The 56,241-nt window shown below is 68.4% G+C and carries 55 protein-coding genes and 3 tRNA genes (2 of these 58 only partly in view); 25 read left to right on the plus strand and 33 right to left on the minus strand.

Annotated elements, in window-relative coordinates; translation table 11 throughout:
* On the minus strand, positions 1-307 hold the beginning of the coding sequence (gene leuC / locus M2317_RS00905; protein ID WP_429456438.1) for a 3-isopropylmalate dehydratase large subunit. 1,151 nt of this gene lie to the left of the window's left edge; only the first 307 of its 1,458 coding nucleotides appear in the window; the start codon lies at positions 305-307; the stop codon falls past the left edge of the window.
* Between the two features lie 161 nt (positions 308-468).
* Positions 469-1,485 (minus strand): TerC family protein, encoded by a 1,017-nt coding sequence (locus M2317_RS00910; RefSeq protein WP_429456440.1) that lies wholly within the window; start codon positions 1,483-1,485, stop codon positions 469-471.
* Between the two features lie 193 nt (positions 1,486-1,678).
* Between M2317_RS00910 and M2317_RS00915 the strand changes: the two genes are divergently transcribed.
* The 5 genes from M2317_RS00915 (at position 1,679) to M2317_RS00935 (ending at position 5,921) form a co-directional block, all read left to right on the plus strand.
* Positions 1,679-2,320 (plus strand): TIGR00645 family protein, encoded by a 642-nt coding sequence (locus M2317_RS00915; protein WP_429456442.1) that lies wholly within the window; start codon positions 1,679-1,681, stop codon positions 2,318-2,320.
* A 71-nt stretch (positions 2,321-2,391) separates the two neighbouring features.
* Positions 2,392-2,949 carry an RNA polymerase sigma factor gene (locus tag M2317_RS00920; RefSeq protein ID WP_429456444.1) on the plus strand — a complete coding sequence of 186 codons (558 nt, stop codon included), beginning with the start codon at positions 2,392-2,394 and terminating at the stop codon, positions 2,947-2,949.
* Positions 2,946-4,055: a DUF4349 domain-containing protein gene (locus M2317_RS00925; RefSeq protein ID WP_429456446.1), complete on the plus strand. Its 1,110-nt coding sequence runs from the start codon at positions 2,946-2,948 to the stop codon at positions 4,053-4,055. The genes M2317_RS00920 and M2317_RS00925 overlap by 4 nt, the downstream gene beginning before the upstream one ends.
* Before the next feature lie 59 nt (positions 4,056-4,114).
* Positions 4,115-4,651 (plus strand): ArsR/SmtB family transcription factor, encoded by a 537-nt coding sequence (locus M2317_RS00930; protein WP_429456448.1) that lies wholly within the window; start codon positions 4,115-4,117, stop codon positions 4,649-4,651.
* A gap of 1 nt (position 4,652) precedes the next feature.
* Positions 4,653-5,921: an MFS transporter gene (locus M2317_RS00935; protein WP_429456450.1), complete on the plus strand. Its 1,269-nt coding sequence runs from the start codon at positions 4,653-4,655 to the stop codon at positions 5,919-5,921.
* A gap of 79 nt (positions 5,922-6,000) precedes the next feature.
* On the opposite strand, the gene M2317_RS00940 is transcribed toward M2317_RS00935, so the two are convergent.
* Positions 6,001-6,073 (minus strand) — tRNA-Glu (locus M2317_RS00940).
* A 152-nt stretch (positions 6,074-6,225) separates the two neighbouring features.
* On the opposite strand from M2317_RS00940, the gene M2317_RS00945 reads away from it, so the two are divergent.
* A complete protein-coding gene (locus M2317_RS00945; protein WP_429456452.1) occupies positions 6,226-6,864 on the plus strand; it encodes an MBL fold metallo-hydrolase in 639 nt (212 codons plus the stop codon).
* Between the two features lie 2 nt (positions 6,865-6,866).
* Positions 6,867-7,751: an aminoglycoside phosphotransferase family protein gene (locus M2317_RS00950; protein WP_429456454.1), complete on the plus strand. Its 885-nt coding sequence runs from the start codon at positions 6,867-6,869 to the stop codon at positions 7,749-7,751.
* A 17-nt stretch (positions 7,752-7,768) separates the two neighbouring features.
* Here the strand turns inward: M2317_RS00950 and pepN are convergent, their stop codons facing one another.
* Positions 7,769-10,252: an aminopeptidase N gene (gene pepN, locus M2317_RS00955; protein ID WP_429456456.1), complete on the minus strand. Its 2,484-nt coding sequence runs from the start codon at positions 10,250-10,252 to the stop codon at positions 7,769-7,771.
* A gap of 293 nt (positions 10,253-10,545) precedes the next feature.
* Between pepN and M2317_RS00960 the strand changes: the two genes are divergently transcribed.
* A complete protein-coding gene (locus M2317_RS00960; RefSeq protein ID WP_264157619.1) occupies positions 10,546-10,749 on the plus strand; it encodes a cold-shock protein in 204 nt (67 codons plus the stop codon).
* A 52-nt stretch (positions 10,750-10,801) separates the two neighbouring features.
* Here M2317_RS00960 and M2317_RS00965 read toward each other — a convergent pair whose 3' ends face one another.
* Positions 10,802-13,267, minus strand: coding sequence for a tetratricopeptide repeat protein (locus M2317_RS00965; RefSeq protein ID WP_429456458.1), 2,466 nt, complete (start codon positions 13,265-13,267; stop codon positions 10,802-10,804).
* Between the two features lie 127 nt (positions 13,268-13,394).
* Here M2317_RS00965 and M2317_RS00970 point away from each other — a divergent pair, with 127 nt between their 5' ends.
* The 3 genes from M2317_RS00970 to M2317_RS00980 all read left to right on the plus strand — a co-directional run bounded on the left by M2317_RS00970 (position 13,395) and on the right by M2317_RS00980 (position 15,502).
* The gene (locus M2317_RS00970) at positions 13,395-13,892 is read left to right on the plus strand and encodes a hypothetical protein (RefSeq protein WP_429456460.1); all 498 of its coding nucleotides are present in this window, start codon (positions 13,395-13,397) and stop codon (positions 13,890-13,892) included.
* Between the two features lie 108 nt (positions 13,893-14,000).
* Positions 14,001-14,498: a hypothetical protein gene (locus tag M2317_RS00975; RefSeq protein WP_429456462.1), complete on the plus strand. Its 498-nt coding sequence runs from the start codon at positions 14,001-14,003 to the stop codon at positions 14,496-14,498.
* Positions 14,499-14,500: 2 nt separating this feature from the next.
* Positions 14,501-15,502 carry a hypothetical protein gene (locus M2317_RS00980; protein ID WP_429456464.1) on the plus strand — a complete coding sequence of 334 codons (1,002 nt, stop codon included), beginning with the start codon at positions 14,501-14,503 and terminating at the stop codon, positions 15,500-15,502.
* Here M2317_RS00980 and M2317_RS00985 read toward each other — a convergent pair.
* The 8 genes from M2317_RS00985 to M2317_RS01020 all read right to left on the minus strand — a co-directional run bounded on the left by M2317_RS00985 (position 15,499) and on the right by M2317_RS01020 (position 21,923).
* Positions 15,499-15,945 carry a VOC family protein gene (locus M2317_RS00985; RefSeq protein WP_429456466.1) on the minus strand — a complete coding sequence of 149 codons (447 nt, stop codon included), beginning with the start codon at positions 15,943-15,945 and terminating at the stop codon, positions 15,499-15,501. The genes M2317_RS00980 and M2317_RS00985 overlap by 4 nt on opposite strands.
* 61 nt (positions 15,946-16,006) lie before the next feature.
* Positions 16,007-16,078: transfer RNA gene (locus M2317_RS00990), tRNA-Gln, on the minus strand.
* 89 nt (positions 16,079-16,167) lie between these two features.
* Complete coding sequence (gene gltX / locus M2317_RS00995) at positions 16,168-17,673, minus strand: glutamate--tRNA ligase (protein WP_429456467.1); 1,506 nt, start codon at positions 17,671-17,673, stop codon at positions 16,168-16,170.
* Between the two features lie 40 nt (positions 17,674-17,713).
* Entirely contained in the window at positions 17,714-18,481 is a 768-nt protein-coding gene (locus M2317_RS01000) for a class I SAM-dependent methyltransferase (RefSeq protein ID WP_429456469.1), read from the minus strand.
* Positions 18,478-19,746, minus strand: a complete 1,269-nt coding sequence (locus M2317_RS01005; RefSeq protein WP_429456471.1) for an MFS transporter — start codon at positions 19,744-19,746, stop codon at positions 18,478-18,480. The genes M2317_RS01000 and M2317_RS01005 overlap by 4 nt, the downstream gene beginning before the upstream one ends.
* Positions 19,743-20,522: a fumarylacetoacetate hydrolase family protein gene (locus M2317_RS01010; protein WP_429456473.1), complete on the minus strand. Its 780-nt coding sequence runs from the start codon at positions 20,520-20,522 to the stop codon at positions 19,743-19,745. Before M2317_RS01010 ends, M2317_RS01005 begins: the two co-directional genes overlap by 4 nt.
* Positions 20,523-20,535: 13 nt before the next feature.
* Complete coding sequence (locus M2317_RS01015; RefSeq protein WP_429456475.1) at positions 20,536-21,204, minus strand: YoaK family protein; 669 nt, start codon at positions 21,202-21,204, stop codon at positions 20,536-20,538.
* Entirely contained in the window at positions 21,201-21,923 is a 723-nt protein-coding gene (locus M2317_RS01020) for a FadR/GntR family transcriptional regulator (protein ID WP_429456476.1), read from the minus strand. The genes M2317_RS01015 and M2317_RS01020 overlap by 4 nt, the downstream gene beginning before the upstream one ends.
* Before the next feature lie 239 nt (positions 21,924-22,162).
* Here M2317_RS01020 and M2317_RS01025 point away from each other — a divergent pair, with 239 nt between their 5' ends.
* Genes M2317_RS01025 through M2317_RS01040 form a run of 4 tightly spaced genes read left to right on the plus strand, consistent with a single transcriptional unit; the run spans position 22,163 to position 26,182 of the window.
* Positions 22,163-23,077 (plus strand): ABC transporter substrate-binding protein, encoded by a 915-nt coding sequence (locus M2317_RS01025; RefSeq protein ID WP_429456478.1) that lies wholly within the window; start codon positions 22,163-22,165, stop codon positions 23,075-23,077.
* Positions 23,078-23,091: 14 nt separating this feature from the next.
* Positions 23,092-24,654, plus strand: a complete 1,563-nt coding sequence (locus M2317_RS01030) for an amino acid ABC transporter permease/ATP-binding protein (RefSeq protein WP_429456480.1) — start codon at positions 23,092-23,094, stop codon at positions 24,652-24,654.
* Between the two features lie 2 nt (positions 24,655-24,656).
* Positions 24,657-25,073, plus strand: a complete 417-nt coding sequence (locus M2317_RS01035) for a RidA family protein (protein ID WP_429456482.1) — start codon at positions 24,657-24,659, stop codon at positions 25,071-25,073.
* Complete coding sequence (locus M2317_RS01040; protein ID WP_429456484.1) at positions 25,070-26,182, plus strand: acetamidase/formamidase family protein; 1,113 nt, start codon at positions 25,070-25,072, stop codon at positions 26,180-26,182. The genes M2317_RS01035 and M2317_RS01040 overlap by 4 nt, the downstream gene beginning before the upstream one ends.
* A 76-nt stretch (positions 26,183-26,258) precedes the next feature.
* Here the strand turns inward: M2317_RS01040 and M2317_RS01045 are convergent, their stop codons facing one another.
* Genes M2317_RS01045 through M2317_RS01055 form a run of 3 tightly spaced genes read right to left on the minus strand, consistent with a single transcriptional unit; the run spans position 26,259 to position 30,052 of the window.
* Complete coding sequence (locus M2317_RS01045; protein WP_429456486.1) at positions 26,259-27,371, minus strand: branched-chain amino acid aminotransferase; 1,113 nt, start codon at positions 27,369-27,371, stop codon at positions 26,259-26,261.
* Positions 27,372-27,427: 56 nt separating this feature from the next.
* Positions 27,428-28,477 (minus strand): 3-isopropylmalate dehydrogenase, encoded by a 1,050-nt coding sequence (locus tag M2317_RS01050; RefSeq protein ID WP_429456487.1) that lies wholly within the window; start codon positions 28,475-28,477, stop codon positions 27,428-27,430.
* A gap of 39 nt (positions 28,478-28,516) precedes the next feature.
* Positions 28,517-30,052, minus strand: coding sequence for an MFS transporter (locus M2317_RS01055; protein WP_429456489.1), 1,536 nt, complete (start codon positions 30,050-30,052; stop codon positions 28,517-28,519).
* A gap of 94 nt (positions 30,053-30,146) precedes the next feature.
* On the opposite strand from M2317_RS01055, the gene M2317_RS01060 reads away from it, so the two are divergent.
* On the plus strand, positions 30,147-30,689 hold the full coding sequence (locus tag M2317_RS01060) for a TetR/AcrR family transcriptional regulator (RefSeq protein ID WP_429456491.1): 543 nt from the start codon (positions 30,147-30,149) through the stop codon (positions 30,687-30,689).
* Here the strand turns inward: M2317_RS01060 and M2317_RS01065 are convergent.
* The 4 genes from M2317_RS01065 to M2317_RS01080 all read right to left on the minus strand — a co-directional run bounded on the left by M2317_RS01065 (position 30,686) and on the right by M2317_RS01080 (position 33,730).
* A complete protein-coding gene (locus M2317_RS01065) occupies positions 30,686-31,162 on the minus strand; it encodes a DUF2867 domain-containing protein (RefSeq protein ID WP_429456493.1) in 477 nt (158 codons plus the stop codon). The two genes, M2317_RS01060 and M2317_RS01065, sit on opposite strands and share 4 nt — an antisense overlap.
* Position 31,163: 1 nt before the next feature.
* Positions 31,164-32,768 (minus strand): phosphoglycerate dehydrogenase, encoded by a 1,605-nt coding sequence (gene serA / locus M2317_RS01070; protein WP_429456494.1) that lies wholly within the window; start codon positions 32,766-32,768, stop codon positions 31,164-31,166.
* Positions 32,769-32,891: 123 nt separating this feature from the next.
* Positions 32,892-33,245: a hypothetical protein gene (locus M2317_RS01075; RefSeq protein ID WP_429456496.1), complete on the minus strand. Its 354-nt coding sequence runs from the start codon at positions 33,243-33,245 to the stop codon at positions 32,892-32,894.
* Positions 33,242-33,730, minus strand: coding sequence for a hypothetical protein (locus tag M2317_RS01080; RefSeq protein WP_429456498.1), 489 nt, complete (start codon positions 33,728-33,730; stop codon positions 33,242-33,244). Before M2317_RS01080 ends, M2317_RS01075 begins: the two co-directional genes overlap by 4 nt.
* A gap of 73 nt (positions 33,731-33,803) precedes the next feature.
* Here M2317_RS01080 and M2317_RS01085 point away from each other — a divergent pair, with 73 nt between their 5' ends.
* Positions 33,804-34,745, plus strand: a complete 942-nt coding sequence (locus tag M2317_RS01085; protein ID WP_429456499.1) for a hypothetical protein — start codon at positions 33,804-33,806, stop codon at positions 34,743-34,745.
* A gap of 4 nt (positions 34,746-34,749) precedes the next feature.
* On the opposite strand, the gene M2317_RS01090 is transcribed toward M2317_RS01085, so the two are convergent.
* Positions 34,750-35,406 (minus strand): GntR family transcriptional regulator, encoded by a 657-nt coding sequence (locus tag M2317_RS01090; protein ID WP_429456501.1) that lies wholly within the window; start codon positions 35,404-35,406, stop codon positions 34,750-34,752.
* 69 nt (positions 35,407-35,475) lie between these two features.
* On the opposite strand from M2317_RS01090, the gene M2317_RS01095 reads away from it, so the two are divergent.
* Positions 35,476-38,307, plus strand: coding sequence for an FAD-binding and (Fe-S)-binding domain-containing protein (locus M2317_RS01095; protein WP_429456502.1), 2,832 nt, complete (start codon positions 35,476-35,478; stop codon positions 38,305-38,307).
* A gap of 69 nt (positions 38,308-38,376) precedes the next feature.
* Here the strand turns inward: M2317_RS01095 and ilvC are convergent, their stop codons facing one another.
* The 7 genes from ilvC to M2317_RS01130 form a co-directional block, all read right to left on the minus strand.
* Positions 38,377-39,405 (minus strand): ketol-acid reductoisomerase, encoded by a 1,029-nt coding sequence (ilvC, locus tag M2317_RS01100; RefSeq protein WP_429456504.1) that lies wholly within the window; start codon positions 39,403-39,405, stop codon positions 38,377-38,379.
* Between the two features lie 31 nt (positions 39,406-39,436).
* The gene (gene ilvN, locus M2317_RS01105; protein WP_429456506.1) at positions 39,437-39,946 is read right to left on the minus strand and encodes an acetolactate synthase small subunit; all 510 of its coding nucleotides are present in this window, start codon (positions 39,944-39,946) and stop codon (positions 39,437-39,439) included.
* Positions 39,947-39,950: 4 nt separating this feature from the next.
* Positions 39,951-41,753: an acetolactate synthase large subunit gene (locus M2317_RS01110; RefSeq protein WP_429456508.1), complete on the minus strand. Its 1,803-nt coding sequence runs from the start codon at positions 41,751-41,753 to the stop codon at positions 39,951-39,953.
* A gap of 65 nt (positions 41,754-41,818) precedes the next feature.
* Positions 41,819-43,534 carry a dihydroxy-acid dehydratase gene (gene ilvD / locus M2317_RS01115; protein ID WP_429456510.1) on the minus strand — a complete coding sequence of 572 codons (1,716 nt, stop codon included), beginning with the start codon at positions 43,532-43,534 and terminating at the stop codon, positions 41,819-41,821.
* Positions 43,535-43,543: 9 nt separating this feature from the next.
* Positions 43,544-44,341 carry a trehalose-phosphatase gene (otsB, locus tag M2317_RS01120; protein ID WP_429456512.1) on the minus strand — a complete coding sequence of 266 codons (798 nt, stop codon included), beginning with the start codon at positions 44,339-44,341 and terminating at the stop codon, positions 43,544-43,546.
* Positions 44,342-44,388: 47 nt separating this feature from the next.
* Complete coding sequence (locus M2317_RS01125) at positions 44,389-45,798, minus strand: alpha,alpha-trehalose-phosphate synthase (UDP-forming) (protein WP_429456513.1); 1,410 nt, start codon at positions 45,796-45,798, stop codon at positions 44,389-44,391.
* 56 nt (positions 45,799-45,854) lie between these two features.
* The gene (locus tag M2317_RS01130) at positions 45,855-47,123 is read right to left on the minus strand and encodes an MFS transporter (RefSeq protein ID WP_429456515.1); all 1,269 of its coding nucleotides are present in this window, start codon (positions 47,121-47,123) and stop codon (positions 45,855-45,857) included.
* A 174-nt stretch (positions 47,124-47,297) separates the two neighbouring features.
* On the opposite strand from M2317_RS01130, the gene M2317_RS01135 reads away from it, so the two are divergent.
* Positions 47,298-47,579, plus strand: coding sequence for a hypothetical protein (locus tag M2317_RS01135; protein WP_429456517.1), 282 nt, complete (start codon positions 47,298-47,300; stop codon positions 47,577-47,579).
* A 93-nt stretch (positions 47,580-47,672) separates the two neighbouring features.
* Here M2317_RS01135 and M2317_RS01140 read toward each other — a convergent pair whose 3' ends face one another.
* Genes M2317_RS01140 through M2317_RS01150 form a run of 3 tightly spaced genes read right to left on the minus strand, consistent with a single transcriptional unit; the run spans position 47,673 to position 50,282 of the window.
* On the minus strand, positions 47,673-48,851 hold the full coding sequence (locus M2317_RS01140) for an acetyl-CoA C-acetyltransferase (protein ID WP_429456518.1): 1,179 nt from the start codon (positions 48,849-48,851) through the stop codon (positions 47,673-47,675).
* Positions 48,848-49,501, minus strand: coding sequence for a CoA transferase subunit B (locus M2317_RS01145; protein ID WP_429456520.1), 654 nt, complete (start codon positions 49,499-49,501; stop codon positions 48,848-48,850). The genes M2317_RS01140 and M2317_RS01145 overlap by 4 nt, the downstream gene beginning before the upstream one ends.
* 1 nt (position 49,502) lies before the next feature.
* Complete coding sequence (locus tag M2317_RS01150; protein ID WP_429457627.1) at positions 49,503-50,282, minus strand: CoA transferase subunit A; 780 nt, start codon at positions 50,280-50,282, stop codon at positions 49,503-49,505.
* Between the two features lie 102 nt (positions 50,283-50,384).
* Here M2317_RS01150 and M2317_RS01155 point away from each other — a divergent pair, with 102 nt between their 5' ends.
* Genes M2317_RS01155 through M2317_RS01165 form a run of 3 tightly spaced genes read left to right on the plus strand, consistent with a single transcriptional unit; the run spans position 50,385 to position 52,888 of the window.
* Positions 50,385-51,170: an IclR family transcriptional regulator gene (locus M2317_RS01155; protein WP_429456522.1), complete on the plus strand. Its 786-nt coding sequence runs from the start codon at positions 50,385-50,387 to the stop codon at positions 51,168-51,170.
* 42 nt (positions 51,171-51,212) lie between these two features.
* Entirely contained in the window at positions 51,213-51,659 is a 447-nt protein-coding gene (locus M2317_RS01160; protein WP_429456524.1) for a MarR family winged helix-turn-helix transcriptional regulator, read from the plus strand.
* Positions 51,656-52,888, plus strand: a complete 1,233-nt coding sequence (locus M2317_RS01165) for an MFS transporter (RefSeq protein WP_429456526.1) — start codon at positions 51,656-51,658, stop codon at positions 52,886-52,888. The genes M2317_RS01160 and M2317_RS01165 overlap by 4 nt, the downstream gene beginning before the upstream one ends.
* Positions 52,889-52,940: 52 nt before the next feature.
* Here the strand turns inward: M2317_RS01165 and M2317_RS01170 are convergent, their stop codons facing one another.
* Positions 52,941-53,348 carry a protease inhibitor I42 family protein gene (locus tag M2317_RS01170; protein WP_429456528.1) on the minus strand — a complete coding sequence of 136 codons (408 nt, stop codon included), beginning with the start codon at positions 53,346-53,348 and terminating at the stop codon, positions 52,941-52,943.
* Positions 53,349-53,430: 82 nt separating this feature from the next.
* Here M2317_RS01170 and M2317_RS01175 point away from each other — a divergent pair, with 82 nt between their 5' ends.
* Together M2317_RS01175 and M2317_RS01180 are read left to right on the plus strand one after the other, a co-directional pair.
* Entirely contained in the window at positions 53,431-54,045 is a 615-nt protein-coding gene (locus M2317_RS01175) for a TetR/AcrR family transcriptional regulator (RefSeq protein ID WP_429456530.1), read from the plus strand.
* Positions 54,045-55,715: an MDR family MFS transporter gene (locus M2317_RS01180; protein WP_429456532.1), complete on the plus strand. Its 1,671-nt coding sequence runs from the start codon at positions 54,045-54,047 to the stop codon at positions 55,713-55,715. The genes M2317_RS01175 and M2317_RS01180 overlap by 1 nt, the downstream gene beginning before the upstream one ends.
* Positions 55,716-55,833: 118 nt before the next feature.
* On the opposite strand, the gene M2317_RS01185 is transcribed toward M2317_RS01180, so the two are convergent.
* A tRNA-Lys gene (locus M2317_RS01185) sits at positions 55,834-55,906 on the minus strand.
* Between the two features lie 141 nt (positions 55,907-56,047).
* Between M2317_RS01185 and M2317_RS01190 the strand changes: the two genes are divergently transcribed.
* Positions 56,048-56,241: the 5' end (the start) of an inositol monophosphatase family protein gene (locus M2317_RS01190; RefSeq protein ID WP_429456534.1), read on the plus strand. 610 nt of this gene lie beyond the right edge of the window; only the first 194 of its 804 coding nucleotides appear in the window; it begins with the start codon at positions 56,048-56,050; its stop codon lies beyond the right edge, outside the window.

Raw genomic sequence — 56,241 nt, forward strand, 5'->3', positions numbered from 1 at the left:
CCTCGGCATTGCGGCGCAGCGTCTCGATCTGAGTGCGGCTGGTGAGGTCGGCGATCGGCTTGTCGATCTCGAGCGTCGGGGTGTTGTGGTCCTCGGTCGCGATCGTCAGGTCGAGCCGTCGAAGCGGTCGCCCCTCGGCCCGCAGTCCGTCGAAGGCCTGGGGGCTCGTGACCTCGTGGACCAGGTGCAGGTCGATGTAGATGAGGTCCGGTTCGCCGTTCTCGCCCTTGACGACGAGGTGGTCATCCCAGACCTTCTCGGCGAGCGTGCGCGGGCGGGCGGGAATGTCTGAAGCGTCGATGGTCATGCGTCTTTCGTCTCCGGGATTCGCAGGGCGGCCCACGCTGGACTCCGCGACGAGAAAGGCCTAGATCGAGGTCTCGTCGCGGCTGCTAAGAAGGAGCACCACCTGCCGCATGCGGTCAGTTTACACCGCTGCGACAGGTGGCACGGCCCTGTGACGCCCGGTCAGTGCGTCGGAGGCTCGGGGTGCAGTTCCTCCGGGGCGCGGCGCTTCTCATTCGCGGAGGCGATGAGGCTCGCGATCGTGGCCGCACCCATCGAGACGAGGATGACGGTGAGGGACAGCCAGATCGGGATGTCCGGTGCCCATTCGATGTGCTCGCCGCCGTTGATGAACGGCAGCTCGTTGACGTGCATGGCGTGCAGGATGAGCTTGATGCCGATGAAGCCGAGGATGACGGCGATGCCGTAGTGCAGGTAGCGCAGCCGGTCCAGCAGGTCGCCGAGCAGGAAGTACAGCTGGCGCAGTCCCATCAGCGCGAAGATGTTGGCGGTGAACACCAGGAAGCTGTTGTGCGTGATGCTGAAGATCGCGGGGATCGAGTCGATCGCGAACATCAGGTCGGTGACGCCGATCGCGACGAAGACGATGATCATCGGCGTCCACATCCGCTTGCCGTCGACGACCGTGCGGAGCTTGCCCTGGTCGTACTCGTCGCTGATGTCGATGCGCCGACGCAGCAGTCGCACGATGAAGTTCTCGCGCTTGGCCTCACCCTCGTGGTCACCCTCCGGCATCGCCTGGCGGATCGCCGTCCAGATGAGGAACGCCCCGAAGATGTAGAAGATCGGCGAGAAGTTCTCGATGATCGCGACGCCGAGGAGGATGAAGATGCCCCGGAGCACGAGCGCGATGATGATGCCCACCATCAGCACCTGCTGCTGCAGGCGGCGCGGCACCGAGAACTGCGCCATGATCAGCACGAACACGAAGAGGTTGTCGATGGAGAGGCTGTATTCCAGGGCCCATCCGGTGAGGAACTCACCCGCGAACTGACCGCCGGCGATGAAGTAGAGCAGGACGGCGAAGATGAGCGCCAGACCGACGTAGAAGGCCACCCACAGGGACGACTCCTTCGTCGACGGGATGTGCGGTCGCAGCCGCACGAGCAGAAGGTCTCCGATGAGGATGAGAGTCAGGACCACCAGGGAGGTGACCTCGAACCAGACGGGGATGTTCAAGGGCGCACAGCACCTTTCGAGAGGGTAGGGAAACGGACCGAAAGTCTCTCCCTCGCACAGTGTGCGCCGCACCCCCGGAGCAACGCTGTCGGTGCTCGTGATGACGAAGGCGCGAAGACGGGATACTCCCTCTCGCAGGTATCCATGCTAGCGGAGGTTCGGCTCGTCAGCCGGACATGATGGAATAGTCGCCGTGACCTCTCAGATCGACACCTCCGCCGACCCGCTCGAGACGACCCCGCGCAACGGCTGGGCCAGGGCCATCGCGTCGCTCATCTTCGTGAGCCGCTGGCTGCAGGCTCCGCTGTACCTGGGTCTGATCGTCGCCCAGGTGGTGTACGTCGTGGTCTTCATGGTCGAGCTGTGGCACTTGATCGCCGAGGATGTGTTCGGGAACATCACGCACATCAACGAGGCGACGATCATGCTGAGTGTTCTCGGTCTGATCGACGTCGTGATGATCGCGAATCTGCTCATCATGGTGATCATCGGCGGCTATGAGACCTTCGTGTCCCGGATCAACACCGACGGGCACCCCGACCAGCCCGAATGGCTGTCGCACGTCAACGCGAACGTCCTCAAGGTCAAGCTCGCGATGGCGATCATCGGCATCTCCTCGATCCATCTGCTCAAGACCTTCATCGCCGTGGGGAACATGGACGCGGACGGCGTGAAGGAGAGCGAGGTGGACGGGCTCGGCAATTACACCCCGACCGGGGTGCTCTGGCAGGTCGTCATCCACTGCGTGTTCATCGTCTCGGCGCTCGCCCTCGCGTGGATCGACCGGATGTCCCAGCAGACCGCGATCGCGGCGCATCACGAGGCCACTCACTGACCTCGCGCCGATTCTGAGACGATGAGGCATCCTCCGACACTTCCGAGGTGAGAGACACCGAACGGAGCAGGATGCCTGAGCGATCGGAAGACCAGGAATGGGCGGCCAAGGCCGCGGCGGGTGACGAGAGCGCCTTCCGCGCGATCTATCGCGCGCACGTCCGCCCGGTCTACTGGATCGCCCACGGAATCCTCGGATCGGTCGTGGATGCCGAGGACGTGACGCAGGAGACGTTCGTCGTCGCCTGGCGGAAACTGCCGAAGCTCGAGCTCGTGGGAGATTCGATCCTGCCCTGGCTGGCGACGATCTGCCGGTTCCAGGCGGCCAACCGCCTGCGCCGCCGGATCCGAGATCGCGAGCACACCACCGAGGCCCCGGACGAATCGATCGTCGACACCGTGAATGTGGAGGATCAGGTCATCTCGGCGGAGCTCGCCGAGCGCATCGCCGCCGAGATCGGCACGATGAGCGACCTCGACCGCGAGATCTTCCGGCTGTGCGCGACCGAGGGGTACGCGTATCAGGCGGCCGCCGACGAGCTCGGCGTCAGCCACGCGGTCGTCCGCAATCGTCTCTCCCGAGTGCGCACGCAGCTGCGTGGCGCCGTCCAGGAAGTGAGAGACGCATGAACCAGCAGAGCACCGCTCTTCCCGAGCTGTCCGACGAGGCCGTGGCCCGCATCGAGGATGCTGTGTTCGACCGGATCGCGGACGAACCTGTGAGGGTCGCCCCGGCATCCGCACGGTCGCGGCAGCGGCGTCGTCGCTGGCTGACCGGCGCGGGGATCGCCGCAGCCTTCGCGCTCGGCATCCTGATCACTCCCCCGATCATGAACGCGGTGACGCCTGTGACTTCGACCGCCGACAGGGGATCGGAAATGAGCACGTCCGGGGGTTCCGCTGCCGAGGTGGCGCCGGAGTCTGCGCCGATGGAACAGCAGAGCGCCACGCAGTCCGACGTCGGGACCGTCGACACGGAGCTCCAGACGAGCGCGGACGCGGCCGTGGACCGCGAGATCATCGCCTCGGCATCCGCGACGGTCGAGGTCGCCGACGTTCCGGCATCCGTCAGCGCGATCGGCGACATCGCCGAGGAGCACGGCGGATATGTCGAGAGCACGAGCGTCTCGAAGGCATCCGCATCCGGCAGCACCGACGAGACAGCGGGGACCGATGTCTCCCTGCCGATGCCCCCCGGCGACGGGTACGGGTGGGTCGGCATCCGGGTGCCGTCTGCCGATCTCACCGCCGTGATCGCTCAGCTCGGCGACGTCGGCGCGGTGCAGTCCTCCTCCCTGACGAAGCAGGATGTGACCTCGACCGCGATCGATCTGCGAGCCCGCGTCGAGACCCTGGAAGCCTCGGTGACGCGCCTGACCGACCTGATGGCACAGTCGGCATCCGTGACCGAACTGATCGAGGCGGAGGTCGCCCTGACGAACAGGCAGGCCGAACTGGAGTCGTACCAGCAGCAGCTCGCAGCCCTCGAGGATCAGGTCGCGATGTCCTCCCTGCAGGTGGAGCTCGTTCCCGAGGCGACGACGACGAAAGCCGATCCCGCCGGCTTCTCGGACGGCCTGCTGGCCGGCTGGAACGGCCTGATCGTGTCGATCAACGCACTCGTCGTCTCGCTCGGATTCCTGCTCCCCTGGATCGCCCTGGCCGCGGTCGTGCTGGTGATCATCTGGTTGATCCGCCGGGCACGTCGGCGGGGGCGAGCAGCCCAAGAACACTGATTTTCCGCGGTATACAAGAAGTCTTGTGAGAATACGAGGTCACGCATAGCGTTGTCTGCGTGGAAGAGATCACTGTCATCACTGCCGTGCACCACCCGCTGCGCCGGCGCATCATCGACTACCTTCAGCTGCACGAGGCGACACAGGTCGGCACGCTGGCACGCGCCCTGGGTGCCCAGGTCGGCAGCATCAGCCACCACCTGCGGATGCTGCAGAAGGCCGGCATCGTCGAGCAGGCCGACGACCCGCACGGGGACAAGCGGACCAGTTGGTGGCAGCTCTCCCGCCGCACGATCACCTGGTCCGAATCCGACTTCGAGTCGCCGGCCGACGCGCTGCTGGCCCGCGAAGCGCAGCGCGCCAACGTTCGCCATCAATTGGAACTGCTGCAGCGCTGGCACCGTGTCTCGCGCGACAGCGACATCGAGGGCTTCGCGACCGACAGCCTGAACTGGGCGACGCCCGCCGAGCTGCGCGATCTCGGTCGGCGTCTGACCACGATGCTGGACGACTGGCGCGCGGCGATCGATCTGCAGGACGGTCAGGAGCGCCTGCCGGTGTTCTTCTTCGCCCACGGCTTCCCGACGGAGGTGTGAGATGACCACGACGGAACCGCGGCTGCTGCGGCAGCCTCCGGCTTTCGCCCGCGACCGGATGGTGCAGACCTGGCTGGTCGTGAAGGCGCTCTCGGACGCCGGGGACGCGATCTTCACGATCGCCTTCGCATGGACGGCCGTGCAGATCGCCTCGCCGGCCGTCGCAGGGCTGGTGATCGCGGCCGGGACGGTGCCGCGCGCCGTCGTCCTACTCATCGGCGGCGCCTATGCGGATCGGGGCAACGCCCGGCGCCTGATGGTGATCTTCAACGCGCTGCGGATCGTCGTGCTCGTCGCGGTCGCGATCTGGTGCCTGGCGACGCCGCCCACCGTGGCGCTGCTGCTGATCGCGAGCGTCGCCTTCGGGTTGTGCGATGCGTTCTTCGAGCCGGCCGCGGGCACGATGCCGCGGCAGCTCGTCGCGCCGGCGGACCTCCCGGCATACTCTGCGCTCAGCCAGACGCTGTCACGTCTGGGCACCATGGCCGGTTCGGCGGCGGGCGGATTCCTCGTGGCGATGTTCGGCATCACGGGCAGCGCCGCGATCAATACGCTGACGTACACGATCGTCATCGTCTTCATCGTGCTGTGGATGCGTCCGCGCTTCGCACTGCCACGGGCATCGACCGAGCAGAGCGTGCTGCGGGGCGTCGCGGACGGCTTCCGCCATCTGCGCACCGAACGCGCGACGCGGACCCTGGTCATAGCGCTCTCCGGACTGAACCTGGCTGTCGGGCCCGCGATCGCCATCGGCATCCCGTTGCAGGCGACCGCGTACGGCTGGGGGGCCGGCGCTGTCGGCATCTTCGAGGCGCTGGTCGGCGGAGGCGCGATGATCGGAGCTCTCGCCGTCGTGAAATGGCGTCCGCGGCACGAAGCGCGCGGCGCCTTCATGGCGCTCATCGTGCAGGGCGCGGGCATCGTCGCCCTGGGAATCGGCTCGCCTGTCGTCGTCGGGGCCGGCGCTCTGGTGATCGGCCTCACGGCTGGTTTCGCGTCCGCGCTGCTCAGCGCGACATTCGCGGCGACCGCGGCTCCCGACTTCCTCGGTCGGCTCGGATCGATCCTCCGATTGGGAGACGACTGCCTGATGCCGGCGGCCATGGCCGCGTTCGGGGCGCTGGCCGGCATCCTGCCGCTGTGGACGCCGTTCGCGTTGTACGGCGGCGTGATGGCCCTGCTGATGATCGTGCCGCTGAGCAATCCGGCTTTTCGGAAGATGACGCTGCGCGCGCCGGAGCCAGACGACGGCGCCCCGGCGATGCCCTGACGTCGCGGCGCCTCGCGAGCGGGGACACCGCGGATACGCGAAAACCCCCGGCGAAGAGCCGGGGGTTTTTGGTGTTGTGTGACCCCAGCGGGATTCGAACCCGCGTTACCGCCGTGAGAGGGCGGCGTACTAGGCCGCTATACGATGGGGCCGTCTTGCGGAGCGTTTCCGTCCCGCGACAACCGTTCAAGTATGCCACGGCATTTCTCGCTCCGCCAAATCGAGGCCGGAGCGACGGGGATCTCGGGCGTGGCGCAGCGAAACCGGGTTTGCCGGGGAAGCCCGGACGGAGTTGACTCGTCCCATGCGCGTCACGAAGTTCGAACATGCCACCCTCCGCATCGACGAGAGCGGCGACACCCTCATCATCGACCCCGGGTCGTTCACGCTGCCGATGCAGGATCTCACCGGCGTCGTCGCCGTGGTCATCACGCACGAGCACCCGGACCACTGGACGCCGGAGCGTCTCGACGAGATCCTGCTCAACGCCCCGGGCATTCCGGTGTTCGCGCCGGCCGGCGTCGCCGCCGCGGCGACCGGCCATGAGATCACCGTCGTCTCCCCCGGCGACACTGTCACGGCCGGCGCATTCACGCTGCGGTTCTTCGGCGGCGAGCACGCCGTCATCCACGCATCCCTGCCCTTGGTCCAGAATCTCGGTGTCCTCGTGAACGACGAGCTGTACTACCCGGGTGATTCCTACGCTGTTCCCGAGGGCGTCGCCGTGAGCACGCTGGCGGCGCCCCTCGGCGCCCCATGGCTGAAGATCGGCGAGGCGATGGACTACGTCCTCGCGGTGAAGCCCCGACGCGCGTTCGGCGTCCATGACATGACGCTGTCGGTGATCGGCAAGAACATGCACCGCCAGCGCCTGCAGTGGGCCACGGAGCAGGACGGCGGAGAGTTCTTCGTCCTCGAGCCCGGCGAATCGCTCGATCTCTGACCATGGCGGATTCCCCCGCCGCGGAGCGCCTGCTCGATGAGGACGGCGTACGGACCCTCCTGAGCCTCCAGGCGCCCGAGCTCGCGCACCTCCCGCTGCAGCGCATCGCCGACGGCTGGGACAACACGATGTGGCGGCTCGGCGACGACCTCGCCGTGCGCATCCCGCGGCGCGAACTCGCCGTCGCTCTGATCGCGCACGAACAGCGCGCGCTTCCCGAGCTCGGCCCGCGCCTGGCCGAACTCGGCGTTCGCAGCCCTGTCCCGATCGTGGCGGGGCGCCCGAGCGACGCCTTCCCCTGGCCGTGGTCGGTGGTGCCGTGGATCGACGGGTCGACCGTGTTCGGCTCGGCCCGTTCTGACAGCGGGCGCTGGGCTCCACAACTGGCCGCAGCGCTTGTCGTGCTGCACGACCCGGCGCCGGCCGACGCGCCGCACAACCCCGTCCGTGGCGTCCCTCTGATCGACCGCGATGACGTCATGAGCGAACGCCTCACCGCGCATCAGGAGCTGTCCGCGCTCCGCACGGCCTGGGATGCCGGACTCGCCGCCCCGGTGAGCAGCGAGCGCGTCTGGATCCACGGCGACCTGCACCCGGGCAATATCCTCGTCCGCGACGGGTCGCTCGCCGCCCTCATCGACTTCGGCGACGTCACCGCCGGGGACCCGGCGTACGATCTCGCCGTGGGCTGGCTGCTGTTCGACGCCGCCGGACGCGACCGCTTCCGGCGGGCGACCGCGGCTCGATACGACGGCGCGACCTGGACCAGGGCACGTGCCTGGGCCGCGTACCTCGCGCTGGTGTTCCTCACGCAGAGCGACGATCGCCCCGACCACCTGACGCTCGGGCACAGCACGGTCGCCGAACTCGGCGTCGCCGACCTCTAGCCGGCGACGCCGACCGTTCAACCCTGCGCTGCGCGCACGCGGATGTCACGGGCCAGGTGGTCGCGCTGCTCGATCACGAGCCGGCGCAGCGCGCCGGGAGCGTCCGCGTTCCCGGCCAGCCAGGCGTCGACGAGCTCGAGCGATTCCGATTGCGGGAACAGTCCCGTCACCAGGCGCGACGCCAGCTCGATGCTGCGCTCGATCCACGCCGGGCGGATCAGCGCGAAGAACTCAGCATCGTGCCCGGCGACGAGGTCGCGGCGGCCGCCGGCACGGAATCCGCCGATCGTCGCGTCCAGATGGTCGTTCGACAGGGCCGTGTCCGACCACGCAGCGGTCCATGCGGCATCCCGCACGGCGACCTCAGGACGCGCGGCGAGGGCGCGGATCGAGGACGTCCGCCCGTCGGCGGTGTCGTCGGCCGCCAGCTCGGCCGCGAGCTCGGCTTCACCGAGAGCTCCGGTCGTCGCGAGCGCAGTGAGGAACGCCCAGCGCAGCTCCGGATCGACCGGGAGCCCTTCGGGGCCCTCTCCGCTCAGCACCGCACGCACGCGCTCGGTGGCCCCGGCGTCGTAAGCGGATGCCGCGGCGAACGCTCGCGCCCACGACAGCTGGGCGTCGCTGCCGTGGACAGCGGCATCCATGGCTTGCTCGGTCGTACGCAGCCACGCGACCCGTTCGGCGGACCGCGCCGCGTCCGGCACGTAGTGCCCGAGCGTGAACGCGGCGTTGGCCAGCACGCCGGCGAGCAGCGAGATGTTCGCCTCGGCAGCGGCATGCGCGCGGACGATCTCGAGGTAGCGTGCTGCCGCGAGCTCTCCGTCGCGCGTGGCATTCCACAGCGCGGACCAGACCAGCCCGCGGGCGAGCGCATCGTCCAGTGTCGAGAGCGCCGAGGTCACGGTCACGAGCGAGCGCTCGTCCAGGCGCACCTTGGCGTACGTGAGATCGTCGTCGTTGATCAGCACGAGATCCGCGTCCGGCAGGTCCACCGGCGTGCGCGGCTCCGCGATGTCGAGCTCGACCTTCTCGCGCAGGACGATGCGCTGGTCGACGAGGTCGTACAGTCCCACGCGCAGACGATGCGGCCGAGGATCGGTCTGCACCAGCATCCGCTCCCCCGTGCCGTCCGTCTCCAGCGAGAGGGTCGACACGCCGGTCGTCTCGAGCCACGCACGCGACCACGCGCGGACGTCGCGGCCGGAGACGGCCTCGAGCTCGACCAGCAGGTCCTCGAGCGTCGTGTTGCCGAACGCGTGCGCGGCGAAGTAGCGCCGAGATCCTTCGAAGAACGCCTTCTCGCCGACGAAGGCCACCAACTGCTTGAGCACTGAGGCGCCCTTCGCATAGGTGATGCCGTCGAAGTTGAGTTTGGCGGCCTCGAGGTCCGGGATGTCCGCGACGATGAGATGCGTCGTCGGAAGCTGATCCTGCTGATAGGCCCACGCCTTGCGCCGGTTCGCGAACGTGACCCACGCGTCCGTGAACCGCGTCGCCGCGGCGGAGGCGTGCGATCCCATGTAGTCGGCGAAGGACTCCTTGAGCCACAGGTCGTCCCACCAGCGCATGGTCACGAGGTCGCCGAACCACATGTGGGCCATCTCGTGCAGGATCGTGTTCGCCCGGCCGGCGCGCTGGGCGTCCGTCGCAGCGCCGCGCGGGATGTACGCCTCGGTGAAGGTCACCAGTCCCGGATTCTCCATCGCGCCGAGGTTGTACTCGGGAACGAAGATCTGGTCGTACTTCCCCCACGGATACGGGTAGGCGAATGCGTCGCTGAAGAAGTCGAGCCCCTGCTGCGTGATCGTCATGATCTCGTCGGCTTCCAGATGCTCGGCGAGGGACGCACGGCACAGGATGCCGAGGTCCACGACCTGGTCCTCTCGACGCCAGGATCCATCGACCCGATGGTACGGCCCGGCGGCGACTGCGGTGATGTAACTGGAGATCGGCAGCGTCGGGGCGAACTCGACGGTCTGGACGGCGCCGTCTTCGCGCTTCGATGCGGGCGCCTGATTCGACAGCACCTGCCATCCGGCGGGTGCGTGGATCTCGAACGTGTACGGCGCCTTCACGTCGGGCTGTTCGAAGCAGGCCATCACGCGCCGGGAGTCGGCGGGCTCGTACTGGGTGTAGAGATAGGTCGCCCCGTCGACCGGGTCGACGAACCGATGCAGGCCCTCACCCGATCGGCTGTACGCAGCTGTTGCACGGATGGTGACCTGATTGGATGCCGCGAGCCCCGTGACCCGGATGCGCGCGCCGTCGTAGTCGATGGTCTGCTCCGTGCTGTTGACGATCACCGCGTCGACGGACTCGCCGATGAAGTCGAGCCAGGTGGAGTCGGTCGTGGCGTCGAAGGCGAGCGTCGTCGTGCTCGGGAAGCCGGTGCGCGTCTGGTCGGGGGCGCTGGTGAGGTCGAGTTCGACGCGGATGCCGTGGACGGCGATATTCGCGGATCGCGCCGCCGTCTCGTGGCGGTTCAGGTTCGCTGAGGTCATGCTCTCATCGTTTCATGACGACGTTCTCGCCATGCCAGGGGCGTTCGCAGGAAGCATGGGCTAAGCTGAACCCACAACTACACGATGGCTGTCGGGCTCTCCGGCTGTCCATCAGCCCGAATGCGTATCACGCAGGGTGGCTGCTTCCCCTCATCCTCCGCCTCATCCCTCATCGTCACGGCCGCAACGACTGCCGCCGTCAGCCCGAGGGCACACAGACTGCTCCGTCGAATCATTCGGCAGAGTATGACGGGCCGCATACTGGCCCACGAACACACAAAGGAAAACACAGCATGGCCACTGGCACTGTCAAATGGTTCAACTCCGACAAGGGCTACGGCTTCATCGCTCCCGATGACGGCTCCGCCGACCTGTTCGCGCACTTCAGCGCAATCGCAGGCAGCGGACACCGCAACCTCGAGGAAGCGCAGAAGGTCGAGTTCGACACGGAGCAGGGCCCCAAGGGCCCCCAGGCGACGAACATCCGCGCCCTCTGATCTGATCCGGAAGGACCCGGTCGCCATTCGTGCGACCGGGTCCTTCCGTGTGTCAGGGGCGCCGGGCCCCCGCCAGACGGTGACCGATCGCCGCATACAGATCCTGGGCGTCCTCGCGCCGCAGGCGAGCCGTCTCGTCGTCTCCGCGCAGGCGCGCCGCATCGGCCAGCATCGTCCGGCCGCGGGCGACCTCAGCGCGATCCCCGGTCAGCTCCGCCATCCCGATGGCCTCGGTCGCCCATCTCTCCGCCATCTCGACGGCGGCCGCTCTGCGTTGCGGGGCCGACAGCCCGTCCGCAACATGCAGGTGGATCTCAGCCGAGGAGTTCGCCGCCTCGGTCGCGATGAGCGGTGAACCGTTGCGCTGGGCATCCTCGAACACGTCCCGAGCTGCGCGGATCGCAGCCGAGGCACGGCCGTCACGGGCATCCAGCCGCGCCCGGAGCAGCAGCACGTCAGCGGCGGGGCCGTACTCGCCCTTCGTCTCCACGACCGAGAGCGCGTGGTCGACCAGCGTGCGCGCGCGATCATGCTGGCCGCGGGCCTCGGCAAGCAGCGCCAGCGTCATGCGCAGGTGCGGCAGCGCCCGTTCGCCGTCGTCCGCCCCCAGTTCGCGCAGCTCGTCCTCTGCGGCGTCGAAGGCCCCGGTGGACGTCCACAGCAGCGCCCTGTTGCTCCGGATGATGCCGATGTTCAGATCGTCTCCCGCCGCGCGAGCGAGCTCGAGCGCTGCGGCGTACTCCTGCTCCGCCTCGATGTAGCGTGCGAGGATGCGCAGCGTGTCGGCGTGGTTGCCGAGCGCGCGGCCCTCGACCGAGCGATCGTGCTGCTGCCGTGCGATCTCGATCGCGGTCCGATAGGCCTCGAGTGCGTCGGGGAACCGGCTGGTCCACCGGTGGACGTTGCCGATCTGGTTCCATGTGCGCGCGAGCGCGGACCCTCTGGCCACGCGGCGCACCCGGTGCAGGATCGAGAGCGCGTCGTCGTAGCGACCCAGCTTCTCCGCGCTGTGAGCGATGCCCAGGGCGAGTTCGGGGATGTCCGTGAGCTCGCGCCCCTGGGCGGCCAGGTCATGGAGGCGGAGCGATTCGCTCCACAGCGCCCATCGGGTCAAGGCGGGATGGGCGATGACGGCGAGGCGCTCGCAGACGGCGTCCAGGCCGTGCTCGCGCGCCGCCTCTGCGACCGCGAGCACCGTCGCGACCCTGCGCGCCGGTGCATCCTCATCGACGGCAAGCTGCTCGAGCAGGGCGTCGGCGATGCTCGACACCCGCACACGACGCGACGACACCGGGCGGAGCGCGACCGACTGCTCACGAACGAACGCGAAGACGGAGTCGTGCATCTGCACCGCTCCGTCGTGCAGATCGAGCAGGTGCCGTGAGGCCACGCGCCGGATCACGGCATCCGTACGGGGGTGGACCGCGCGGAACAGGGCGACATCGACCTGAGGGTCCAGCAGAGCGGCATCCGCGATGAACTCCGCATCCTCGTCGGAGAGCGCACCCGTGGCGGCCTGCAGGACGGGGCGGATCCGGCTCGCGCGCGGTTCGTTCTCGAATCGGGACGCCAGATCGTCGAATGTCCATCCGGAGTGCTCGCGCACGACGCCGGCGAGCATCGCCAGATCCAGCGGCAGCCCGCCGCTCACCGCGACGATCCGCCGCAGTGCACCCGCGTCCGGTGCCGGATGCCCGTCGGATGCGGCATCCCTCGTGATCAGGTGGGCCAGCAGACGCAGCGCCCCGGCGTCATCGAGGGGGCGGACGGCGACATGGCGGATCCGGACGTCCGACACAGCGGGATTGTCGTCGAGCGCGGACAGGTCGATCCGCGAGGTCACGATGTAACGGACCCCGGGGACGATCAGCGCCGCGAGATGAGCGGGCGACGCGGCATCCTCGATCACGATGAGGCGACCAGCCGCCTCGCGGGCCAGACGATCCCGCAGCCGGGCCAGGTCGTACGGCACCGATCGCGAGCCGAGCGCTCCGAGGATGCGGCGGATCACCTCCACCGGGTCGGCGGGACCACGATCGCGCTCGGATTCGCGCAGCTCCACCGTGATCGTGCTCCGCCCGCCTGCGAGCGCGGACGCGATGGTCGTCTTCCCCATGCCCCCGAGTCCCGACAGGACGACCACGTCGACGGTGTCCTCCGCCAAGCGGTCCAGGAGCTCTTCACGGCCGATGCGGAACCCCGCTTGACCCCGCACGGCGATGGACACCGGCACATGCGAGGTCGCACGAACACCGTTGAGCGCGCCGGCCTGCTCCCTCCACTCCGCGGCTGCCCCAGGCGATCCGCCGAGCGCGAGCACGATGTCGTGCACGAGGTCGGGATCGAGCCGCCGTCGCCCGGGGCGGAAGCAGTCGTAGACGGTGATCTTCGCCGGCTCCGCGCCGCCGCGGACGACCCCGACGCGTCGCGCGAGGTCCGCATAGGAGGGAGCTCCGTCGCGCGCTCGGAGGTCGGCGAGAGCGAGGGCGAACTCGTCCAGAGTGCGCGGGTGAGACATGAGATCGAGCCTATCCAGCGCACGGCCGTTCGGGATCGTTCGAAGTCGCACTCGATGATCGGCCCGATGCGTAAGTTGGCGCGCAGGCGGGGCGACGACCCCGTGACCTCGAACGACGGGAACCTCCATGACCTCACGCGCAGAGATCGCTGCCAAGCTCGACGACTTCGCCTTCCAGAAGAAGAACTTCGGCGGCTTCCTCATGAACAAGCGTGCCAAGACCTCGCACGCGCTGTGGACGCGCAACTCCGACAGAGGCGTGACCGAGCTGTCGATCCTCACGACGCGGGACTACGGCGAGGGCAACGTCTACGACGTGGCCGCCTTCACCCTCGACGGATCGGTTCCCGCCGAGGTCCTGGCGCAGCTGCGCCCGCAGGCGGAGGCGCTCGCGGATTCGGCGAACCTGCGCGAGCACGGCTACGTCTACACGAGCCTCGAGCCCTGGGACGGCGGCGGCAGGATCTGGATCTCCAAGAAGCCGGAGTTCCGCGCTCTGAGCCGCCCCGACCAGGGTGTGCACGTGATTCCGATTCAGCGGCTGAACGGGTCCATCGTGCCGCGCTGGCTCGCCTGGGCGCGCGAGAACGGCGAGCTGAACATCGCGATCGTCTACAAGCCCTGATCGACGTCGAACCCCCGGCCGATGTCGTGATCGGGAGGCCGGGGGCTCTCGTAGCGTCATCATCACCCGGGGCGAAGAATCCCGGATGAGAACGAAGACAGGACAGTCATGACCTCACGTGCACAGATCGCTGCGAACCTCGACGACTTCGCCTTCCAGAAGAAGAACTTCGGCGGATTCCTCATGAACAAGCGGGCCAAGAACTCCCACGCGCTGTGGACGCGCAACTCCGACAAGGGCGTGACCGAGCTCGCGCTCATCGCGACGCGGGACTACGGCGACGACAACATCTACGACGTCGCGGCGTTCACGTTGGACGGCACCGTCCCCGATGCGGTGCTCGCCGAGTTGCGCCCGCTGGCCGAAGCCCTCTCCGACTCGGCGAATCTCCGCGAACACGGCTACACCTACAGCGATCTGAGCCCGTGGGACGGCGGCGGGACGACGTGGATCTCGAAGAGGCCGGAGTTCCGCGCTCTCGGCCGCCCGGAGCAGGGCGTCTACGTCATCCCGATCCAGCGGCTCGCGGGCGAGGAGCAGCCGCGCTGGCTGGCCTGGGTGCGCGAGAACGGCCAGCTGCACATCGCGATCGTCTACAAGCCCTGACGATGTCGCTGATCCGTTCCTACGAACGCGCTCAGGGCATCCCGCTGCGGCAGCGTTCCGGCGTGATCGTGGTCACCGCTGCGGCCTCGTATCTCGTGGTCGCCGCGGTGGTGATGTACTACCTGCTGCCGGTCGGCTTCGCTCTGGAGGGTGCGGAACTGCTGCTCGCGCAGGTGGGCACGGTGCTCGTCGGTGCCGCCGTCGTCGCGTACGTCGCGACGACGGTGCGCCGCGGCATCCGTCGGCGTGCGGCCCTCTGGGCGCTTGCGGACGATGCCGGGTGGGAGTACGCGGCCGACGTGAGCGACCGGATCTGGGGAGGCTCCATCGACGAGCAGATCGAACGGTCCGCGCGGACGACGACGGACTATCTCTGCGCCGCCCAACCCGTGCCGTTCGACACGGCGGAACGCGTGTTCAGCGTCGGCAGCGGCGAGGGTGCGACCCTGCACACGACGCGGATGGTGCGGATCCCCCTCAGCGCGGAGGCCCCGCGGATCACGCTGCGTTCGCGACGAGGCGGCGGTGCGCTGAGCGCCTTGCCGCGTGTTCCGCATGGCAGAAGCGAACTCACACTGGAGGGGAACTTCAGCGACGTGTTCGCCGTCTCCGTGCCGCACGGCTACGAGGTCGACGCTCTCTACCTGCTCACGCCGGATCTGATGGCGATCCTGCTCGATCATGCGTCCGAGTGCGACCTGGAGATCATCGACGCAACCCTGCATCTCTACCTCTCCCCGCTCGATCTGTCGGATCCGCACGAGTTGAGCGGGTTCCTCACCGTGGTCGGCGTACTGCACGAACGGTTCAGTCGTCGTACGGCGCTGTACCGCGATGACGCGGCACCGCCGGTGGATGCCGAGGCCTACCGTCGCGCCGGCGACACGCTGGCACAGGGCGCGCGAAGCATCGACGCCCGAGCGCGGGTCGGCCCCATCGCCGCGGCAGTGCTCGCCCCGCTCGTGCCGCTCGCCATCGGGCTGGTCTGGATGCAGTTCGCCTAGCCCTCGTGATGCTCGCGCAGATCCTGCGCGAGCATCACGAGGATTCCGCTGGGGCCGCGGAGATACGTGAGCTTGTAGACGTCCTCGTAGTTCGCGACGCCGCGCAGCGGATGACAACCGTGTCGCGCCGCGATCTCGAGCGCCACATCGATGTCGTCGACCGAGAACGCGACGCGATGCATCCCGATCTCGTTCGGAAGGGTGGGCTCCGTCTCGATCGCCGCGGGGTGGATGTACTCGAACAGTTCGAGCTGTCCGTTCCCGTCCGGCGTCTGCAGCACGGCGATCCTCGCGTGATTGCCGTCGAGCCCGACCGCCGTGTCGGCCCACTCACCGCTGATGGTATCCCTGCCGAGGACTGTGAGTCCGAGGTCCGTGAAGAACGAGATGGTCTCGCCCAGGTCGCGGACGGCGATGCCGACGTTCTCCAGCTTGATGGTCATGCGAACGATCGTATCGGGCCGGATGCACGAAATCCCCGCCGAAGCGGGGATCTCATCAGTGCTGGGGTACCTGGACTCGAACCAAGAATGGCGGTACCAGAAACCGCTGTGTTGCCAATTACACCATACCCCAAGGGCGAAAACTGAGCTTCGCACCGAGAGTCAAGCTTACCCGAGCCACGGCCATAACGCCAAAACGCGGTCCGCCACCCGGGCGCGTCGTCAGGCGGCGACGAACTCTGCGAGTGCCCGAAGGCGCGCCAGCGTCACGTCCTTGCCGATCAGCTCCATCGACTCGAACAGCGGCGGCGACACGCGCCGTCCCGTGATCGCGACGCGCGGCGGGCCGTATGCGACGCGCGGCTTGAGTTCGAGGTCCTCGACCAGGGCCTTCGCCAGGGCATCCTGAATCGCCTGCGGGGTGAAGTCGGTGACGGGTTCGAGGGCTGCGACGCACGCGTTCAGCACCTCGGCGGCGTTCGCCGGCAGCCCCTTGAGCGCGTCCGCCTCATAGGAGATCTCATCCGTGAAGAGGAACCCGAGCATGCCGGGGACCTCGCCCAGCAGTTGGACGCGTTCCTGAACGAGGGGCGCGGCACGGAACGCCAGCACGAGCTGCTCGTGCGTGGGCTCGTCGAACAGTCCGGCCGCCGCCAGGTACGGGACGATCCGCTCGGCGAAGTCCTTCTCCGAAAGCATGCGGATGTGGTCGCCGTTGATCGACTCGGCCTTCTTCTGGTCGAAGCGGGCCGGGTTCGGGTTCACGTTCTCGATGTCGAACGCTGCAGTGAACTCGTCCAGCGAGAACACGTCGCGGTCGGGTCCGATGGACCAGCCCAGCAGCGCCAAGTAGTTCAACAGGCCCTCGTGGATGAAACCCCGCTCGCGGTGCAGGAACAGATCGGCCTGCGGATCGCGCTTGGAGAGCTTCTTGTTACCGGTCTCCCCCAGCACCAGCGGCATGTGGGCGAAACGGGGGACGAACGTCGTCACCTCGGCATCGATGAGCGCGGCGTACAGCGAGAGCTGCCGGGCGGTCGAGGGCATGAGGTCCTCACCGCGCAGCACGTGCGTGATGCCCATCAGCGCGTCGTCGACCGGATTCACGAAGGTATAGAGCGGCACACCGTTCGGCCGCACGACCACGAAGTCCGGGAAGGATCCGGCCGGGAAGGTCACCTCGCCGCGGATGAGGTCGACATAGGTGAGGTCCTCGTCCGGAACCCGCAGCCGCAGAGCCGGCTGGCGGCCCTCGGCGCGGAAAGCGGCCTTCTGCTCGTCCGTCAGGTCGCGATCGAAGTTGTCGTAGCCGAGCTGCTTCGCTCGCCCGTTGGCCTCGTTGCGCGCGTCGATCTCCTCGGCCGTCGAGTAGCTCTCGTACAGCGCACCGCTGGCGATCAGCTTGTCGATGACGCCGCGATAGATGTCGTGGCGCTCTGACTGACGGTACGGGGCATGCGGGCCGCCGACTTCGACGCCCTCGTCCCAATCGATCTCGAGCCAGCGCAGTGCGTCGAGCAGCTGCTGGTAGCTCTCCTCGCTGTCGCGCGAGGCATCGGTGTCCTCGATGCGGAAGACGAGCTTGCCGCCGTTGTGCCGGGCGTACGCCCAGTTGTACAGCGCCGTGCGCACCAGGCCGACGTGCGGCAGGCCGGTCGGCGAAGGGCAGAAGCGGACACGGACGTCGGCACCACTTGCGGTCGTGGTGAGAGGATGCGGAGTAGCCATAGCCCTTCGATTCTACGGGGCCGGGATGCCGCACCTCGCGCTAGGCGTCGCGACGTCCGACGGCCACCGCGGCCACGTGCTCCAGCGGGATCGCACCGCCGTCGGCGCGCCGAGCGCACACCTCGTCGAAGCCGGCACGGAAGCGGGCCCGCTCGGCCGCTTCCAGCGCCCCGTAGAACGCGCCAGCCGATGCGACACCGCCCTCGGCGGACGCCCACAGGACGGCCGGATCCGCCCGCCACGTCCACGCCCGATCGACGACGCCGAGGCTGTGCCAACCGGCATCCGTCAGCAATTGCGCGAAGCCGGATGCCGTGCGTTCGAAGTCCTTCTCGGGTGGGAGCCGCTCCCCGACCGCAGGTGACAAGCCGGCGCGCTCGCACACCTCGAGCCAGAACCACGACGGCGAGCGGCTCCAGATCGTCGCGGCCAGCATGTCGCGGCTGACGCGTGCCAGCTCGGTTGCGGATGCCCGAGGGTCTGCGACGTGATTCAGGACGAAGTTCGCCGTGACGGCGTCGAAGGCGGCGTCCGGGAACGGCAGCTGCGGGAGAGCTCCCGCCCTCATCGGGATGCCGGGGTGGTCGCGCTCGGCGACGGCACGCATCGTGGCTTCGGGCTCGCATCCCGTGGCAGCCCAGCCTGCTCCGTGGAACCGTGCGGCCAGGGCGCCCGTACCGGCTCCGACATCGAGCAGCGAACGCCCGCCGGCCGCGCCGAGTCCACGGATCAGGGCGTCGGCGGTGCCGAGGCACAACTGAGCGTAGGACGCGGCGTACGCCTCCCCCGTGCCGGCCCAGTCCTTCATCGCGGAACGGCGCCCTGCGGCATCCGACCCAGCGGAGCCAGAACCGTGATGGCGATCACGAGCGCGAACGCGGCGACGCCGAGACCCGCGTACTGGAAGTTCGACAGCACGATTCCGGCGAGTACGGCGCCGGCCGCGGCCGAGAGGCTCATGAGCGAGTCGCTTCGGCCCTGCCGCCGGGTGCGCAGCTCGGGAGCCGATGCTTCGGTGAGCAGCGCGGCACCGGCGACGGTCGCGGCGCTCCAGCCGAGCCCCAGCAGGATGAGAGCCGTCATCACACCCCACGTCTGATCGTTCGCGACGATCGCGAACACGAGGGATGCCGCGAGCAGAGCCTGCCCCAGAAGGACGACCCGGAGCCGGCCCCAGCGATCGGCGAGGATGCCGAACACCGGCGACAACGCGTACATCCCGGCGACGTGGAGGGCGATCGTGACGCCGACCAGCAGGGAGATGTCCGCGCTCGTGGCATGCCCGCCGTGGGCGGCGTGCGCCATGTGGGAGAGGTGGATCGGCGTCATCGCCATGACGGACGCCATCACCACGTGCGATCCCGCGACGGCGAAGATCGCGTACCTGGCCACGGCCGGTCGGTCGACGATCTGCGCCGCGGAGGCGTTCGCCGCAGCATCCGATGTCAGGCGCTGCGCCGCCAGCAAGGGGTCGGGACGCAGCGCGACGAGATAGAGGACGAAGGCGGCCGACTGCGCGACCAGCGAGAACAGGTACGAGCCGGTGTTCGGCGGCATGCCGATCGCCTGGCCGACGATCTCCCCCGGTCCGAGCAGGAGTGGGCCGGCGACACCGCCGATCGTCGTCGCCCACACCACGATCGACAGGTCTCTGCCGCGGTGCTGCGGAGCAGCAAGATCGGTCGCGGCGAAGCGCGACTGCAGGTTCCCGGCGTTGCCCGCGCCGATCAGCAGGATGCCGGCCAGAAGGAGCGGAAAGATCCGCAGTGCGGCGGCGAGGATCACGATGGCGATGCCCACCAGGGCGAAGAGGTTGCCCAGTGTCAGGGCGCGGCGGCGGCCCACACGACCGGCGAGGCGGGCGAGGGGTATCGCGCACAGGGCCGCACCGAGCGTGACCGATGCCGTCGCAAGCCCCGAAAGAGCGTCATCGCCGGAGATGTCCGCCGCGAGCAGCGCCCCGAGCGACACGGTCGCCCCGAAGGCGATACCGCCGAGCACCTGCCCGAACGACAGGATGAGAACCGTACGACGCTGGACGACCGCCTGCTCGGCCGTCGTCAGCGCGGTCATGCGGCCGGTGCGGCGTCGCGAGCCGGGTTGCGCAGGATGCCGAGACCCGTGACCTCGACCTCGACGGTGTCGCCCGCGGCGAACGGCCCGACGCCGGCCGGTGTTCCGGTGAGGATGACATCGCCGGGCAGCAGCGTGAACACGGCCGAGGCGTAGGCGATGATGTCGGCGACCGAGTGGATCATGTCGGTCAGGGGCGCCTGCTGGCGCACTTCGCCGTTGACGCGGGTCTCGATCGTCGCGGCATCCGCATCGAACTCGGTCTCGATCACCGGCCCCAACGGGCAGAACGTGTCGAAGCCCTTGCCGCGCGTCCACTGACCGTCCCGGCGCTGCAGGTCGCGCGCCGTGACGTCGTTGGCGACCGTGTAGCCGAAGACGTACTCGTGCGCACGGTCCGCGGGCACGTTCTTCGCGATCCGGCCGATCACGACGGCGAGCTCGCCCTCGAAGTCGGTCTGCTCGGACAGCGCGATCGGGCGGACGATGGTGTCGCCAGGGCCGATCACCGAGGTGTTCGGTTTGAGGAACAGCAACGGTTCCTCCGGCGCCTCACCGCCCATCTCCTTCGCGTGATCGTGGTAGTTCTTCCCGACGCAGACCACCTTCGAGCGCGGGATCACGGGGGCGAGCAGCGCGGCATCCGCAAGCGGGATGCGCTCGCCCGTCGTCTCGTATCCGGCGAACATCGGATCCCCTTCGAGCACGACGAGGTCGCCTCCGTCCAGGATGCCGTAGCGGATGGCGTCGTTGTGGCTGAACCGAGCGATCTTCACGTGACCAGCCTACTCAGGACGCGGCGACCGGGCGCCAGCGCAGCAGCAGGGCGACCGCCGCCACGAGCACGGCAGCGACCCCGACGGCGAGCGGTCCGCCGCCGGCCACGAGCAGGAGCGATCCCGCCGCCGCACCCGCCCCCATGCACGCGACAGCGCCGACGCGCTGCACCCAGGCCTGGCCTCGGCCGCCGCCGAGCCGGCTGTCCCTCGCCAGATTCGCCAGGGTGTTCGTGACGACGATCGTGGTGATGTCGCTGTTGCCCAGCGGCTTCACCGCCGTCACCTGAGCTCCCATCGCCGCGGCGAGAGCGCCGGTCATGCCGAGCTCGACGCCGTGGATTCCCGTGCCGACGAACAGCCAGACGAGCGCGACGGCGGCGATCACGATCGCGCAGCCGAGCAGCGTCGCCAGAGCCCGCCGGTCCAGGTGGTCTGCGCGTCCCCGCGGGACGATCCGCCCGCTGAGGACGGATCCGGCGATGAAACCGGCGAGCGCGACGAGATTGTTGAGCAGCGGGATGCCGTCGACACCGGTGAGCGCGAAACCGACGAAGAGCACGTTCCCCGTCATGTTCCCGGTGAACACCTGGTCGAGGGCGAGATAGCTCACGGCATCGAGAAGGCCGGTGGCGAACGTCAGCGGGAGCAGCGCGCCGACGTCACGGATCAACCGCGTCACTCGCCGTCCTCCCGCTCGTCCGTGCGGCGCCGCTCCGTGATGATGGCCTCGCGCACCTCGTTCAGATGATCCTCCATGGCTCGCTGCGCCGCCGCCTGATCGCCCGCTCGCACCGCGACGAGGATGGCGTGATGCCCCTGGGCGGACATGACCCGCCCGCTGCGGTGCGCGTGGGAGTCCCGGCGCAACGGTGTGGTCCAGCTGACGACGAGCCGCTGCAGCTCGCTGAGGAGGGGGTTGCCGGCTGCGCTGGCGAGCGTCTGATGGAACGTCGTGTCCAGTTCGAGCGATCGTGCTGCCGTGATCGGACCGGAGGAGGCGGCCACGAGCTCCTCGAGCGCTGCGATGGAAGCGCTCGTGGCGCGCTGAGCCGCGAGGCGAGCGAGCAGGGGCTCCACCGCGAACCGCAGCTCGGCCACGTCGTCCTGCCGCCCGGCGGATGCGACGAGAGCATCGAGGTCGCGCGCCTCGTCCCCCAGCTCGCGGACCCGGGTGCCGCGGCCACGCGTCCGCTCGACGAGACGCTTGTTCTCCAGTTCGTGCATAGCCTCGCGCAGTGTCGTCCGCGAAACCGAGAGCTGTTCCGCCAGCGCTCGCTCGGACGGCAGTCGTTCTCCCGGCGCCACCGCTCCGGTGGCGATGAGCCGTTCCAGGTGGGCTGTGACCGCGACGGACTCCTTCTCGGGACGTCGCGACGACGGAGGAATCGGGTCTGACATGGGAGGTCCTTCCGCGTGATTGGCAACAGGCTAGCAGGCACACCTCGTTTGGTCGGACCAGATCGTTCGCCGACCACGACCTCACGTTTCGGCCATGTAAAGACCGAATTACAAGTGTTCGAAGCACCCTTGCCGCGACGAATGCGCCCCATAGTCTGACGCCAATTGGTCGGACCAAACGGCCAACTCGTGTCCACTCCCCGATCGGACGCGCTCCCTCCCAGATGAAGGACACTCCTGTGACGCGCACACGCACCCTCAGCATCATCGGAACCGGCGCCGCCCTCGCGCTCGCCCTCAGCGGCTGCGCCGCGGACACTGCGGCGACGAACGGGCCGTCGGACGAATGGTCCGATCTCGCAGCGAGCGACACCTGTTCCACGCTCCGCGATGAGAACCCCGATCTCGTCGGGACGACCATGACGAACGCGCTCAACCCGCACACGCCCGGGTACGAGACCATCAGCGTCGAAGACCCGAACACGTACGAGGGGTTCGACATCGACCTCGGCAACGCGATCGGCGCCTGCCTGGGCTTCAGCGTGGACTACGTCCCGGTCGGCTTCGCCGAGATGATCCCGACCGTCGCCAGCGGGCAGGCCGATTGGATCGTCTCGAACCTCTACGCGACGGAGGACCGCGCCGCAGGAGGAGTCGACTTCGTCAGCTATTCGAAGGTGTTCGACGGCATCCTCGTCTCGGCCGGCAACCCGAAGGGGATCACCGGGATCGACACCTCGCTCTGCGGCACCACCGTCGCGCTCAACAAGGGCTACGTCGAGGTGCCCCTCGTCGAGGCGGTCGCCCCGGATTGCGCGGCCGAGGGCCTCACCGCTCCCACCGTGAGCCTGTTCGACTCGAGCGCGGACTGCGTCCAGGCGATCCTGTCCGGGCGTGCCGACAGCTACATGAATGACATCAACACCGTCATGAGGTACATCGACGAGCACCCGGACGATCTCGCCTCCGCCGAGACGGTGATGCTCGACTACGAGATCGGCATCGGCGTGCCGCAGGGCGAGCACGACTTCCGCGATGCCATCGCCGCGGCGGTCACGGAGATCCAGGAGCGCGGGATCCAGCAGGAGCTCGCGGCACGCTGGAAGCTCGAGTCCAGCGAGGATGCCGAGCCCGCGATCCTCAGCGTCGGCTGACCGGGATCCTGCTGATGGACCTCACCGGATTCCTCCACTATCTGACGCTTCCGTATCTGCTGGACGGGCTGCTGATCACGCTGCAGCTGACGGCCTACGGCTTCATCGGCGGGATGCTCCTCGGCGCCGTGCTGGCGGCCATGCAGCTCACGCGATTCCGGACGCTCACCGTGATCGCCCGCTGCTACACCACCCTGTACCGCGGCACGCCGCTGATCCTCCAGCTCGTGTTCGCTTTCACCGTGCTGCCGCATGCGGGCATCGTCCTGACACCGATCGTCGCCGGCTCCCTCGCCCTGGCGATGAACGAGGCGACTTTCTTCTCGGAGATCTTCCGCTCCGGCATCCGCGGCGTCGACCAGGCACAGACCACGGCGGGTCGCGCTCTGGGCCTGGGGCCCGCAGCCCTCATGCGACGGGTCACGGCGCCCCAGGCGTTCCGGCAGATGGTCCCAGCGCTCGGCAACGAGGCGGTCGCGACCATGAAGAACTCGGCGCTTGCGTCGATCATCGCCGTGCCCGAACTGACCCTGCGCACCCAGCAGCTCGCCAGCTCCACGTTCGACTACTTCGAGATCTACGTCGCCACAGCCGTGCTGTATCTGCTGCTGACCGGTGCGATCACGGTTGTCCAGATGCTCATCGAGCGTCGCTCGGCGCGCATACGCGGCATCCGCACGGTCCAGGCACCGGATCGAGCTGCACGTCAGGCGCGCGCGTCCGCACCATCGGGTCCGAGCGCTCCGCCGTTCGCCGTCGAGGACGCGACGCCGCAGCAGGCCGACGCAGCGAACGGCCTGGTCCGAGGGGCTCGTGTCGAGCTCGACGGCATCGTCAAGAGCTACGGGGAACGCACGGTGCTCGACGGCATCGACCTCACCGCCGGCCCCGGGGAGGTCGTGGCCCTGCTCGGGCCGAGCGGATCGGGCAAGTCGACGCTGCTGCGCATCATCGACCAGCTCGAGACCCGCGATTCCGGGACGGTCGTCGTCAACGGCGCTGCGCTCGGGATCGGGGCGGCCGGTCGTCGCCACTCGGAGTCGCGCCTCGCCGCGGAGCGGGTCGACGCCGGCGTGTCGATGGTGTTCCAGAACTTCGCGCTGTTCAGTCATCTGAGCGTCGCAGAGAACATCGCAGGGCCGCTGCGCTGGGTGCACGGGTGGACGCCGGATGCCGCCGCCGAACGGGCCCACGAACTGCTCGGCCGTGTCGGGCTCTCCGAGTTCGCCGACGCGGCGCCGTCCGGACTGTCCGGCGGCCAGCAGCAGCGCGTCGCCATCGCCCGCGCCATCGCCTCGCGCCCGCGGCTGCTGCTGCTCGACGAGCCGACGAGCGCGCTGGATCCGGAGCTCGTCGCCGAAGTGCTCAAGGTGATCACGGCGCTGGCCCGCGAAGAGGGGCTGACGATGATCATCGCGACCCATCAGCTGCGATTCGCACGCCAAGTCGCCGACACCGCGGTCTTCATGGCCGGCGGCCGTGTGATCGAGGCGGGACCTGCCGAACAGGTCATCGGGGCGCCGCGCGCACCCCAGGCCGTGACATTCATGACCGCGATGAACGCGGCGGAGGTATGACGATGAAGACCAGGACGAAGACCGCTTACGACCTGAAGGGCGTCCCCGGCGTGCCCGCGCAGGTCGGCCCGTTCTCCCACGCGATCCGATGGGGCGACCAGTTGTTCGTCACCGGGCAGATGCCGACGACCCCGGAGACCGGTGAGGTCGTGCCCGGCGGCGTCGAAGAGCAGACCGAGCAGGTTCTGCGCAACCTCGACGCCGTGGTCACCGCGTGCGGAGCCCGACTCGACGACGCGCTCATGGTGCGGGTGTACCTCGAGGACTTCGGCGACTACGAGGCGGTCAACACCGTCTACCGTCGTTGGTTCGCCGATCCGCTGCCGGCGCGCACGTGCATCGGTGTCCGCGGCCTCGCCGTCGGAGCGCTGATCGAGATCGACCTCGTGGTCGGCATCCGTGAGGAGGACCGATCGTGAGCACGCTCCTGGATCCGGGCCGCGGAGTGATCCGGGGTGAGCACTATCTGCCGTGCCGTCCCGATGAGGTGGGTTGGGGATGGCTGCCGACGGCGGCCAGCACGCCGGCGCTGACCGTGCGCTCCGGCGACAGCGTGACGCTGGACACCCTCTCGCACGAGGGCATCCTCGCCGACCAGGGACGCGACCCCCGCGCCTTCCTCGCCGCCCACGGCCGCGACGACGTGCTCCGAGACGCGATCGAGCTGGCCGAGAGCGATGTGGTCAACACGGATGCGGACGGCCCCCACGTCGTGACGGGTCCGGTCGCCGTGGCAGGAGCCCGCCCCGGTGACGTGCTCCGCGTGGACATCCGTGCCCTGGACCGTCGGGTGGACTACGGATTCATCAGCAACCGGCACGGATTCGGCGCGCTCCCCGGCGAGTATCCCCTACGCGCCGCGCATCCGTGGAAACCCGATCTGCATCCCGATTCCGGCACCGTGTCGCACTTCTGCTGGGTCGAGGAGGACGGCGACGGCGGCGGGGCGACAGGCCGCTTCCGCATCGACGAGCTGCGGTCGGCCTCGTTCCGGTTGGCCCCCTTCCTCGGTCTCATGGGCGTGGCCGGGCCGGATGATGCTCCCGCGCACTCGGTTCCCCCGGGTCCGCACGGGGGCAACATCGACATCAAGCACCTCGTCGTCGGCAGCTCGCTGTATCTCCCGATCCGGAGCGAAGGCGCGCTGTTCTTCGCCGGCGATCCGCACTTCGCTCAGGGCAACGGCGAGGTGGCCCTCACGGCGCTGGAGGCCTCGCTGCGCGCGACTCTGACGCTGACTGTCGTCCCGGCGCAAGAGAGCGCAGGGCTCTTCGGCGCGCTGACCACGCCGTTCGGCGAAACGCCGGAGCACTGGATCCCGACGGGTATGGCGGCGAGTCTCGACGAGGCCATGCGCGTCGCCGTGCGGGAAGCGATCCGGTTCCTCGCCGAGCGCTTCGAGATTCCGAGGCAATCGGCGCTGGCCTATCTCTCGGCGGCAGGCGATTTCGAGGTGTCGCAGGTCGTCGACGGCGTGGTCGGGGTGCATTGCCTCATCCCCAAGCGCGATTGGCGCACCTGGGCCTGAGCAGCACCGAAGCCCCGTCGTCACCGGTTCGCGGTCACGACGGGGCTTCGCGGGTGCGGGAGATCTCGTCGAGGGGTCAGGCGTCCAGACGCAGCAGCCAGCCGTGCGTGTCCTCGCGCCGGCCGTACTGGATGTCGGTGAGCTCCTCGCGCAGCGACAGGGCGAGCTCACTCGCCTCCGGTCCCTCGTGCACGATCTCGAACTCGTCGCTCATCAGCTTGCCGATCGGCACCACGACGGCGGCGGTTCCGCAGGCGAACGCGCCGACGATCTCACCGGATGCCGCGCCCTCGCGCCACTCGTCGATCGTGAGCTTGCGACGCTCGACCGTCAGCCCGCGGTCCGCGGCGAGCTCCAGGATCGAGGCGAGAGTGATGCCGTCGAGGATCGAATCGGATGCCGGCGTCAGCAGGCGTCCATCCCGCGTGACGAGCACGAGGTTCATGCCGCCGAGCTCCTCGATGTACTGCCCATCGAGGAACAGCACCTGCTGGCATCCCTTCGCGTACGCCTCCTCCTGGGGCAGCAGGCTGGATGCGTAGTTGCCGCCGGTCTTCGCCGCACCCGTGCCACCATGGCCGGCGCGCGCGTAGTCGGTCGACAGCCAGATGTTCACCGGCTGCACACCACCGGGGAAGTACGCTCCGGCGGGGCTGGCGATCAGGTAGTAGCCGACCTTCTTCGCCGCCCGCACGCCGAGGAACGCCTCCTTCGCGAACATGAACGGGCGCAGGTACAGGCTCTCCTCCGGGTTGCTCGGCACCCAGGCGGAGTCGACGGCGACGAGCTGCTTGAGCGACTCGATGAACAGTTCTTCCGGCAGCTCCGGCAGGGCGAGTCGACGCGCCGAACGCTGCAGACGGGCGGCGTTGCGGTCGGGGCGGAAGGTCCACACCGAACCGTCGGCGTGCCGGTAGGCCTTCAGCCCCTCGAAGATCTCCTGCGAGTAGTGCAGCACGGCGGCGGCCGGATCGAGCGGGATCGGGCCGTAAGGCTGCACGCGGGGACGGTGCCAGCCGCCCTTCTCCGACCAGCACAGGTCGATCATGTGATCGGTGAAGTACTGACCGAAACCGGGATTCTGCAGAATCTCGTCGCGTTCGGCTTCGGAGCGCGCGTTCTCGTTGCGCGTCACCTGCCAGATGAGGCCTGCGGGGGAAGGAGCCTGGAGAGGAAGTCCGATGGTCATGATGTGTGGTGTCCTGACGGTCCGAATCGGTGGCGAACGCTGCGCCGTATCCCAGGTTACGCCTGGAGACGGGCGATGATCGCGTCGCCGACCTGAGCTGTTGAACGGGCGGCATCCCGTACGGCGATGTCCTCCTCGACGGCCCGGCTGATGCGCGCGGACTCGTCGCGCAGCCCGAGGTGGTCGAGCAGGAGCGCGACGGAGAGGATCGCTGCAGTGGGATCGGCCTTCTGCTGACCCGCGATGTCCGGCGCCGACCCGTGGACGGGCTCGAACATCGACGGGAAGTCTCCTCGCGGGTTGATGTTCCCCGAGGCGGCGAGGCCGATGCCACCGGTGACGGCGCCGGCCAGATCAGTGAGGATGTCCCCGAAGAGGTTGTCGGTGACGATCACGTCGAAGCGAGCCGGGTTCGTGACCAGGAAGATGGTGGCCGCGTCGACGTGCAGATAGTCTACGGCCACGTCCGGGTGCTCCAGCGCCACCTCGTTCACGATGCGCTGCCAGATGCCACCGGCGTGCACGAGCACATTCGTCTTGTGCACGAGCGTGAGCTTCCGGCTGCGGCGCTCCGCCAGCTCGAACGCGTACCGGACGACGCGCTCGACGCCGAACGCGGTGTTCACGCTGGTCTCGTTCGCGACTTCCTGCGGCGTCCCCGTGCGGATCGAGCCGCCGTTGCCGACGTAGGGCCCTTCGGTGCCCTCGCGGACGACGACGAAGTCGATCTCGCCCGGATCGGCGAGCGGCCCCTGGGCTCCTGCATACAGCTTCGACGGGCGCAGGTTCACGTAGTGATCGAGCGTGAATCGGAGCTTGAGCAGCAGCCCGCGCTCGATGTTCGCGTCCTTCAGCCGCGTGTCTCCCGGCTGCCCGCCGACCGCGCCGAGCAGGATCGCGTCATGCGCGACGATGGCCGCCAGGTCCTCATCCGTGAGCGTGTCGCCGGTCTCGAGGTAGCGCGCCGCCCCGAGCGAGAACCGCGTCTTGTCGAAGACGACGTCGCTCGACGCCGTCACGGCATCCAGCACGCGTTCCGCCTCGGCCACCACCTCGGGACCGATCCCGTCACCGGGGATGACGGCCAGCTTCACGACACGCGACATGACACTCCTTGCATCGGGGAATGCTTCCCAGCGTACTGGTCAGTGCGTACGGGACGCGCGCAGTGTGACGGCCGCGATGACGCCGGCCAGCACGACCAGACCCGCCCCAATGAGGGACGTCACGGTCACGCCGGAGCCGAACGCGGTTGCCGCCGCATCCCACAATGCATCGCCGAGGTCGGCGGGGAGCCGCTGCGCCTCGGTGTACGCCCCGGCCAGCGTTTCGCGGGCAGCATCCGCAGCACCGTCCGGGATCCCGTCGGGGATCACGAGCGAACCACGGTAGAACGCGGTGATGAGCCCGCCGAGGATGGACGTGCCCAGCACGGCGCCCAGTTCATAGGCCGTCTCCGAGACCGCACTCGCGGCCCCGGCCTTCGCCGCCGGCGCGCTGGAGAGGATCAGCTCGTTCGAGATGGTCTCCGCCGCACCGATGCCGATGCCGAGGACGACGAACGCGACGATCAGCGGCAGCACGCCGTGGTCCTCGGTGCTGAAGGCGACCATCAGGTATCCGATGACCGAGAACACGAGCGCCCCGGGGACCACCAGATGCGGCGGCACACGCCGTGAGACCGGCACCACGGCCAGCCCCGCGGCGATCATCGCGGCCATCCCCGGCACCAGGGCGAACCCGGCCTGCATCGGGGAAAGCCCCAGGACGAGCTGCAGATGCTGCGACACGAAGTACAGGAATCCGACGAGCGCGACCACGCTGAGCAGGTTCACCAGGATCGCACCCGAGAACGATCCCCGCCGGAAAAGCTGCATGTCGAGCATCGGGGTCTCCGCCCGCAGCTGACGGCGCACGAACAGGAGCCCCATCAGGACGCCGAGAGCCGTCCACGCGGCAGCGCTCCAGCTCGGGCCCTCCACGGCGAGCGACTTGATCGCGTACACGACAGGGACCATGGTCGCCATCGACAGCACGATGCTGATCGGATCGATTCTCCCCGGATTCGGGTCCCGGCTCTCCGGCACCAGGAGCGGAGCCGCGATCAGCAGCGGGATGAGCACGGGGACCGCGATGAGGAACACCGCTCCCCAGGCGAAGTGCTCGAGCAGGAAGCCACCGACGATCGGGCCGAGCGCGGCCCCCGCCGAGAACGCGGAGGCCCACACAGCGATCGCGAAACGCCGCTGGTCGCGATTGCGGAAGATCGACCGCAGCAGCGACAGCGTCGAGGGCATGAGCATCGCGCCGAAGAACCCGAGCAGCGCACGGGCGGCGATGAGCAGCCCGGCGGTCGGGGCGAAGGCCGCGAGCACCGACACGGCGGCGAATCCGGTGGCGCCGATCAACAGCATCCTCCGGCGGCCGAAGCGGTCCCCCAGCGTGCCCATGGTGACGAGGAGCCCGGCGAGCACGAGCGGATAGATGTCGATGATCCAGAGCTGCTCGGCGCCGCTCGGCGAAAGCGCGATCGCGATCTCGGGCAGCGCGAAGCTCAGCACGGTGTTGTCCACCGACACCAGCAGCACCGGGAGCATGAGCACGACGAGCGCCCACCATCCGCGGGCGCCGACGCGCGGCGCATCCATCTCCGTGTCCACCGTCGGGATCGACGCGGTCATCTTTCACCTCTGCGCTCTCTGGGAAGGTTACTTAACCGTCCGGATGGTATAGTAACAGAGTCGGAGCCGATCAGATCCTGAGCAGAGGTGCCCCATGCCCCGTCCTCCCCTCGCACGCGAACGCGTTCTGGACGCCTTCGAAGCGATCCTCATCGACGACGGAGAGCGTGCGGCGACGCTGGACGCGACGGCCAAGGCCGCCGGGGTCTCCAAGGGCGGACTGCTGTACCACTTCGCCTCGAAGGAAGAACTGGCCGCAGGCCTTCTCGGACGACTCGCCCGCCTGACCGATCTCGATCTCGAGCGGATGACGGATGCCGACGAGGGCCCGGTCGCGTACTACGTGCGCACCTCGGTCATGGAGGACGACGCGCTCGATCGCGCCCTGATCGCCACCTCTCGACTCGCGCAGGGCGGGCACGCCGCGGCATCCGACGCCTTGCGGCAGGTCCGCGGCCGGTGGGCTGGAGCGATCCGCCCGCACGTCCGCGACGAGACCGCGCTCGACCTCGTGATGCTGGTGAGCGACGGGCTCTACTTCAACAACTCGCTCGACGTCCACGGACCGGAACGTCTGGTGCCGCACGGTCCTGAGCTCCAGGCGCTGATCGACCTGGTCCTGCGGGCGACGCGCTAGCGTCGGCGGGCGAGGATCCGCCTGGTTCTCCGCAGCATCGACTGCAGGATCAGCGGATGCAGCAGGCTCACGGGAGCGAAGTAGATCCGTCCACGCCAGCCGTGCAGTCGGACGACCGTCGTCACCCGGACGACCCCGGTCGCCGCATCGACTCCCACCCCGCAGCGGAAATCGAGGTGGTCGTCGTCGAAGGCCAGCAGAGCCTCGTCGCCGCGCACCTCGCGCACGTCGAACACGCCGGACGGCGACGACCGCAGTCCGATCATGGCGGCGAACAGCATCCGCAGGCCGAACAGCGCCTGGACAGGTGCCGGAATCGCATCGCGCGAGAACAGCGTCTCGGCCCACACCCGCGGATCCGTCGTGACGCCAGGGGGAATCGGCACCAGCGCGACGTCGCCGTGATCAAAGCGTCCCTCGCCGAACGCAAGGCTGAAGAACGAGGGATCGGTCAGCGGCTCCCCCGTGCTCATCTCAGTCCTCGGTGATCTCGATCTGGCGGATCACCGATGCATCGATGTCCGCGCCGACCTCGGCCAGCAGCTCCTCTGGCACCCGCGAATCCACGGTCAGGATCGACAGCGCCTGACCGCCGGCCTCACGGCGGGCGATCTGCATGCCGGCGATGTTGATCCCCGCGTCACCGAACTTCTGCCCGTACACCGCGACGATGCCGGGGCGGTCGGTGTAGAGCATCACGATGTGGTGCTGATCGAGCGGAACCTCGAGGTCGTACCCGTTGACGCCGACGATCTTCTGCACCATGCGGGTTCCCGCGAGCGTGCCGGCGACGGTGAGCACCGTGCCATCCGCGAGCGCGCCGCGCAGCGTCGTGAGGTTCCGGTACTCCGGGCTCTCCTTCTCGACGATCAGACGCGCTTCGATGCCGCGCTGCTCGGCGAACAGCGGTGCGTTGACGTAGGAGACGTTCTCGCTCACGACGTTGGACAGGATGCCCTTGAGCGCGGCGAGCTTGTAGACGCTGACGTCGTAGTCGGCCAGTTCGCCGCGGACCTCGATGTCGAGGCTCGTGAGGGCCGACGTGGTCAGCCCGCTGAAGACCTGACCGAGCTTCTCGACGAGGTCGATTCCGGGGCGCACGAACGGGTCGATGATCCCGCCGGCGACGTTCACGGCATCCGGAACCAGGTCGCCCTCGAGCGCGAGCTTGACCGACCGGGCGACCGAGACGCCGGCCTTCTCCTGCGCCTCGTCGGTCGAGGCGCCCAGGTGCGGCGTCACGACGACGTTGGGCAGGTCGAGCAGAGCGCGCGCGGAGCCGCCCTCGGCAGGGGGCTCCGAGGTGAACACGTCGAGGCCCGCACCCGCGATCTCGCCGGCCACGAGCGCTGCGTGCAGCGCCTCCTCGTCGATCAATCCACCACGGGCGACGTTGATGACGTAGCCGGTCTTCTTCATCGCAGCGAACTGCTCGGCGCCGATCATCCCGGTGGTCTCGGGCGTCTTCGGCATGTGGATGGTGATGAAGTCGCTCTCCGCGACCAGCTCGTCGAAGGTGCGCAGTTCGACGCCGAGCTGCTGAGCCCTGGCGCTCGTCACATACGGGTCGTACGCGACGACCTTCATCCCGAAGCCCTGCATGCGCGCCGCGACCAGGGCGCCGATCCGGCCGAGGCCGACGACGCCGAGCGTCTTCTCGAACAGCTCGGTCCCGGTGTAGGCGCTGCGCTTCCACTCCCCAGCGGCGAGCGAGGCGTTCGCCGCGGGCACGTGGCGGGCGAGGCTGAGGATGTGGCCGCAGGTCAGCTCGGCGGCGGAGATGATGTTCGAGGTGGGCGCGTTGACCACCATGACGCCCGCGGACGTCGCGGCCTTGATGTCGACGTTGTCGAGCCCCACGCCCGCACGGGCGACGACCTTCAGCTTGGGCGCGTGGCCGAGCGCCTCCTCATCGATCTTCGTCGCGGAGCGGATGAGCACAGCATCCGCATCCGTCAGCGCCGAGAAGAGCGCCTCGCGATCCGTTCCGTCGACATTGCGGATGTCGAAGTCGGGGCCGAGGGCCTCGATCGTGGCGGGCGAGAGGACTTCGGCGATGAGCACGACGGGCTTCGGCACAGGTGGATCCTTCAGAGTGAGCGTCACAACGCGGGTGGGATCGATGCGCCGCACGCCTTCGGGGCGCGATCGCTTCCACTGTACCCGAGCACGAAAGCTCCCCCGCCCCGTGTGACGGCCGGCTCAGGAGAGATTGACCAGAGCATCCATGTTCAGGATGCTGTAGCCGACCAGGCTCAGCCAGAACACCGCGACGACCGAGAGCCCCGTGAGCATCACGAGGGCCAGTTCTCCGACGTTGCGACGGCGCCCGATCACCCAGGCGAGCGCGAACACGATCGCCGGGAACACTGCGCCGAATACCAGCGTGATCCAACCGGTGCCGGTGAGCCCGGCGGGCTGGGACATCGCGACGATATGGGCGATGGCGTTCCAGATGGCATAGGCGTAGAAGAGGCCGCTGAGGCCGACGACGAGCGCGGACAGCCATCCCGGCGTCGGGCGGACGGATACCTGTGCGGACGTGTTCTCGGTCATGATCCGATCGCTCCCACCATCACGAAGGGCCAGGGCACGAGCAGCACGGCACCGGCGAGGAGCAGCAGGACGCGCACCCAGGCCTGCGCCCCTCGGGTGAGCAGCCAGACCGTGAGCATCCACAGCGCGGGGGCCGCGACGGCGAGGACGAACCACGGCACGTACATGGCATCGGCCACGATGAGGTTCGCGAGCGGCTTCAGACTCAGCCCGCCGATCACCCATCCCACCGCGTAGAGCAGATAGATCCCGCCGAAGATGCCGACGAACAGCAGCATCGCCGGGCTCATGCCCGCGGGCTCCGTCTCATCGGACTCGTCCGCAGGCGCTTCCTCGGCAGCAGCCTCGGCGGAAGTCGCACCTTCGGTCGTGACGCGGTCGCTGCCCTTGCCCACGGCGTTCCAGCCCTGCGGCAGGCTCGGCTTCTGCGCGGGACGACCCTCGTCGCCCTCCCAGGAGAGCGCGTCGTCCGGATCCGATGTCATGCCCTCCAGCGTAGCGATGCCGCGAGCGGTCCCAGTAGGCTCAGTGCCAGAATTCGATGAGGGGGAGCACACGGTGGCTGGACAGGACAAGGAATCGGTCGGCGCGTCGGCCGCAGCCGGAACATCGGCGGCCGGTGCCGATTGGACGCCGACGGCGGCTGCCAAGAAGCAGTCGCTGACATTCCGGTGGATCGCCCTCGGGCTCTGGGTGCTCGCGATCGCGACCGAGGCCGTCGGGATCTTCTGGCTGCTGCGGCAGCGCGTGTACGTCGGCGAGGACGGCGCGCTCGTGCGCGATCCCGACACGGGACTGCTCGAGGAGCAGGGTGTCACGGCGACCTTCCCGCAGTGGGCGTTCATCACGCTCATCGTCCTGCTCGTCGTCATCGCCGCGCTGTCGATCGGCGGATCGCTGCTGTGGAAGAAGGCGAACCGTCTGGATCCGGCCCGGAAGTCCGACACCGTCAAGTTCTTCGTCCAGAACCAGCTCGGCGTGATCATCGCGATCATCGCCTTCGTGCCTCTGATCATCCTCATCTTCCTCAACAAGGACATGGACAAAGGGCAGAAGGCGACGGCCGGGATCATCGGCATCGTGCTGGCCGCCGTCGCGGTCTTCTTCGGCATCGACTTCGCGCCGTCCTCCGTCGAGCAGTACACGGCAGATCAGTCCGCCGTCATCCAGTTGCTGGGCGAGGACGAGGTGTTCTGGGTCGACGGCGGTCAGGTCTACCACGTCTGCGACGAGGTCTCCGACATCCAGACCGGCAGCGAGATCATGTCCGGCACCACGGCCGAGGCGGTCGCGGCGGGCAAGATCCGCCTCACGCTGAAGTTCGAGTCCGAGATGCAGACCTGCGGTCTTCCCGTCCCGGAGAACGCCGATGAGATCACCGACGCGCTGCGCGAGATCCAGGCCGGTCAGGTCGACACCGTGCTCCCGGCTCCGGTGTGGGGCGCCGACGTCGAGCCGCCGCTGGTCATCGAGGACGCTCCGGTCGAACAGGAGCAGTGACCGTTCAGCCCAGCGCGTCGACGAGGCGCTTCTCGGCCGCGGCGAGGTGGTCGGTCAGCAGCCTCGCTGCGCGCTCGCCGTCGCCGTCCGCGACGGCGGCGAGCATCGCCTGATGCTGGCCGGCGATGACTGCGGCATCCAATAGCCTCCTGCCCTGAACCTGTGCCATGCACAGTCGCACCTCGTCGAGCACGCTCGCATACATCCGCGAGGTGCGCTCGCTGCGCAGCGCGTGGATCAGCGCCTGGTGGAAGCGCAGGTCGGGATCGACCGTCGCCGGGTCGGGGCCGGCGGGCATCGCCAGGATCTCCTGATTCGCCTCCGCGGCGGCGGCCGGAACCTCACGCACCAGTGCGAGCTCGCGCAGCGCGGCGCTCTCCAGCCGCGTGCGCGTCCGGTAGACGTCGCGCACGACATCGGCGTCGATCGCGACCACCCGCGCGCTGCGATGCGCTGTGCGCACCAGGAGTCCGGATGCCACGAGCTGCTCGATCGCGGCCTTCGCGCTGGGCCGCGCGACCGCGTACTCCTGCGACACCCTCGCCTCGGTCACCGGCGCATCCGGGCGGATGTCGCCGCTCAGGATGCTGCCGCGCAGCCGTTGCGTGACGGCATCCACGACCCCGACGACCTCCAACGCGGACTGCGGAACGCTTGACATGCGAGTCAGCCTAGAGCAGCGGACGCGAGTCGGTACACTTGTCAGACAATCCGACGCGAAGGAGCCTCTGTGTCAACGACACTCGCCCATCCTCTCGACTCCGCCGTGCTCGGACAGGACACGACCGTCACGTCCCGCTCGATCGACCGGTTCGCCCGCGCGCACGACGCATCGCACTACCTGCTCATCCCGGATGCTGTGCTCACCCCGAAGGATGCCGAGGGCGTCGCCCGCGCGTTCGACGCCGTCCGCTCGGCCGGACGGACGCTCACCTTCCGCTCCGGCGGCACCAGCCTGTCCGGCCAAGGCGTGACCGGCGACATCCTCGTCGACACCCGCTCGGCGTTCCGTCACATCGCGCTCGAGGACGATGGCGGTATCGTGCGCGTCGGCCCCGGGGCGACCGTGCGCCAGGTGAACACGCGCCTCGCGCGCTTCGGACGCAAGCTGGGCCCCGACCCGGCCAGCGAGATCGCCTGCACGATCGGCGGCGTCGTCGCGAACAACTCCAGCGGCATGGCATGCGGCATCACGGAGAACTCGTATCGCACGGTCGACTCGCTCGTGCTCGTCCTGCCCAGCGGCACGATCATCGACACCGGTGCACCCGACGCGAACGCGCGGCTGCGGGCCGCCGAGCCCGCGATAGCCGACGGCCTGCTCGCGCTGCGCGCACGCCTGCTCGCCGCGCCGGACGCCGTCGCCTTCGTCCGCGCGCAGTTCGCCATGAAGAACACGATGGGCTACGGGATGAACTCCCTGCTGGACTTCGACGATCCGGTCAAGATCCTCGAGCATCTGGTGATCGGCTCCGAGGGGACGCTCGCGTTCGTAGCGGAAGCGCGGTTCCGGACCATCCGGATCCGCCCGCAGATCGCGACCGGTCTGCTCGTCTTCGCCACGCTGGCGGACGCCATGGCGGCGCTGCCCGGTCTCGTCGAGCAGGGCCTCGCGACCGTCGAGTTGATGGATGCCGCGTCACTCCGCGTCGCCCAGGGACTCAGCGATGTCCCGGCATCCATCGCGGAGATCGCGGTCGACGCGCACGCGGCACTGCTCGTCGAAGTGCACGCGTCCGGTGCCGACGAGCTCGCCGCGGCCTCCGAGGCGGCCATCGCGCAGTTCGCCGCCCTTCCCCTCGCGGTCGCGCCGAAGCTGACGACCGACGCCGCCGAGCGGGCGTCGTTGTGGCACGTCCGCAAGGGCCTGTACACCGCAGTCGCCGGGGCGCGCCCGTCGGGCACGACCGCGCTGCTCGAGGACATCGTGGTCCCGGTGGACCGCCTCCTCGTCACGTGCGAGCGCCTCATCGAGCTCTTCGCCGAGCACCGCTACGACGGGTCGGTGATCTTCGGTCACGCGAAGGACGGCAACGTCCATTTCCTCTTGAACGAGAAGTTCGACGACGAGGAGAGCCTCGCGCGGTACCGCCGGTTCACGGCCGATCTCGTCGACCTCGTGCTCGGTCAGGGCGGCTCGCTGAAAGCAGAGCACGGCACCGGGCGCATCATGGCCCCGTTCGTGCGCCGCCAGTACGGCGACCTCCTCACCGACATGATGTGGGACATCAAGCGCCTGCTCGATCCTGCCGGCATCCTCAATCCCGGAGTCGTCCTGTCCGAGGATCCGGAGTCGTATCTGCACGATCTCAAGCGCGTACCGACCGTCGAGAGCGAAGTGGACCGCTGCGTCGAATGCGGATACTGCGAGCCGACCTGCCCGAGCAAGGACATCACCCTCACTCCGCGCCAGCGCATCGTGCTCCGCCGTGACATGACCTGGGCCGAGCAGGACGGCGACACGGCGCTGCTGAAGGAGCTGCGCGCCGACTACGACTACGAGGGCGTCCAGACCTGCGCGGTCGACGGCATGTGCGCTGTCGCGTGCCCTGTCGACATCAACACCGGCGACCTCGTACGTCGTCTGCGTGCCGAGGAGGCCACCAGACTCGAGGACGGAGTGTGGGATGGCGCGGCGAAGGCCTGGGGCGCCGTCACCCGGATCGGCGGCGCGGCGCTGACGCTCGCCGATGCCGTCCCTGCGCCGCTCGTGACCGGAGTGACCAGGCTCGGCAGAGCGGTGCTCGGTGCGGACACGGTGCCGCTGTACGACGCCGGCCTCCCCCGTGGCGGCTCCCGTCCGCCTCGACCGTCCTCGCCCGCGGACGCGGAGGCGGTGTTCTTCGGTGCCTGCATCGCGACGATGTTCGGCCCGGAAGGAAACGGAGAGGGATCCAGGGATGCGGTGATGACCCTGCTCGATCGCGCCGGCATCCCGATCGCGATCCCCGACGACACCGGTGGCCTCTGCTGCGGGACGCCATGGAAGTCGAAGGGCCAGCTCTCGGGTTACGACCGGATGACCGATCGCGTCCTGGCATCGCTCTGGGCGGCGAGCCGTCAGGGCGAGCTCCCCGTCGTGTGCGAAGCGGCCTCGTGCACGGAGGGGCTGCACGTGATGCTCGCCAGGTCCGTCGCCGAGCGGCCGGAGTACACGGGGCTCGTCATCGAGGACGCCACCACGTACATCGCCAGAGAGGTTCTCCCCCGGCTCAGCGTGCCGACGAAACTCGAACGGATCGCGGTCCATCCCACATGCTCCACGACCGCGCTGGGTGCGACGTCCGCGCTGACGGCCCTGGCGGCGGCGGTCGCCGACGAGGTCTACGTGCCGGAAGGCTGGGGATGCTGCGCCTTCGCCGGTGATCGCGGCATGCTGCACCCCGAGCTCACCGCCAGCGCCACCGCCGTCGAGTCGGCCGAGGTGGCCGAGGCCGAGGCCGAGCGCGGAGGCTTCGACGCGTTCGTGTCCGCGAACCGCACGTGCGAGATCGGCATGAGCCGCGCCACCGGCAAGCCGTACCGGCATGTGGTCGAGGTCCTGGAGGAGCTCACCCGCTGACGCCTCCGAACCACCGAGACGAAGAACGGGCGCCCCGCGAGGGACGCCCGTTCTTCGAATGCGAAGGTATCAGCGCGCGGCGGAACCCTCGGTGTAGTCCTCGTCGGTCTGCTTCCAGGAGAACAGCGAACGCAGCTCGCGACCGGTGACCTCGATCGGGTGCTCCTGCTCCTTGGCGCGCAGCGCCAGGAACTCGGTGGCGCCGTTGTCCTGGTCCTCGATGAAGCGCGTCGCGAAGGCACCGGACTGGATGTCCGCGAGCACGCCCTTCATGTTCTCCTTGACGCGGGCGTCGACGACGCGCGGGCCGGAGACGTAGTCGCCGAACTCGGCCGTGTCGGAGATCGACCAGCGCTGCTTGGCGATGCCGCCCTCCCACATCAGGTCGACGATGAGCTTCAGCTCGTGCAGCACCTCGAAGTAGGCGATCTGCGGCTGGTAGCCCGCCTCGACCAGCGTCTCGAAGCCGGCCTGCACGAGGTGGCTCATGCCACCGCAGAGCACGGCCTGCTCGCCGAACAGGTCGGTCTCGGTCTCTTCCGTGAAGGTCGTCTTGATGACGCCGGCACGGGTGCCGCCGATGGCCTTCGCGTACGCGAGCGCCACATCCCAGGCGTGACCGGATGCGTCGCGCTCGACGGCGATGATGTCCGGGATGCCGCGGCCGGCGACGAACTCGCGGCGCACGGTGTGGCCTGGTGCCTTCGGGGCGATCAGGATCACGTCGACGCCCTCGGGAGCGTCGATGTAGCCGAAGCGGATGTTGAAGCCGTGCGCGAAGGCGAGGGTCTTGCCCGCGGACAGGTTCGGTGCGATCGACTCGGAGTAGATCGTGCGCTGGTGCTGGTCCGGCGCGAGGATCATGATCAGGTCGGCCCAGGCGGTCGCGTCGGCGACGTTCTTGACCGGGAAGCCGGCCTCCTCCGCCTTCGCGATGGACTTCGAGCCGTCCTTGAGGGCGATGGCGACCTCGACGCCCGAGTCGCGCAGGTTCATCGCGTGGGCGTGGCCCTGCGAGCCGTAGCCCACGATCGCGACCTTCTTGCCCTGGATGAGGGACAGGTCGGCGTCGGCGTCGTAGAAGATCTCAGTACTCACTTGTATTTCTCCTTGGTGGTGGTCTGGTTGGTCAGCCGCGCAGAACGCGTTCGGTGATGCTCTTGCCGCCGCGCCCGATGGCCAGCAGGCCGGACTGCGACAGCTCCTTGATGCCGAAGGGCTCGAGCGCGCGCAGGATCGCCTCGATCTTGCCCTTGTCGCCGGTGACCTCGACGACGACGGCATCCGATGCGTAGTCGACGACCGATGCACGGAACAGGTTCACGATCTCGATCACGTTCGAGCGCGTCGCGTTGTCCGTGCGCACCTTGACGAGCACATGGTGGCGCTGCACGGACGTGGCGAAGTCCAGCTCGACGATCTTGATGACGTTCACGAGCTTGTTCAGCTGCTTCGTCACCTGCTCGAGCGGCAGGTCCTCCACGTCGACGACGACCGTGATGCGCGAGATGCCTGGCACCTCGGTCACGCCGACGGCGAGGGATTCGATGTTGAAGCCGCGCCGGGCGAAGAGCCCGGCGACGCGGGTCAGCAGGCCGGGGGTGTCCTCCACCAGGAGGCTCAGCACATGAGTGGACATGTCGTCACATCTCCTCTTCGAAGGACGGCGCGTGGTCGACGGCGTACTGGACGTAGCTGTTGCTGACGCCCTGCGGAACCATCGGCCACACCATCGCGTCGGCCGACACGACGAAGTCGATCACGACCGGTCGGTCGTTGGTCTCCAGAGCGAGCTTGATCGCGGCATCCACATCCTCTTCCTTCTCCACCCGGATGCCGAGGCAGCCGTACGCTTCGGCGAGCTTGACGAAGTCGGGGATGCGGATCGTGCCGTGCCCGGTGTTCAGGTCGGTGTTGGAATGACGACCGTCGTAGAACAGCGTCTGCCACTGGCGCACCATGCCGAGCGAGGAGTTGTTGATGATCGCGACCTTGATCGGGATGTTGTTGATCGCGCAGGTGGCGAGCTCCTGGTTGGTCATCTGGAAGCATCCGTCGCCGTCGATCGACCAAACCACGCGGTCGGGCTCTGCGACCTTGGCCCCCATGGCAGCGGGGACGGAGTAGCCCATCGTGCCGGCGCCACCGGAGTTCAGCCACGAGTTGGGTCGCTCGTACTTGATGAACTGCGCTGCCCACATCTGGTGCTGCCCGACACCCGCCGCGTACACGGCCTCGGGTCCGGTGAGCTCGCCGATGCGCTGGATCACGTGCTGGGGCGAGAGCAGGCCGTCAGTGGTGGGCTGGAAGCCGAGCGGGAACTCGTCTCGCAGTCCGTCGAGGTAGGACCACCACTCCTCGGTGTCCGGCTTGTCGGCACCGATCGTGGTGCGGAACGCGTTCTCGAGGTCGACGAGCACCTCGCGCACGTCGCCGACGATCGGAACATCGGCCGTGCGGATCTTGGAGATCTCGGCCGGGTCGATGTCGACGTGGACGACCTTGGCGTTCGGAGCGAACAGCGCCGCTTTGCCGGTCACGCGGTCGTCGAAACGCGCGCCGAGCGCGAGGATCAGGTCCGACTCCTGCAGGGCGAGCACGGCCGGGACCGTGCCGTGCATACCGGGCATGCCGAGATGCTGCGGGTGCGAATCGGGGAACGCGCCGCGCGCCATGAGGGTCGTGACGACAGGTGCACCCGTCGTCTCCGCGAGGCTCTTGAGCTCTGCCGACGCCCGGCCGCGGATGACACCGCCGCCGACGTACAGCACCGGCTTCTTCGCTCCGACGAACAGATTGGCCGCCGCCTGGATCTGCTTTCCGTGGGCCTTCGTCACCGGACGGTATCCCGGAAGATCGATCTTGGGCGGCCAGACGAACGGCGCCTTGGCCTGCTGGGCATCCTTCGTGATGTCCACCAGCACGGGTCCCGGACGACCCGTCGACGCGATCTCGAAGGCTGCGGCGATCGCGCCGGGGATCTCGTTCACATCCTTGACGAGAATCGAGTGCTTCGTCACGGGCATCGTGATGCCGACGATGTCGGCTTCCTGGAACGCATCGGTTCCCATCAGCGTGGAGAAGACCTGACCGGTGATCGCGACGATCGGCACGGAGTCCATGTACGCGTCGGCGATCGCGGTGACGAGGTTCGTCGCGCCGGGACCCGACGTCGCGATGGTGACGCCGACCTTGTTCGAGGCGGACGCGTACCCTTCGGCGGCGTGGCCGCCACCCTGCTCGTGACGCACGAGGATGTGCCGCAGTTCGGTGGAGTCCAGCAGGGGGTCGTAGACCTCCATGATCGCGCCGCCGGGGATGCCGAACACGTCGGTGACCCCGAGCAGTTCGAGCGATCGGACGACGGCCTGGGCGCCGGTGAGTTCTGGGGCTGCGGCCTGACGGGCCGGCGGCCGTGGCACGGCGGACACGGATTCAGCAGTCATGTCTATTTCCTCGGATCTGATGAGCGACGTCGATGTGAGGCGGAGAGGCCTCGGGTGGCCACGACTCAACCGGTCGTCGCGCCCTCGGCTGCGGAGCGCACGAGGGCTGCGTACTTGGCAAGAACGCCACGGGTATAGCGCGGGGGAAGCGGCTCCCAGCCAGAGCGGCGGGAGGCGAGCTCCGCCTCGTCGACGAGTAGGTCGAGAGTGCGAGCTGCGATATCGACCCGTATCAGATCACCATCGCGCACGAAGGCGATAGGACCTGCGTCCACCGCTTCGGGTGCTATGTGGCCGATGCACAGGCCGGTTGTGCCGCCTGAGAATCGTCCGTCCGTCAAGAGTAGTACATCTTTTCCGAGCCCAGCGCCCTTGATGGCTCCGGTGATCGCGAGCATCTCGCGCATGCCGGGACCGCCCTTGGGGCCCTCGTAGCGGATCACCACGACATCCCCCGCCTGGATCGAGCCCTCGGCGAGCGCATCCATCGCCGCCCGCTCGCGCTCGAACACGCGCGCCGGTCCTTCGAAGACGTCGGCGTCGAAGCCGGCCGACTTCACGACGGCTCCCTGCGGGGCCATCGAGCCGTGCAGGATCGTGATGCCTCCCGAGGCGTGGATCGGGTTGTCGAACGTGTGGATGACCTCGCCGTCGATCGGGTCGGGGTCGAGGTCCCGGAGGTTCTCGGCGACCGTCCTGCCGGTGACCGTCAGAGCGTCGCCGTGCAGCAGCCCTTCATCGAGCATCGCCTTCATGATGACGGGAATGCCGCCCTGGCGGTCGACGTCGTTCATGACGTACTTGCCGAACGGCTTCATGTCGGCGATGTGCGGAGTCTTGTCACCGATCCGGTTGAAGTCGTGCAGGTCCAGATCGACCTGAGCCTCGCGGGCGATCGCCAGCAGGTGCAGCACGACGTTGGTCGAACCGCCGAGCGCCATCGCGAGGGCGATCGCGTTCTCGAAGGACTCCTTCGTCAGGATGTCCTTCGTCGTGATCCCCTGACGCAGGAGGTTCACGACGGCCTCACCCGAGCGGTGCGCGAACTGGTCTCGCCGGCGGTCGGCCGACGGCGGTGCCGCGGAGCCCGGCAGGCTCAGGCCGAGCGCCTCGGCGACGGAGGCCATGGTGTTCGCCGTGTACATGCCGCCGCACGCACCCTCACCAGGGGCGAAGGCGCACTCGATGCGCTTGAGGTCCTCCTCGCTCATCCGACCGGCGCGGCACGCGCCGACGCCCTCGAACGAGTCGATGATCGTGATGTCCTTCTCAGTGCCGTCAGACAGCTTCACCCAGCCGGGGGCGATCGATCCGGCGTACAGGAACACGCTGGACAGGCCGAGACGGGCGCTGGCCATGAGCATCCCGGGGATGGACTTGTCGCACCCGGCGAGCAGGACCGAGCCGTCCAGCCGCTCCGCCATCATGACCGTCTCGACCGAGTCCGCGATCACCTCACGGCTCACGAGTGAGAAGTGCATGCCCTCGTGCCCCATCGAGATGCCGTCCGAGACGGAGATCGTGCCGAACTGCAGCGGGTATCCGCCACCGGAGTGCACGCCCTCCTTCGCACCCTGCGCGAGGCGATCCAGGCTCAGGTTGCAGGGGGTGATCTCGTTCCAGCTCGATGCGATGCCGATCTGGGGCTTGTCCCAGTCCGCGTCGCCCATGCCGACGGCGCGGAGCATGCCGCGCGATGTGGTCGCTTCGATGCCATCCGTGACGACGCGACTGCGGGGCTTGATGTCGACGGACGCGTCCGAGGATTGCTGCGAGGCCATGACGGCAGTCTATTCCCGTCCGGCAGCGCGCTCCGTTGCCACCTGCGCCAGAAGTTCGGCGATCTGCTGTGGGTTCTCCACACGCAGCTGCGCGGCTGACTCCCCCGGTCCGACGCGGACGCCCAGATCCGTCGGCAGCAGTACGCGCATGGCGTCCTCATCCGTCACGTCGTCGCCGGCGAAAAGTATGCCGGTCGCGTCGAAGTGCTCCCGCAGCGCGGCCATCGCGGCATCCTTGCCCTCGTCGCGGGAGGAGAACTCCAGCACACGGTGCCCGGAGCGCCGACGCCAGTGCGGGAAGCGCTCGGAGACCAGCGCATCGATCTCGGCGAACACCGCGGCCTCGACCTCGGGCGTCGCACGACGCGTGTGCACGCCCATCCCGAACGTCTTGGGTTCGAACTCCGCGCCGTCGTAGCGCTCGATGATCGGCTTGGCCGATGCCCAGAGCTCTTCGCGGGAGCCGTCCTCGGCGGCTTCACCCGTCGGCGCAGCCTCGCCCGTTCCGGGGAACCAGTACTGCGCGCCATGGGATCCGGCGAGCGCGACGGGCGAGTCGTCCTCGTGCTCGGTGATGATGCGGAGGTCGTGCATGCTGCGCCCTGACACGTACGCGATCAGCGTGTCGGGCAGTGCGATCAGCCGTTCGATCTGCTCCTTGACGGCGGGAAGCGCGCGCGCGGCCATCGGATCGGCCACCAGCGGCGACGCCGTGCCGTCGAAATCGAGAGCGATCACGAGCCGGGGCGTCGTGGCGATGCCGGTCAATGCGGTGTCAACGGTTCCGGGCGTCCAGGTGCGGGTCACGACGATCTCTCCTCAGGCGGTCGGGTTCCCCGCTAGCCTCTCACGCCTCACGCGCTGTGCCGCGCCGCATCCAGTGCGGACAGGAAGGAAGACGACCACGCGTTCACATCGTGCTCGAGCACGCGCTTGCGCAGCGCACGCATCCGCTTGCCCTGTTCCGCCGGTGGCATCTGCACGGCGGTCATGATGGCATCCTTGAGGCCCTCGATATCGTGCGGATTGACGCGGACGGCCTGTCGGAGTTCGTCCGCGGCACCGGTGAACTCGCTGAGCACGAGCACACCGCGGTTGTCTCTTCTGGTCGCGATGTACTCCTTCGCGACCAGATTCATGCCGTCGCGCAGAGCGGTCACCAGCATGACGTCGGCGGCGAGGTAGAGGGCCACCATCTCCTCGCGCGGGAAGCCCTGGTGCAGGTAGCGGATCGCGGTGTGGCCCATGGTGTCGTAGTCGCCGTTGAGGCGGCCGACCGACAGCTCGATCTCATCACGCAGCTGCACGTACGAGTCCACGCGCTCGCGGCTGGGGCTCGCCACCTGCACGAACGTGACGTCGTCGACGCTCAGGGTGCCCTCGGCGACCAGCTCGGCGTACGCCTTGATGCGGTGTCGGATGCCCTTGGTGTAGTCGAGCCGGTCGACGCCCAGCAGGATCTTGCGCGGGTTGCCGAGGCTCTCGCGGATCTCCGCCGCCCTGGCCTGGATGTCGGGACGAGCGGCGAGCTCGATGTACGGAACGGTGTCGATCGAGATGGGGAACGCCTTGGCCAGGACCGTGCGTGCGCCGTCCTCCTCCGGCACGGTGACGGTCGATCCCTTCACCTCGTGGCGGAGCCGGCGTCGGACCGCCGCGAGGAAGTAGCTGGCGTCCTGCGCGCGCTGGAAGCCGATCACATCGGCGCCGAGCAGACCCCGCAGCACCTGGTCGCGCCATGGCAGCTGGGCGTACAGGCCGTGCGCCGGGAACGGGATGTGGTGGAAGTACCCGATCGTGACGTCCGGCCGCAGCGCCCGCACCATCTCGGGGACGAGCTGCAGCTGGTAGTCGTGCACCCAGACGGTCCCGTTCGGCGCGACGGCCGATGCCGCGGCCTCGGCGAAGCGGCGGTTCACCGTCACATAGGCCTCCCACCACTCGCGGTGGTACTGCGGAGGCGAGATCACGTCGTGGTAGAGCGGCCAGATCGTGTCGTTGGCGAAACCCTCGTAGTACTCCTCGACCTCCTGCTCGCTCAGCGCGACAGGGATCAGCTTGAGGCCGCCGGTCTCGAACGGTGCGAGCTCGAGATCGGCCTGACCGGCCCAGCCCACCCATGCGCCGTCGACGGAGTGCATGACCGGCTCGAGAGCAGCCACCAGTCCGCCGGGAGATGTCCGCCAGACATCCTCACCATCAGGCCCCTGGACACGGTCCACCGGCAACCTGTTCGCGACGACGACGAATTCCGCAACGGTCATGGAGACTCCCTCACCCTGATCGGTGTCTCCAGCGTAGTCGGGATGCCGCGGCCGCCTCACGCCCGCGGCACGGCCGGCCGAGGAGCGCGGCGCGGGTCGCTGAGGAACCAGTTCGCGATTCCGGCGAGCACGACGACGGCGGCCGCGCACACGGGCAGCAGCAGGGCCGCACCGGTGCCGAGCGTCTCGGCGACCTCACCGGTGATGGCGGATGCCGCGGCCTGGCCGACCACGACCCCGGAGCCGAGCATGGTCATGACGGTCGCCGAACGCCCGAGCGGGCTGCGCGCCGCGCCGAAGCTGTACTGCGTGACGAGCGTCGGACCGATGCCGACGCCCATGATCGCAAGTGCCACGATCATGGTGCCAACGGATGTCGCCGTGGCGACCAGGAGAGCACCGGCGAACAGGATCCCCGCGAAGACGAGCCAGCGGGCGCGCGGCGTGAACCACGCCGGCAGCCACGCGACGCCGAGCGCGAGGACAGCGGAGCCGACGCCCATCACGCCGTACAGGAGGCCGGCCTGCTCGGCATCCCCCCGATCCGCCATGAAGGACGTCAGCGCGGTGAGCATCGCGCCGAAGAAGAGCCCGACTCCGAAGATGCCGATGACCACCACGAGCAGCTCGGAACGGAACAGTTCGGACGCCCTCGACGGCGCCGAGCCGTCGGCATGGCGCTCGGCCGAGATGTGGCGGGCGGTGGGGTGCAGAGCGAAGGCGCCGACGAACACGAAGGTGAGGAGCGAGGCGAAGGCCAACGGGGCCCAGGGCGCGATCGCCGACGCGAGGATGCCGACGAGGAACGGACCGAAGACGAAGACGGTCTCATCGGCAGCCGATTCATAGGAGAAGGTGCCGGAGATCGTGCGGGTCCGAGTGCGCTCGGGCATGCGCTCGCGGATGATCGCCACCAGGCGCGAACGCGACATCGGCGAGACCTGCGGAGCCGAGGCCCCGATCAGCAGGGCCGTGACCAGGATGAGGGGGTCGGCCGCAGGACTGTAGACGACCCAGGCGAACACGGCGAGCATCGTTCCGTTCACGATCGCGGAGATCAGCAGCACGAGGCGTTGACCGTAGCGATCCGCTGCCGCGCCGAGGATCGGCCCGACGATGGCCGTGCCGAGTCCGACCGAAGCGGAGGTCAACCCGCCCAGCGACAGCGAACCGCGGGCGGAGACGACGACGGTCAGGACGCCGACGACCATCATCGCGAACGGCAGTCGCGCGATGAAGGCGATGATGAAGTACGGCAGTCCCGCCAGCCGCAGCAGGCTCGGCTGCGCGGACGCGGAAGCGGAAGGGGTGTGTGTCTGGATCATGGCTCTCGCACGCGCCCGGGACGCGGGGATGGGGTGCCGCCGCTTTCCGCCGGAATGCCGGCGGCCGGTAGATACACAGTTGCGGGCGCCGAAGCGCCACCGGGCATTCTAGCGATGCATCCTGCGAGGATCCAGAGTCGGGACGATGGACACGCGACCGGGTAGCGTTGGCGCATGCGCTATCTCTTCGGCACCGGACTCATCGGAGCGATCACGGCAGGCGCCTCGCTGCTGCGCGGCACACGCGAGGAGCCGATCACCTGGCGCGCCGTTCTGGCGTGGCTGAGCTGGGGCATCACGCTCGCCCTCGCGATCGGCGCGCTCGTGGACATGCGCCGCGACGAGAAGGGGCTCGTGGTTGCCGCGGATTCTCCTCTTGCCCCTGTGCAGGACAAGCGGGCCCGCAAGGCAGCCAAGCGCGTCGAGAAGCAGACCAGGGCTGCCCAGAAGCGCTGATCTGCACCCGTCGTTTCCGACCCCGGGTCACTCGATGCCGTGTCGCACGCGAAAACCGTCCATCGTGACCCCGGGCCGAAAAGGGACGACCCGTCAGCGCGTCAGGATGAGCGCTTCGCCCTGACCACCTCCGCCGCACAGCCCGACGGCGACGGTGCCGGTGCCTCGACGCGCGAGTTCGTGCGCCAGGTGGACCACCAGTCGATTGCCGCTCGCGCCGATCGGATGCCCGATCGCGATGCCGCCGCCGTGGATGTTGACGATGTCGCTGGACAGTCCCAGCTCGCGCTGCGAGCGCGCCACGACCGCCCCGAACGCCTCGTTGATCTCGACGAGGTCCAGATCCGCAGGGGTGATGCCCTGCTTTTCACAGGCCCGCTCGATCGCGCGCGCCGGCTGCGCCTGCAGGGAGTTGTCCGGGCCGGCGGTCTGGCCGCTCGCACCGATGACCGCCAGCACCGGCCAGCCGTGCGCCTCGGCGTTCTCGCGCGTCGTGACGACGACGGCGGAGGCGCCATCTGAGATCTGGGAGGAGTTCCCCGCCGTGATCGATCCTCCCTCGGCGAAGGCCGGTCGGAGTCCGGCGAGCGTGTCGACCGTGGTCTCCGGTCTGATCCCCTCATCCTTCGTGACGAGGATCGGCTCGCCGCGCCGCTGCGGCACCTCGACGGTGACGATCTCGGCTTCGAACACCCCGGCATCCTGAGCGGCCGTCGCGCGTTGGTGCGACAGCGCGGCCACGGCATCCTGCGCTTCACGGGTGAGCTCGTACCGGGCGTTGTGCCGCTCCGTCGACGCTCCCATGCTCTCCCGGTCGTACGCATCCGTGAGTCCGTCGTACGCCATGTGGTCGAGCACTTCGACGCTGCCGTAGGTCCAGCCGTCGCGCGAACCCATCAGCAGGTGCGGTGCGCGGGTCATCGACTCCATCCCGGCGGCGACCACCGTCGTCGCGTCGCCGGTGCGGATCATGCGGGCGGCATCGATGATGGCCGTGAGGCCGGAGAGACAGACCTTGTTGACCGAGTGAGCCGGCACATCCCAGCCGATGCCTGCGCCGATCGCCGCCTGGCGCGCCGCGTTCTGCCCTGAGCCGGCGGCGAGCACCTGCCCGACGATCACGGCATCCACGTCGGCAGGATCGACGGATGCCTGCGCGAGCGCGCCCCGGATCGCGAACGATCCGAGCTGCGGGGCGGTGAACGACGCCAGCTGCCCCTTGAGCCGACCCTGCGGCGTACGGGCGGCGGCGACGATGACGATGTCGGTCATGAGAGCTCCTTGATCTGCGGCGAGACGATGAGCGGCGGCTCCGTCGCCGCGATGACGTCCTGGACGCTGACGCCCGGTGCGGTTTCGACGAGCACGAGTCCGCCGGGGGCGACGTCGATGACGGCGAGGTCGGTGATGATCCGGTGCACCACTGCCCTGCCGGTCAGCGGAAGCGAGCAGTCGTTCACGATCTTGGCGGAGCCGTCCTTCGCAACGTGCTCCATGAGCACGATGACGCGGCCGGCGCCGTGGACGAGGTCCATCGCGCCGCCGGGGCCCTTCACCATCTTCCCGGGGATCATCCAGTTCGCGAGGTCTCCGGATGCCGAGACCTGCATGGCGCCCAGGATCGCGGCATCGATCTTCCCGCCTCTGATCATGCCGAAGCTCGTCGCCGAGTCGAAGAACGCGGAACCCGCCAGCACCGTGACGGTCTCCTTGCCTGCGTTGATGAGGTCTGGGTCGACGGCGTCCTCGGTCGGGTACGGTCCGACGCCGAGGATGCCGTTCTCGGACTGCAGCACGAGAGTCACGCCATCCGGCACGTAGTTGGGCACGAGCGTCGGCAGGCCGATGCCGAGGTTGACGTACGAGCCGTCCTGCAACTCGGCGGCGGCGCGCGCCGCCATCTGCTCTCGGGTGAGCGGCATGTCATGCTCCTTCGCTGGGCGTCGTGACGGTGCGGCGCTCGATGCGCTTCGGGATGCCGGCGCCGACCTCGATGATGCGGTGCACGAACACGCCCGGCAGGTGCACCCGGTCGGGATCGATCTCCCCCGGGTCCACGAGCTGTTCGACCTGCGCGATGCAGATGCGCCCCGCCATGGCGGCCAGGGGGTTGAAGTTGCGGGCGGCCTTGTTGAACACGAGGTTGCCGTGCCGATCCCCCACCGCGGCGTGCACGAGCGAGAAGTCGGTCGTGATGGCCTCTTCGAGCACGAACTCCTTCGACGTGCCCTCCACATCGAACGTGCGGACGTCTTTCGCCGGGGAGGCGACGGCGACCGTGCCGTCGGCGTTGTAGCGCCGGGGCAGCCCGCCCTCGGCGACCTGTGTGCCGACGCCGGTCTGGGTGTAGAACGCCGCGATCCCCGACCCGCCGGCGCGCATCTTCTCGGCGAGCGTCCCCTGCGGGGTGAGCTCGAGTTCGAGCTCGCCGGAGAGGAACTGCCGCTCGAACTCCTTGTTCTCTCCCACGTACGACGACGTCATCTTGCGGATGCGCTGCGCGCCGAGCAGGATGCCGAGCCCCCAGTCGTCGACGCCGCAGTTGTTGCTGACGACGCTGAGATCCTTCGTGCCCTGTGCCAGCAGCGCCTCGATGAGGGCGATCGGATTGCCCGAGAGCCCGAATCCGCCGACGGCGAGCGACGCTCCGTCCGGGATGTCTGCCACGGCATCTGCCGCCGAGGCCCATTGCTTGTCGATCACGCACCACTCCTTCGTGAGTCCTGCATCCAGCATCCGCTTCTTCGACTCCGATCTGAAGGCGGTGCTTGCCATGTGGCCGGATCCGCGGGTACCGTCCACTATGTGGAACCCACGAAGTCCGTCCCCGGCGCTCAGGCAGTGGCCAGAGCCGCTCGCCTGTTGCGCCTGGTGACTTCGGGTGGCGCGGACGGCGTGAGTCTGCACGAGTTGGCCCGCTCCGCCGAGCTCTCCCGCTCGACCGCGCATCGGCTGCTGTCCGCCCTCCGCGCGGAGGGGCTCGTCGACCGCGACGACGACACCGCCCGATGGATGCCGGGGCCGGAGCTCTTCCTCATGGGGACCGTTGCTGCGGCGCGCTACGACATCACCGCTCTCGCCCGTGACATCGTCCGGTCTCTCGCCGTGAAGACCGAAGAGAGCGCGTTCCTCTCGGTACGCCGCGCCGATGAGACCGTGTGTCTGCTGCGCGAAGAAGGCGCGTTCCCGATCCGCTCGTTCGTCCTCAGCGAGGGCGTGCGCTTCCCGCTCGGGGTCGCCAGCGCAGGGCTGGCCATCCTGGCATTCCTTCCTGACCACGATGTGGATGCATACCTCGACCGGCATCCCGGGCTCGCGAAGCGCTGGGGCCGTTCGCACGGCGCTGCGCCGCTGCGGAAGCGTCTCGACGAAACGAAGGAGCGGGGTTACGCGATCAACCCGGGGCTCATCGTCGAGGGCAGCTGGGGCATCGGCGCAGCCGTGTTCGATCGACAGGGCCGACCGGAGTGGGCGCTCAGCCTGACCGGAGTGGGATTCCGGTTCGGACCCGACCGGATGCCGGAGCTCGGCCGCACCCTGCTCGCCCACGCGCACCAGCTGTCGTCGCGCATCGCGAACGCCCGACGGTGACATCCGAGACTCTTACATACCATTAGGTATATACTTCATGGTATGAACCGTCTCGATGTGATCCCCTCCATCGTGCTCTCGTCGCATGCCCTGGCCCGCATCGCCGCCCAGGATGCCAGGAACGAGGCGCCGTCGGCGCAGTGGCGCGTGCTCAGCATCCTCGAGCGCGAAGGCGGACTCCGCCTCGGCGCGCTGGCGACCGCTGCACGCACAACGCAGCCGGGGATGACCCGACTGATCGGCGACCTCGAGCGCGAGGGCCTGGTCGCGCGGGCGAGCGACCCCGCCGATTCGCGCGCCACCGTCGTGAGCATCACGGCCGTCGGACAGACGGCCGTGCAGGGCTGGCGAGGCGAGTTCCGCGCGACGCTCGCACCACGGTTCGCGGACCTCGACGACGAGGACTGGGCCGCACTGTCCCGCGCGGCCGAGATCCTCGCCGCACACACGACGGAAGAACCCCTCGCCAAGACAGGAGACAACGAATGAGCAGCGCGAAGGCGACCGAGTCGATCTGGAAGCAGCCGGCACAGGTGTGGGCGGTGGCGTTCGCGAGCGTCGTCGCCTTCATGGGCATCGGACTGGTCGACCCCATCCTCCCGGCGATCGCGGAATCACTCCAGGCCACGCCGACCGAGACCGAACTGCTGTTCACGAGCTATCTGCTGATCACCGGACTCGCGATGCTCGTCACCAGCTGGATCTCCAGCCGGATCGGCGCCAAGGCGACGCTGCTCACGGGACTCGCTCTGATCGTCGCATTCGCGCTGGCCTGCGCTCTCAGCGGCAGCGTCGACGCCATCATCGGCTTCCGCGCCGGGTGGGGCCTGGGCAACGCACTGTTCATCTCGACCGCGCTTGCCACGATCGTCGGCTCGGCGTCCGGCGGCAGCGCCGCGGCCATCGTGCTGTACGAGGCCGCGCTCGGACTCGGCATCGCGATCGGCCCTCTCCTGGGCGGCCTGCTCGGCGAGGTCAGCTGGCGCGGTCCGTTCTTCGGCGTCGTGGCACTCATGGCGATCGGCTTCATCGCCGTCCTCACCCTGCTGCACACCCGCGGCGAGAAGCGAGAGCCGGTGCCGTTCTCGGCGCCGTTCCGCGCGCTCGGTCGTCCCGCCCTCGCGATCCTCGCGGTCACCGCCTTCTTCTACAACATCGGCTTCTTCGTGCTGCTGGCGTTCTCGCCGTTCCCGCTCGGCTTCGGGGCGATGGGCATCGGGTTCACGTTCTTCGGCTGGGGTGTGGCCCTCGCGATCACGAGTGTCTGGGTGGCACCGTGGATGATGCGTCGGATGCGCCGCACCGCCATCATCCTGACGATCCTTCCGCTGCTCGCGGTCGATCTCGTCGTCGCCGGATTCGTGGCCGAGAACGCACCGGCCCTCGTGACCTGCATCATCGTCGGCGGACTGCTTCTCGGCGTCATGAACACGGTGCTGACGGAGGCCGTCATGGAGGCGACCGACCTGCCGCGCTCCGTGGCTTCCTCGGCGTACTCGTCGGTGCGCTTCATCGGCGGCGCGATCGCCCCGCCTGTCGCCGCGCTCCTCTGGCACCAGTTCAACGCGACGGTTCCGTACCTGTTCGCCGCGGCATCCGTGCTGATCGCGGCGCTGACGGTATTCCTCGGACGCCGAGTGCTCGCGCACATCGACGACGAGCCGGAGGATGCGGCAGAGGTCGATGCCGAGGCGATCCTGATCGGCGACGCGGCCTGAGCACTCGCGACGGATGCGTCGTCGTACAGTGGCGGCGCTCAGGTCACAGCCGTCACTCGACGGTGACCTCGATCGTCGCGGTCTGCTGATCCTCCCGATCCTCGGGGATCTCGCCACGGAAGCGGTATTCGAACTCGACGGTCGTCGTCCCGACGCCGACCGCCTCGAATCGGTAGCTGAACCGGTTGCCCGCGCCAGTGCTGCCCTCGTCCCCGAGGTACTCGGAGGCGCTCTCGCCCTCGCCGAGCACGGCCGGATCCGGTTCGGTCACGATCACCCAGCCGTCGCCGACCGATGAATTGATCTCGCCGAAGTCGACGATCAGCGTCTCGCCGACCGACACGGTCGCCGCCTCTCCGGTGTACGGCACGACTTGGTCGGGGGCCGAGCATCCGGCGAGCACGAGCACGAGGGCGGCTCCCGCGAGCAGAGCCTCCGCAATGCGCACCTTCGTCGACACTCTCCCGCCTCCCTGTCCGATGACAGCGTAGCGCCACGGATTCACAGTGCACTCTTAGATTCAGAGTGCAAACTTGCACTCTATGAACGAGAGTGCAGAATCGCTGCGAGACCAGCGCAAGCGCGAGACCACGCGCGCGTTGACCGATGCCGCGCGCCGTCTGACGAGCGAACGCGGGTTCACCGGTTTCACCGTCGAGGAACTGTGCGCCGAGGTGGGCGTCTCCCGCCGGACGTTCTTCAACTACTTCGAGAGCAAAGAGAACGCGATCTTCGGATTCGCGCTCGTCGACGACGCGGAACGCGCCCTCGCCGATGAGTTCGCGTCGCAGTCGGGCGATGTCGTCGAGGACTTCGCCTCGATGATGATCCGCCGATGGGCGCTGTTCGATCCGGTCGCCGAGGCGCCCGTGGTCCTCGCGATCATCGAGGAGGAGCCCCGCCTGCTCAAGGCCGCCTTCGAACATCTCGCGGCGAACGAACGCAGGGACATCGACCTCATCCAGCGCCGGATCGGCGACGACAGCGACGATTCCCGCGTGCGCGCCGAAGTCATCGTGCACGTCTTCGGTGCGCTTGTGCGCATGTGCATGGACGAGCTCCTCCAGCAGCACTCCCCCGAATCCTTCGAAGATCTCCTCAGCCGACGGCTCGAGATCGCCCGCTCCCTGTTGACACCGCCACAGAAAGCCCACTGATGTCCGCCACCGCCCCCACGGATGCGCCGTTCCTGCTCACCAAGCGCCGCATCTGGATCATCTTCAGCGCCCTCATCGCCGGGATGCTGCTGTCCAGCCTCGATCAGACGATCGTCTCCACCGCTATGCCCACGATCGTCGGCCAGCTCGGCGGCGTCGACCATCAGGTGTGGATCACCACCGCCTACCTGCTGGCGACGACCATCGTGATGCCGATCTACGGCAAGTTCGGCGACGTGCTCGGACGGCGCAACCTCTTCCTCGTCGCGATCGCCCTGTTCACGCTCGCGTCCGTCGGGTGCGCGTTCGCCACCGACTTCTGGATGTTCGTCGTCTTCCGGGCGCTCCAGGGCCTCGGCGGCGGCGGTCTGATGATCCTGTCGCAGGCGATCATCGCCGATATCGTGCCGGCGAACGAGCGCGGGAAGTACATGGGGCCGCTCGGTGCCGTGTTCGGCCTGTCCGCCGTCGCAGGCCCGCTGCTCGGTGGGTTCTTCGTCGATCACATGACGTGGCAGTGGGCGTTCTACATCAACATCCCCGTCGGCATCGCCGCCTTCATCATCGCGCTGGTGGCCCTGAAGCTGCCGAGCAAGAAGGCCGAGAAGCCGATCGACATCTTCGGCGTGATCTTCCTGTCGATCGCCACGACCTGCCTCATCTTCTTCACCGACTTCGGCGGCGACAAGGAGTTCGGTTGGGATTCGCCCGCCACCTGGGCCTGGGGTGCGGGGCTCGTGGTCGCCGCCACGGCATTCGTCATCACCGAGTCGCGCGTGCAGGACCCGATCATCCCGCTGAGCCTGTTCCGCAACCCGATCTTCGTCAACGCCACCGCGATCGGTCTCGTGCTCGGAATCGGCATGTTCGCGGCGATCGGGTTCGTCCCCACCTTCCTGCAGATGTCCTCCGGCACGTCGGCCGCGGCATCCGGTCTGCTCATGATCCCGATGATGGTGGGCCTGATGGGCACGTCGATCGGCTCCGGAATCGCGATCTCGAAGACCGGGAAGTACAAGATCTACCCGATCCTCGGAACGATCATCACCGGCCTCGCGATGGTCGCGTTCACGACGCTGTCCGCGTCGACCCCGATCTGGCTGATCTGCGTGTTCCTGTTCTTCTTCGGCGCCGGTCTCGGACTCATCATGCAGGTCGTCGTCCTCGTGGTGCAGAACGCGGTGCCGGCGAATGAGATCGGCACGGCGACGAGCACGAACAACTACTTCCGCGAGGTGGGGGCGTCACTGGGCACTGCGGTGTTCGGAACGATCTTCACGACCCGGCTCACCGAGAATCTGCTCGGGGTGTTCGCAGATGCCGGTGCGTCGCCGGATGCCGCGTCGCAGGCCGCGTCGACGATCGATCCCGCCACACTCAGCACCCTGCCCGACGAGGTGCGCGACGGCATCGTGACCGCATATGCGGATGCCCTCGCCCCCGTGTTCTGGTACCTCATCCCGTTCGTCCTGCTTGCCCTGGTGCTCTCGCTGTTCCTCAAGCAGATCCCGCTCTCGGATCAGGCCGGGCTGGTGGCGCGGGGCGAGGCGATCGGCGGCGAGGAAGCCGAGCGCCTGGAGGCGCAGCAGCGCGCTGGTGCGGTCTCGGAGAACGCTGCGCACCAGGATGCCGCAGGCGACGACACCGGAAGCGTGCCGGTCGCCCGCTGACGTCTGCGGCAACGCAGCAGGGCCCGCCATCGAGAACCGATGGCGGGCCCTGCTGCGTCGTACGACGGAAAGCAGAAAAGCCCCAGATGACTGGCGAGAGTCTTCTGAGGCTGATCCGTGCACCCCCTGGGACTTGAACCCAGAACCCACTGATTAAGAGTCAGTTGCTCTGCCGATTGAGCTAGAGGTGCGTGGCCGATCTTCCCCGGCCGAGGAATTACGTTACCAGGTCCTGAGCCGCATGCGAAATCGAGGTCGACCTGCCTAGGGAGAGGCTGTGAACAGCTCGCCACGACCGAGGGAGACACCACCCCGATCGCTATCCTGGAGGGGTGACCGACTCCCCCGCCGCCCCCGATCTCCGGGGCGATCTCGACCTCGCCCTTCGCCTTGCGCACGCCGCGGACGAGCAGTCGCTGGCGCGCTTCGACGCGGCCGATCTCGAGATCTCGCGCAAGGCGGACCGCTCCCACGTCACGGACGCCGACCTGGCGACGGAGCGTGCCATCCGCGGCATCCTGGCGGT

The sequence above is a fragment of the Microbacterium sp. ZKA21 genome (assembly GCF_050434165.1).
Classification (GTDB): Bacteria; Actinomycetota; Actinomycetes; order Actinomycetales; family Microbacteriaceae; genus Microbacterium.

Bases quoted from the DNA above. Each gene is read 5' to 3' on its own strand.
- pepN (WP_429456456.1), bottom strand. From the start codon at position 10,252: ATGACCTCAGCGAACCTGAACCGCCACGAGACGGCGGCGCGATCCGCG.
- M2317_RS01005 (WP_429456471.1), bottom strand. From the start codon at position 19,746: ATGACCGCGCTGACGACGGCCGAGCAGGCGGTCGTCCAGCGTCGTACG.
- M2317_RS01035 (WP_429456482.1), top strand. From the start codon at position 24,657: ATGAAGACCAGGACGAAGACCGCTTACGACCTGAAGGGCGTCCCCGGC.
- M2317_RS00965 (WP_429456458.1), bottom strand. From the start codon at position 13,267: ATGTCTCACCCGCGCACTCTGGACGAGTTCGCCCTCGCTCTCGCCGAC.
- M2317_RS00950 (WP_429456454.1), top strand. From the start codon at position 6,867: ATGGCGGATTCCCCCGCCGCGGAGCGCCTGCTCGATGAGGACGGCGTA.
- M2317_RS01050 (WP_429456487.1), bottom strand. From the start codon at position 28,477: ATGTCGCGTGTCGTGAAGCTGGCCGTCATCCCCGGTGACGGGATCGGT.
- M2317_RS01110 (WP_429456508.1), bottom strand. From the start codon at position 41,753: ATGACTGCTGAATCCGTGTCCGCCGTGCCACGGCCGCCGGCCCGTCAG.
- M2317_RS01080 (WP_429456498.1), bottom strand. From the start codon at position 33,730: ATGACATCGGATCCGGACGACGCGCTCTCCTGGGAGGGCGACGAGGGT.
- M2317_RS01135 (WP_429456517.1), top strand. From the start codon at position 47,298: ATGCGCTATCTCTTCGGCACCGGACTCATCGGAGCGATCACGGCAGGC.
- ilvN (WP_429456506.1), bottom strand. From the start codon at position 39,946: ATGTCCACTCATGTGCTGAGCCTCCTGGTGGAGGACACCCCCGGCCTG.
- M2317_RS00925 (WP_429456446.1), top strand. From the start codon at position 2,946: ATGAACCAGCAGAGCACCGCTCTTCCCGAGCTGTCCGACGAGGCCGTG.
- M2317_RS01175 (WP_429456530.1), top strand. From the start codon at position 53,431: ATGAACGAGAGTGCAGAATCGCTGCGAGACCAGCGCAAGCGCGAGACC.
- M2317_RS01000 (WP_429456469.1), bottom strand. From the start codon at position 18,481: ATGAAGGACTGGGCCGGCACGGGGGAGGCGTACGCCGCGTCCTACGCT.
- M2317_RS00935 (WP_429456450.1), top strand. From the start codon at position 4,653: ATGACCACGACGGAACCGCGGCTGCTGCGGCAGCCTCCGGCTTTCGCC.
- gltX (WP_429456467.1), bottom strand. From the start codon at position 17,673: ATGGCTACTCCGCATCCTCTCACCACGACCGCAAGTGGTGCCGACGTC.
- M2317_RS01180 (WP_429456532.1), top strand. From the start codon at position 54,045: ATGTCCGCCACCGCCCCCACGGATGCGCCGTTCCTGCTCACCAAGCGC.
- M2317_RS00980 (WP_429456464.1), top strand. From the start codon at position 14,501: ATGTCGCTGATCCGTTCCTACGAACGCGCTCAGGGCATCCCGCTGCGG.
- M2317_RS00970 (WP_429456460.1), top strand. From the start codon at position 13,395: ATGACCTCACGCGCAGAGATCGCTGCCAAGCTCGACGACTTCGCCTTC.
- M2317_RS01125 (WP_429456513.1), bottom strand. From the start codon at position 45,798: ATGACCGTTGCGGAATTCGTCGTCGTCGCGAACAGGTTGCCGGTGGAC.
- M2317_RS01055 (WP_429456489.1), bottom strand. From the start codon at position 30,052: ATGACCGCGTCGATCCCGACGGTGGACACGGAGATGGATGCGCCGCGC.
- M2317_RS01020 (WP_429456476.1), bottom strand. From the start codon at position 21,923: ATGTCAGACCCGATTCCTCCGTCGTCGCGACGTCCCGAGAAGGAGTCC.
- M2317_RS01060 (WP_429456491.1), top strand. From the start codon at position 30,147: ATGCCCCGTCCTCCCCTCGCACGCGAACGCGTTCTGGACGCCTTCGAA.
- M2317_RS00960 (WP_264157619.1), top strand. From the start codon at position 10,546: ATGGCCACTGGCACTGTCAAATGGTTCAACTCCGACAAGGGCTACGGC.
- M2317_RS00920 (WP_429456444.1), top strand. From the start codon at position 2,392: ATGCCTGAGCGATCGGAAGACCAGGAATGGGCGGCCAAGGCCGCGGCG.
- M2317_RS01090 (WP_429456501.1), bottom strand. From the start codon at position 35,406: ATGTCAAGCGTTCCGCAGTCCGCGTTGGAGGTCGTCGGGGTCGTGGAT.
- M2317_RS01045 (WP_429456486.1), bottom strand. From the start codon at position 27,371: ATGACCATCGGACTTCCTCTCCAGGCTCCTTCCCCCGCAGGCCTCATC.
- M2317_RS01145 (WP_429456520.1), bottom strand. From the start codon at position 49,501: ATGCCGCTCACCCGAGAGCAGATGGCGGCGCGCGCCGCCGCCGAGTTG.
- M2317_RS01140 (WP_429456518.1), bottom strand. From the start codon at position 48,851: ATGACCGACATCGTCATCGTCGCCGCCGCCCGTACGCCGCAGGGTCGG.
- M2317_RS01160 (WP_429456524.1), top strand. From the start codon at position 51,213: ATGAACCGTCTCGATGTGATCCCCTCCATCGTGCTCTCGTCGCATGCC.
- M2317_RS00975 (WP_429456462.1), top strand. From the start codon at position 14,001: ATGACCTCACGTGCACAGATCGCTGCGAACCTCGACGACTTCGCCTTC.
- M2317_RS00945 (WP_429456452.1), top strand. From the start codon at position 6,226: ATGCGCGTCACGAAGTTCGAACATGCCACCCTCCGCATCGACGAGAGC.
- ilvD (WP_429456510.1), bottom strand. From the start codon at position 43,534: ATGGCCTCGCAGCAATCCTCGGACGCGTCCGTCGACATCAAGCCCCGC.
- M2317_RS01075 (WP_429456496.1), bottom strand. From the start codon at position 33,245: ATGACCGAGAACACGTCCGCACAGGTATCCGTCCGCCCGACGCCGGGA.
- M2317_RS01030 (WP_429456480.1), top strand. From the start codon at position 23,092: ATGGACCTCACCGGATTCCTCCACTATCTGACGCTTCCGTATCTGCTG.
- M2317_RS01130 (WP_429456515.1), bottom strand. From the start codon at position 47,123: ATGATCCAGACACACACCCCTTCCGCTTCCGCGTCCGCGCAGCCGAGC.
- M2317_RS01165 (WP_429456526.1), top strand. From the start codon at position 51,656: ATGAGCAGCGCGAAGGCGACCGAGTCGATCTGGAAGCAGCCGGCACAG.
- M2317_RS00985 (WP_429456466.1), bottom strand. From the start codon at position 15,945: ATGACCATCAAGCTGGAGAACGTCGGCATCGCCGTCCGCGACCTGGGC.
- M2317_RS01065 (WP_429456493.1), bottom strand. From the start codon at position 31,162: ATGAGCACGGGGGAGCCGCTGACCGATCCCTCGTTCTTCAGCCTTGCG.